The organism is Ruegeria sp. AB10, from assembly GCF_056542745.1.
Genome location: NZ_JBQGAI010000010.1, coordinates 1 through 57,671 on the forward strand (window position 1 = coordinate 1; position 57,671 = coordinate 57,671).

Sequence of the window (57,671 nt, forward strand, 5' to 3'; positions counted from 1 at the left end):
GGTTCTTCGACTCCGGGTTCCACGACAAGGCGCTGGAACAGGCGCAGGCCAAGCTGTCCGAACTGTGCATTGCAGCCCTGGGGGACGAGCGGAACGCCAGGATTCGCCACGTCGTCGCCACCGGCACCGCCTATCAGGAGATTCTGCACACCGCCAAGGAAGCGGGCAGCGACCTCATCGTCATCGGCGCCCATAAACCAGACCTCAAAGACTACCTCCTAGGCCCAAACGCAGCCCGCGTCGTCAGACACTCAACCGTCTCGGTCTACGTGGTAAGGTAGATCAGGGTCTGGTGCAGCAGGAAACCACAAGAGCAGAACAAACCGATAAACCGTCAATCATCACCGGGAGGATTAACTGATGAGGACATTTTTGAGAACGAGTGCAGCGCTGGCCCTTGGGGTCATTGCGGGCACGGCCAGTGCGCAGGACCCCGCGCCGGAATATGGGTATGGCTGGGAGGACAAAGATTCGGTCACCGGCACCGAGTTCATGGTCTCTGCTGCCAACCCGATTGCCGCCAAGGCGGGCTATGATGTGCTGGCCGCGGGCGGTACCGCGGCAGATGCGATGATCGCCGTCCAGCTGATGCTGAACCTGGTCGAACCGCAATCCTCGGGCATCGGCGGTGGTGCGTTCCTGCTGTACTGGGACGCGGAATCCGAAACCCTGAACACCTTTGACGCGCGCGAAAAGGCTCCGGCCAAGGCGAAACCAGAGCGGTTCCTGAATGCCGAAGGCGAGAAGATCCCCTTTGCCGAGGCGATCTCGGGCGGGCAGGCTGTTGGTGTACCCGGCATCCTGCGTCTGATGGAGGTGACCCATAACCTTTATGGCAAGAAAGACTGGGCCTCGCTGTTCCAGTCGACCATCGAACAGGCCGAGAACGGGTTCGAAGTTTCGCCGCGCATGGCGAACTCGATCCAGTCGACCATCGACCGCGAACGCTATCTGGACGTCTTCCCCGGCGCCAAGGAATATTTCTTCAACGAAGATGGCAGCCCGCTGGCTGAAGGCACCCTGCTGAAGAACCCGGATTTCGCCGAGACCCTGCGTATTCTGGCCGATCAGGGCGCGAATGCCTTCTATCACGGTCCGATTGCCGAGGATATCGTGGCCGCCGTCGATGCGACCTCGAAGGTGGAAAACAACATCACGCTGGAAGACATGGCCGCCTATCGCGTCAAGGTCCGTCCGGCCGTCTGTGCTGATTATCGCGGCTATGACGTCTGCGGCATGGGTCCGCCGACCTCGGGCGGTCTGACCGTCGGGCAGATTCTGGGTATCCTGAACAACTTTGATCTAAAGAGCACCGGTTGGAACGCCGAACTGGCGCACCTCTATGCCGAAGCCGCCAAGCTGGCCTATGCCGATCGTGCGCTTTATATGGCTGACAGCGATTTCGTTGACGTGCCGGTCAAAGGTCTGCTGGACAAGGACTACCTGAAACTGCGTTCGGAAATGATCGACCCGGCAGCGGCCAGTGAAAAGCGCTCGGCCGGTGAGCCGCCGCGCGATCACACCGCGCTGTTTGCGCCGTCGCAGAACCCCGATCGTCCCGGAACCAGCCATATCGTGATCCGCGACCAGTATGGCAACGCGCTGTCGATGACCACGACCATCGAGACCTTCTTTGGCAGCCGTGTCTTTGTGCGGGGCTTCCTGCTGAACAACGAGCTGACCGACTTTGACCGCGCGCCCAAGGATGGTGACCGCTGGGTGGCCAACAGGGTCGAGGGCGGCAAGCGTCCGCGCAGCTCGATGTCGCCGACCATCGTGATGAAAGATGGTGAGCCTTATCTGCTGATCGGCTCACCCGGTGGCAGCCGCATCATCAACTATGTGGCCAAGACCATCATCGCGGTCCTCGACTGGGACATGGACCCGCAGGACGCCATCGAAACGGGGCATTTCGTGCACCGCAACGGATCGAGCATGGAGGTGGAACAGGAAACCGCCGCTGCCGATTTCCTCGACGCGCTGGCCGCGAAGGGGCATGAGGTCAAGGCTGCAGACCTGAACTCGGGCCTGCATGCGATCCTGATAAAGGATGGTCAATTGATCGGTGCCGCCGATCCACGCCGCGAAGGCGTGGCGCTGGGGCAGTAACCTCACAGGACCGGATCGCGGCGGCTCGGTTGGGCCGCCGCTTTCATTTCAGCTAATAGAATTAACACCACATTCCGGAGCCGTCCCAATGAACCGAGAACATCTGATCCTGCAACGCGCCATTGAAGACCGGCTTCTGGACAGCGAAAGCACTGTGCTGGGCTTCATGGATCTGGATGGTCTGGCCAAATCCATTGACGATCTGATCGCCGCGTTCCCTGATAATTTCCAGCACACCTTCGCGGTCAAGGCGAACTCACTGCGCCATGTGCTGATGAAAATCTCTCATTGCGGCATCGGCGCTGAGGTGGCCAGCCCCGGAGAGCTGACCATGGCGCAATCGGCGGGCTTCGATATCTCCAAGATCATCTTCGATTCCCCGGCCAAGACGATGGATGATCTGCGGCAATGCCTGAAACACTCCATCGCGTTCAATCTGGACAATGAACAGGAACTCGAACGCGTCGCTGCGCTGATCGAGGATTATCCCAATTCCGAGGCCATCATCGGTTTTCGCATCAACCCGCAGATCGGCTCGGGCGCAATCTCATCGACCAGCACGGCGACCAATACCTCGAAATTCGGCTATCCCATCGGGGATGAGGGCAACCGCGAAAAGCTGATCGATTATTACCTGAAATACCCGTGGCTGACCTCGATCCACACCCATGCCGGATCGCAGGGCTGCCCGCTGGAACTGATGGCGCAGGGGATCGGCGAACTGGTCGCTGTGGCCGAAGAGATCAATGCGCGCAAGGGCGAACAGCAGATCACCCGGCTTGATATCGGGGGTGGGTTGCCGGTTAACTTTGCCTCGCCCGAGGTCAAGCCGACCTTTGCCGAGTATGCCGAGGTGCTGCGCCAGCACGTGCCGCTGCTGTTTACCAGGAAATACACGGTGAAAACCGAATTTGGCCGCGCGATTGCTGCCAAGAACGGGTTCATGGCGACCCGCGTGGAATACACCAAGAACGCCGGAGGGCGGCACATCGCAACCACCCATGCCGGCGCGCAGATCATGACGCGCACGGCGTTCCTGCCTGCCGCATGGCCCATTCGGGTCGAAGGTTTCACACCCGATGGAGAGCTGAAAACCGAAGACAAGGTGCATACCGACGTGGCCGGACCCTGCTGTTTCGCCGCCGATCTGGTGGCCAAAGAGGTGCTGATCCCCCGTCTTGACCCCAATGATTATGTGGCGATCTATGACACCGGTGCGTATTATTTCAGCAACCATTTCGACTATAACAGCCTGCCCCGCATCGCTGTATATGGCGCCAGCAGCAAGTCCGACGGGTTGTCGATCGAACTGATCCGCAGGGCAGAGACGCTTAGCGAGGTGGTTTCGAATATGTCGTAGCGCGGCTGACGGTCCGTGTGCGCAAAGACCTTGGCGATCAATTCGGTTTATCTTTGATACATTGAAACAAAGGTGGCCGATCGCGTCAGGGAATCGGATTTCGCAGGTACCGTCAGTGTGAGAACGTGTATCGACATCAGGCGGACGATTCTGTTCAGAATCCGACTGCCAACAGAAATTGAATGGCGGCCAGCCGCCGCTGGGAGAGTGCAATGACAAAAACTGAAAACCCCGCTTTCGATCAATTGCTGGACGAAGTTCGCGCCATCGCTTCGGCGCGGTTGGACAAAACGGACTGCGACGATTTCCTGACCGCACTGGATTTGCTGTATGGCCGATCGTCGTTCGAAGACCTGCAGGGCCGGACAGCGGAAGAGGTTTATGGCGCGTCCCTGGCGCTGTGGAAATTTGCGGCGCATAAACCATCGGGCGAGGCGCGCGTGCGGATGTACAACCCTCGCATGGCGGAACATGGGTGGGAATGCGCCCACACCGTTCTGGAAATCGTCAATGACGACATGCCGTTCCTTGTCGACTCGGTCACGTCTTTCCTGGCCGGGCAGGGCTTATCGATCCACTCCCTGATCCACCCGCTACTGCAGGTCAAACGGGCCTCCGACGGCATACGGGTCGGTGCGCCCGGCGCATCCGATGCCAAATGTATGGTCGAGTCGATGATCCAGGTGCAGATCGACCAGATCGGGGATCAGGCGCAGATTGATCGGCTTGAGGCCGAGGTCGCCCAGATCATGAAGGATGTACGCGTTTCGGTCGAGGATTGGCAGCCCATCATGGAGCGTCTGGGCGCCGTGAACGAGATGCTAAAAGGCAATGCCCCCAAGAAATCCAAGGCAGTCACGGCCGAGGTTGTCGAATTCCTGGACTGGCTGGCGCAAAACCACTTCACCTTTCTGGGATACCGCGAATATGCGGCCGACGGGAAGACCGGCGCAATGCGTCAGGTCGGCAAGAGCGCGCTTGGCCTGATGCGCGATCCGGACTTTACCGTACTGCGCGACCTGAATGGCGATTTCACCGACCGCTCGCCCGAGATGGATGCCTTTGCCAGCGACATCTCTCCGCTGATGATCATCAAGGCGAACCGCCGCTCGACCGTTCACCGCGCGACTCATTTTGATCTGATCGGGGTCAAGCAGTTCGACGGGAAAGGAAAACAGACCGGTGAGCATGTGTTCATCGGGCATTTTACCGCCGCTGCCTATAATCGCAGCCCCAAGTCGATTCCCCTGCTGCGGCAAAAGGTCGAGCGTGTCATCGAACGCTCCGGCTTTACCCCGGACAGCCACGACGGCAAAGCCCTGACGCATGTGTTGGGGACCTACCCGCGTGACGAGCTGTTTCAGAGCTCTGATGACCAGATGTTCGAAAACGCCATCAACGCGCTGCACCTGACCATCCGTCCAAGATCGCGGCTGTTGCTGCGCCCGGACCGGTTCGGGCGGTTCGTGTCCTGCCTCGTCTACGTCCCGCGCGAGCGCTATAATACCGAGTTGCGGACCAAGATCGGCGACATTCTCGCAGAAGAGTTCGAAGGCCGTGTGGCCACATGGGAACCCGCCTTTGACGAGGTTCTGGCACGGGTGCATTACGTCATCGCGCTCAGCGGCAAGGTCGCCTCGAAGGAAGAGGCCGCCGCGCTCGAGGCGCGGATCATCGACGCGGTGCGCAGCTGGGGCGATCACCTTCATGACGCGCTGGTTGAACGCAAGGGCGAATCCAAAGGCAACAGGCTGCATGCGCTCTACAGCGATGGGTTTGCGGTGTCCTACCGGGACGAGTTTCAGGCCGTCTCGGCCGTGTCCGACATTGACAAGATGGAGCAGTTGACCGGGGAAACCGACCTGGTGCTGAAGTTCTACCGCAGGCTGGAAGACCCCGAGCACAGCGTGCGTTTCAAACTGTATAAGCGCGGGCCGTCCGTGCCGCTGTCCGATTGTCTTCCGATCCTCGAAAACCTCGGGTTTCGCATTCTGGCCGAGCATCCGTTCCGGATTGACCGAGGTGAGGAAACCATCTGGATCCACGATTTCCACATGCAGTCCTCGGACGGGCAGGGTATCGACGTCACAGCAGTCCGCAGCAATCTTGAGGAAGCCTTCTCTTCGCTCTGGGCCGGGAATGCTGATGACGATCCGCTGAACCGGCTGGTGCTGGTTGCCGGTCTGTCGATCCGTGAAACTGCGCTGTTGCGGGCCTATGGCGGATACCTGCGTCAGGCACGGATTCCGTACTCGGTGCCCTATATGCAGGACGCCCTGATCGCCAATCCCGACATTGCGCGCAAGCTTGTGGACCTGTTTCAGGCCCTGTTTGATCCGGATGTTTCGGGGGATGCCGACGCGCGGGACAAGGCGACAGATGAGATCGCCGCAGATATCGAAAGCATGCTGGAGCAGGTCGCAAGCCTTGACTTCGACCAGATCCTGCGCCGGTTCCGCAATGCTATTCAGGCGACGCTGCGCACCAACTACTTCCAGCCTGACGCCGATGGCCACGACAAATCCTACATGTCGTTCAAGTTCGATTGTTCCAAACTGGACGAACTGCCGCTGCCGCGCCCGTGGCGCGAGATTTTTGTCTACTCGACCTCGGTCGAAGGGGTGCATTTGCGCTATGGCTCGGTGGCGCGCGGCGGGTTGCGCTGGTCCGACCGCAAGGAAGATTACCGGACCGAAGTGCTGGGGCTGGTAAAGGCGCAGCAGGTCAAGAATGCGGTTATCGTGCCGGTCGGCTCGAAGGGCGGGTTCCTGCCCAAGACCCTGCCCGCCGGTGGCACCCGGGAAGAGGTGATGGCCGAGGCGGTGCGCTGTTACCGGATTTTCCTGTCCGGCATGCTGGACATCACCGACAATATTTCGGGTTCCGATATCATCCCGCCCAACGCCGTTGTGCGCCGCGATCCCGACGACCCCTATTTGGTTGTCGCCGCCGACAAGGGAACGGCGACGTTTTCAGACTATGCCAACGCGTTGGCCACGGAATACGGGTTCTGGCTGGGCGACGCCTTCGCCTCGGGCGGCTCGAACGGATATGACCACAAGGGCATGGGGATCACCGCCAAGGGCGGGTGGGAGGCCGTGAAGCGCCATTTCCGCGAGTTGGATCACGATACCCAGACGCAGCCCTTTACGGTCATCGGCTGTGGGGACATGTCGGGGGATGTGTTCGGCAACGGTATGCTGTTGTCGGACCAGATCAAACTGGTTGCCGCTTTCGACCACCGCGACATTTTCATCGACCCGACCCCCGACCCGGCGATCAGCTTTGCCGAGCGCAAGCGGTTGTTCGAACTGCCGCGTTCGAGCTGGGAATCCTATGATTCCAAGCTGATCTCAAAAGGCGGCGGTGTATTCTCGCGGTCGTCCAAGTCTATCAAGCTGACGCCCGAGATCAGAAAGCTGACTGGGCTGGACGACAAAACTGTCACTCCGTTTGAACTGATCCGTGCCTTGCTGAAATCGCAGGCCGACCTGATGTGGTTCGGCGGGATCGGCACCTATATCAAAAGTGCCGCTGAATCCCACGCCGATACCGGCGATCGGGCCAACGACCAGATCCGGGTCAACGCCAACGAAGTGCGGGTGCGAGTGATCGGCGAGGGCGCCAATCTGGGCGTCAGCCAAATGGGCCGTATTCAGCTGGCTCAGGGTGGCGTCAAGATCAACAACGACGCTGTCGACAACTCGGCCGGGGTGGATTGTTCGGACCATGAGGTCAATATCAAGATTGCCCTTGGTGCCGTCGTCGATGCAGGCGACATGACAGAAAAACAGCGCAACACGCTGCTGGCCGAGATGACCGACGAGGTCAGCGAGCTGGTGCTGAAGACCAATTATCACCAGACCCTCGCAATCTCGCTGGATGAGGCCGCTGGCCCGGCGCTGCTCGACAACCATGTCCGGTTCATGGAGGGGCTGGAGGCCGAAGGCAAGCTGGACCGCGCGGTCGAGTATCTGCCCGATGAGGAAGAAATCGCCGAACGCCGCGCCGCCGGTCGGGGCCTGACCCGGCCAGAGATCGCCGTGCTTGTCGCCTATGCCAAGAACGACATCTTCTCGGATCTGGTGAAGTCGGATGTGCTTGACGACCCGTATATGGAACGGTTCCTGATCGAATATATGCCGACCCCACTGCGAACTGCACATCCTGAGGTTCTGCGCAACCACCGCCTGCGGCGCGAGATCATCGCGACCGTGGTCGTCAATATGCTGGTCAACGAAATCGGCCCGACTTTCTGCGCGCGCCTGCGCGAAGATACCGGCGCGACCGTGGGCGAAATCGTCAAGGCGTTCATCATCGACCGCGAGATTTTCGGCCTTGCCGAAACCGCCGCCGAGGTCAACGCGCTCGACAACAAGCTTGCAGCAGATGTGCAGATCGAAATTCACCGCGCGCTGTCGGAAATGCTTGCCGCCCAGTGCCAGCGGCTGATCAAGAACAATGTCCGTTCGATTGGCGATGCAATTGCGGTCTATCAGCCGGGCATCGCCGAAATTGCGTCGGTCGCCGAAGCAACGGTCAGTGCATTTTCGCTGGAACGGCTCAAGCAGCGGACGGATGAGTTGCTGAAAAAGGGCACTCCGGACGATCTGGCCTCGAAAGTTGCGACGCTTGAGCTGCTGGGCGGCGCGATGGACATCTTTGATGTCTCGGAACGCTTGCAGCTTGAGGTACGGGATGTGGCTGCCAGCTATTTCGCAACCGGGGCCCGGTTCAGCCTCGACTGGTTGCGGTCGCGTGCCAGAAGCGTTGCCGTTGGCGATCATTGGGAACGGGTCGCGCTTGCCCGTCTGATGTCGGATATCCGGGTGCATCAGTCCAACATTGCTGCCGCTGCGCTGGTGCTGTCCGGGGCGAATTCCGGCCAGGAAAGTGTTGCCCATTGGGTGGATCAGAACGGCGATTTGGTGCAACGCACGGACCGGCTGATTGCCGAACTGCGCTCAGGTGGCGCGTTGAGCGTGTCCAAACTGGCGGTTGCGTCCTCGCATTTCGCGTTGCTGGCGACCTGAGTTCGGGTCTGCCCGAGACCAGACAAAAAAGGACCGGGCTTGTGCGAAGCCCGGTCCTTGGGTTGACGCCATTGGCCGAAGCCGGGCGTCGGGGGATCAGGAAATCTCGCCCATGCAGAGATATTTGATCTCGAGGAAGTCCTCGGTGCCATATTTCGAGCCTTCACGGCCCAGGCCGGACTGTTTGACGCCGCCAAAGGGCGCGACCTCGGTCGAGATCAGGCCGGTGTTGATGCCGACCATGCCCGATTCCAGCCCTTCGGCCACGCGCCAGACGCGCGCCAGATCGCGGCTGTAGAAATACGAAGCCAGACCGAATTCACTGTCATTGGCCATGGCGACCACGTCGTCCTCGTCTTCGAACTTGAACAGGGGCGCGACGGGGCCGAAGGTTTCATCCTTTGCCACAACCATGTCGCTTGTCACCCCGGTCAGAACGGTGGGCTCGAAGAACGTGCCGCCCAGATCGGACCGCTTGCCGCCCAGTGTGACCTTGGCGCCTTTGGAAACCGCGTCCGAGATATGCTCCTCGACCTTGGCAACCGCTGCGTCGTTGATCAGCGGGCCGGTGGTCACACCGTCGCCGAAGCCGTCTCCGACGTTCAGCGCCTTGGTCTTCTCAGCCAGCTTGGCGGCGAATTCGTCATAAACGCCCGCCTGCACATAGATGCGGTTGGCACAAACGCAGGTCTGGCCATTGTTGCGGAACTTGGCGATCATCGCACCGTCCACGGCGGCATCCACATCGGCGTCGTCGAACACAATGAACGGCGCGTTGCCACCCAGTTCCAGCGACATCTTCTTGATCGTTCCCGCTGCCTGACGCATCAGGATCTGGCCCACGCGGGTCGAGCCGGTGAAGGTGATCTTGGCAACCTTGTCATTGGTGCACAGCTCATTGCCCACGCCGGAACTGTCAGTGCCGGGGATCACGTTGAACACACCCGCCGGGATGCCCGCACGTTCACCCAGCACGGCCATCGCCAGCGCCGACAGCGGCGTCAGAGTTGCGGGTCGTGCCACAAAGGTACAGCCCACCGCCAGCGCCGGGCCGACCTTGCGGGCGATCATCGCGTTGGGGAAGTTCCACGGGGTGATCGAACCGACCACACCAACGGGCTGTTTCAGAACCACGATGCGCTTATCGCGCTGATGGCCGGGGATGACGTCGCCGTAGACGCGCTTGGCCTCTTCCGCGAACCATTCGATGAAGGAGGCACCATAGAGGATCTCTCCGCGCGCTTCAGCCCAGGGTTTGCCCATCTCGGCGGTCAGGATGGTGGCCAGATCGTCGGCGTTTTCGACCATCAGATCGAACCACTTGCGCAGGATCGCGCCGCGTTCCTTGCCGGTTTGCGCCGCCCATTCTTTCTTGGCCGCGTAAGCCGCGTCCACGGTCTGCGCGGTGCCCTCGATGCTGATATCGGTCACGTTGGCGATCAGATCGCCCGTGGCGGGGTTGTGGACCGGGAAGGTCGCTTCGCCTTCGACCCATGCGCCGTTGATATAGGCGCGGGTTTCCAGAAGGCTGGGATCTTTCAGCTCCAGCTTGGTCACTTTGGTATCCAGCATGTTCAGGCTCCTTTGGCAGCGTCGACCGAGGCTTCGAGGATATCCATCGCCTCGGCGAAGATCTCGTCCTGCACCGTCAGCGGCGCGAGGAAACGGATTACGTTCCCATATACGCCACAGGTCAGCAGGATCAATCCGCGCTTGAGCGCCTCGGCGCGCACGGCATTGGCCATCTCGGGGTTCGGGGCGCTGCCATCGGTGGTGTTGAACTCGGCGGCGATCATGAAGCCGGGGCCGCGGATGTCGACGATTTCGGGCGTGCGGGCGCGGATCGATTCCAGACGCTGTTTCAGGCGCGAGCCCATCTCGTTGGCGCGGGCGCACAGGTCTTCTTCTTCGATCACATCCATCACCGCATGGGCCGCAGCGATGCCCAGAGGGTTGCCGCCATAGGTGCCACCCAGACCGCCGGGTTGTGCGGCGTCCATCAGGTCGGCGCGACCGGTGACAGCGGCCAGAGGCAGACCGCCCGCCAGACCTTTGGCCATGGTGGTGATGTCGGCGGCCACGTCATAGGCATCCATCGCAAACAGATTGCCGGTGCGGGCGAAACCTGTCTGCACTTCGTCAGCAATCAGAACGATGCCATGTTCGTCACACAGCGCGCGCAGGCCCCGCATCAGTTCGGCAGGGGCGGGGTAGAAGCCGCCTTCGCCCTGAACCGGCTCGATGATGATGGCGGCCACGCGGCCCGGGTCCAGATCGGCCTTGAACAGCTTGGTCAGCGCGCCCAGCGAATCCTCGGTCGAGGTGCCGTGCAGCTCAACCGGGAAAGGCACGTGATAGGTGTCGGGCATCATCGCGCCGAAGCCCGCCTTGTAGGGCTGCACCTTGCCGGTCAGGGACATACCCATGAAGGTGCGGCCATGAAAACCGCCGCCAAAGGCGATCACGGCGGGGCGGCCGGTGGCCGCGCGGGCGATCTTGACGGCGTTCTCAACCGCTTCGGCACCGGTGGTCACAAAGACGGTCTTCTTTGTGAAATCGCCGGGCACCTTCTCGTTCAGGCGCTCGGCCAGACGGATGTAATTTTCGTAGGGCAGAACCTGATGGCAGGTATGGGTGAAATTCGCGGCCTGGGTCGTGACCGCCTCCATCACCTTGGGGTGGCAATGCCCGGTGTTCACAACGGCGATGCCAGCGGCGAAATCGATATAGCGCTTGCCCTCGACGTCCCACACCTCGGAGTTCGCGGCGCGGTCCACATAGACCTGTGTCTGCATCCCCACGCCCTGCGCGATCGAGGTGTTGCGGCGTTCAGCAATCTGAGCATTCAGCATCTTGCGTCCTTTCGGGTTACCGGGCGTGCGCGCCCGCAAATCTGACCGCGTGACTGTAGTGCCCACAGCCCCGAACGAAAGCCTGTTTCTTGTGAATCATAACCCCTTGATTTACGGTCCCGGCACCCCTCAAGTGATGCGGATAGTGAACATGAAGAACGCCAATCAGGATGATCTGACCCTTGGATTGCGCTTGCGGACCCTGCGAGAACGCGCGGGCCTGTCGCAGCGGGCGCTGGCTAAGAAGTCGGATGTGCCGAACTCGACGATCTCGCTGATCGAGTCGGGTAAGATGAACCCTTCGGTCGGGGCGTTGCGGCGGATTTTGCAGGGCATTCCGATCAGCATGTCCGATTTCTTTTCCTTCGAGATCGAAAGCGAACAGACCGTGTTTTATGCCGCCGAAGACCTGACCGAGATCGGCAAGGGTGGGCTGTCTTTGCGGCAGGTGGGTTCGAATCTTTATGGTCGCGCGATGATGATCCTGCAGGAGACCTATGATCTGGGCGCAGATACAGGCCGCGTGATGTACGGGCACGAGGCAGAAGAGGGCGGCATCGTGATTTCGGGCCGCGTTGAAGTAACGGTGGGTGATCAGCGCAAGGTATTGGGGCCGGGGGATGCCTATTATTTCGACAGCCGCACGCCGCACCGCTTCCGGCAGGTGGGCCCGGAAAAATGCCGGATCGTCAGCGCCTGTACCCCACCGACATTCTGACCTTCAGCGCAGAAATCCCAGCACTATGCATCATAGTGTTGCAATATCCACCAAGTTGATCCACAGTATGATTCATAGTGCGGGACTTTTCCCGCATGTTCCAACGGGCGACCCCCGCCCTATTCGGAGATTTGAGCTATGAAAAAGAAGCCTGCCACCCTGCCCCGCGGCTATCGCACCTGCACCGCATCGCTTGCTGTCGCAGACGTTCCTGCAGCGCTGGCCTTTTATGAAAAAGCCTTTGATGCAACGATTCAGGCCTATGACGCGGAAGAGGCCCCCGGTTTTGCCGCCATCAAGATCGGCAACTCGATGCTGTTCGTGACCGCCGGCTGGGGCGCGCATGTTCCGACCGTTCCGGGCACTGTCATTCCGGTTGGCCATCACATGTATGTCGAAGATGCCGACGCGGCACTTGCGACCGCTGTGGACAATGGCGCGACCCTGATTGCAGACGCAAACGACACCTATTGGGGTGAGCGCTGCGCCACCGTTGCGGACCCGTTCGGCCATATCTGGACGCTGGCGACGCGGATCGAGAACCTGAAATCCGAGGATATCAGCGAACGCCGCAAGGCGCTGTTTCAGGCGATTCAGGATCAGGACGCTGAGGCCGTGGTTGAGGCCGCTGAGGCGGCTGAACAGACCGAGGCTGCGTGATCCCGTCAGAGGTTGATCAGAAGACGGATCGTGGGGTACCGGAATGGGTGTGTTCTTTAACAGGCAAATCATGAACGACGCACCCCTTCCCACTTTCACGATCCGCCAGAACGATCTGGCCATCCTCGCCGCTGAAAACCGGATCGGAGACTATCCGGTCGCCGTGCGCACCGCGCGCGAGGTGGTTAGCGGAGGTTTTGCCAACCAGTCGGCGCATCCCAACACCTGGACGGTCTATTTTCTGGTCGATGGCCAGTGGGCGCTGGTCGAATCCACGCGCGGCCTGCGCCGGGAATGGTCCAGTCTGGACCGGTTGGAGAAATGGCTGCGCAGTTGTGGCTTCCGGTTCTTCTGGGTGCGCAACGATATCGACTTTGTGGAAACGCCCGGCGAAGACCTGGCCGAGGAATAGGCCGGATAACTCAACCGCCCGGTGACAGCGGGCTTGCGCGAACACGCGGTTTTATGTTCCGATGAAGAACGCCGGATCACCACGGCAGTCGCAATCGGCAAGAAAAAAGAGAAGAAACGAAAAATGACCCCCTTTGCGATAACCGGAATCCAGATGCATGTCGGCGCCATGCATTCGAATGTCGAGGCGATGCTGCACCGGATCGATGTGATGATGGCGCGGTTCCCCTGGACCCAGATGGCCCTGTTCAGCGAACTGGCGCCCTATGGCCCGCTTGACCGGTTTGCCCAGCCCTTCCCCAATGACGACCTGTCGCGCTTTCAGGACGCCGCGCGGCGCTATGGTATCTGGCTGATCCCCGGCTCGATGTTCGAAAAGCACGAGGACGGGCGGATTTTCAATACGTCTGTGGTGATCAACCCGGATGGAGAGATCGTCTCGAAATACTCGAAGATGTTTCCATTCAAGCCCTATGAGCAGAGTATCTCGTCGGGCACCGAATTCTGCATCTTTGACGTGCCGGATGTGGGCCGGTTCGGCCTGTCGATCTGCTATGATATCTGGTTCCCCGAAACCACGCGGCACCTGACCAGTCAGGGGGTCGAGGTGCTGCTGCACCCGGTCCTGACCGGCACCACCGACCGCGAGGCAGAGCTGTCGATCGCCAAGGCCACCGCCGCACAGTTCCAGTGTTACGTATTTGACGTGAACGGGCTGGCCGCTGGTGGAGTGGGCCGCTCGCTGGTGGTCGATCCGTCCGCCACCGTGCTGCACCAGTCTGCCGGACAGGAAGATATCTTCCCCATCGAGATCGACCTCGATCAGGTCCGCCGCCAGCGCGAGGTCGGGCTGAAAGGTCTGGGTCAGGTCCTCAAAAGCTTCCGCGACCGCGAGGCGGATTTCCCCGTCTATGACCGTAACAGCGGTGCAGATGCCTATTTGCACACGCTTGGCCCGCTGCGCATTCCGCAGAAGGGCGACGTAGCAGGCGTTGCCGCATCCGACCCCAGAACGGCGCTGGGATACAGCGAAGACGCCGCGAAAAAGCCCGATAACCTCTATCTCTACAAAGGGCGCTCAGGGACAGACTGATACCAGCGCAGCATTTCGGTATCGGCAGAAAGGACATTGATTTCATGCACGGCTTATCCGACAGCGAAAAGCTCCACACCATCTCGGACTATTACAGCGCCTCGCAACTGAGGGCGGACAGATGGAGCGCGCTGCGGGAAACGGCGGAATCGCTGGATCAGGGTGGCCACGACAAAGACCGGGACCGCGCGCGGCAGCTGTTACAGGCGCTGGCCCCGATCGAGATGTACTTCGCTTTTCCGGGCGGATCTGCTTTCGACTATTTGCGCCGGTTGCTGGATCACGGCAATTTCGCCGATTTCTCGACTGCCGTGCGCCGGGTGTCGCGGGCGCTGACTTCGGGGGCGTATCGCCGTCGCTCGATCCCGCTGATCGCGGATGAAACCGAAAGCGATGAGTTCGAGGACGAATCCGCCCAAAGCCTTGAAGCCCGCACATTGGGGCGGCCCTATTTCGAGGTGATGATCGTCGACAACGTCAACGAACATCAGGAACGGTTCCTGCAAACCAGCCTGCAGCGGATGCGCCGCAGCGAAGACCCCTTTATCTACGAAACTGTCGTCGTCCCCAGCGTCGAGGACGCGCTGATCGGGGTTCTGTTCAACCAGAATGTGCAGGCCGTCATCGTCCGTCCGGGCCTGAGTCTGAAATCCAGAAACGAAACCAACGTTCTGGGCCGTTATGTCAGCCTTTATGGCGAAGGGGCCGATCTGGATGCGCTGTCGCCTTCGGAATACGGACCCGAAACCTGCCGCCGCATCGGCAAGCTGCGGCCCGAGTTGGATGCCTATCTGATCACCGACCGGTCCGCCGAGGATATCGCGGGGCTTGATCTGGGTCTGTGCCGGCGGGTGTTCTATAATCAGGAAGACTTTCTGGAACTGCACCTGAACATCCTGCGCGGGGTGCAGCGACGGTACAAAACGCCGTTTTTTACCGCGCTGAAAGAATATTCCAAACAGCCCACCGGCGTGTTCCATGCGATGCCGATCAGCCGCGGCAAATCCATCAGCCGCAGCCACTGGATTCAGGATATGGGCGCGTTTTACGGCTCGAACATCTTCATGGCCGAAACCTCGGCCACCTCGGGCGGTCTGGATTCGCTGCTGGAACCCAAGGGTCCGATCAAAGAGGCGCAAGAGGCTGCCGCCCGCGCCTTCGGCTCAAAACAGACCTTTTTTGCCACCAACGGTACGTCAACCTGCAACAAGATCGTGGTGCAGGCGCTGGTGCGCCCCGGCGACATCGTGCTGGTCGACCGTGACTGCCACAAATCGCACCACTACGGCATGGTTCTGGCAGGCGCGAGCGTTGTCTACATGGACAGCTATCCGCTGCATGACTACTCGATGTACGGCGCGGTGCCGATCCGCGAAATCAAGCATAAGCTGCTAAGCCTCAAGGCCGAGGGCAAGCTGGATCAGGTGCGTATGGTGCTGCTGACCAACTGCACGTTCGATGGCATCGTCTACAACGTCCAGCGGGTGATGCAGGAATGTCTGGCGATCAAGAAAGACCTTGTGTTCCTGTGGGATGAGGCCTGGTTCGGCTATGCCCGTTTCGCCCCCAACACCCGCGTGCGCACGGCGATGCGCTCGGCCAACCTGCTGCGCGACAAGTTCCGCACGGCAGAACACGCCGAGGCTTACGCCGCCCAGCAGGCCAAGTTGGAGGGCGCGGATGATGAGACATTGCTCAACACCCGCCTGATCGCGCCGCCGGACGCGCGGGTGCGGGTCTATGCCACGCAATCGACGCACAAGACGCTGACTGCGTTGCGGCAGGGTTCGATGATCCACGTCAACGACCAGCAGTTCAAAGGCGCGGTCGAAGAGGCCTTTCACGAGGCCTACATGACCCACACCTCAACCTCGCCCAACTATCAGATCATCGCCTCGCTGGACGTGGGGCGTCGGCAGGTCGAGATCGAAGGATACGAGTTCGTCCAGCGGCAGGTCGAAAGTGCCATGGCAATCCGCCGGGCGGTGACGACCCATCCGCTGCTCAGGAAATACTTCCGGCTGGTCACGGCGGGCGACATGATCCCCGAAGAATACCGCGAAAGCGGCATGACCAGCTATTTCGATCCTGATCAGGGCTGGGCAGACGTCTGGGATTGCTGGGCCAAGGACGAATTCGTTCTGGATGCCACCCGCATCACCCTGCATGTGGGCGCGACGGGCTGGGATGGCGATACGTTCAAGACCAAGATCCTGATGGACAAATACGGCATCCAGATCAACAAGACCTCGCGCAATACCGTGTTGTTCATGACCAATATCGGCACCACGCGCAGCTCGGTCGCCTATCTGATCGAGGTGCTGGTCGAGATCGCCAAGGAACTGGACGACCTGATGGATGACGCGTCCAAGATGGAAAAGCGCGCCTTCGAAAAACGCGTCAAGAACCTCAGCGAACACGTCCCGCCGCTGCCTGATTTCAGCCGCTTCCACGACGCGTTCCGCTGTGTTGACGGCACCGAGGCCGGAGATATCCGCACCGCGTTCTTCCTGTCTTATGACGAGGATAATTGCGATTACGTGGAGCCCGACAAGAACATGCTGGATCGGCTGGAAGCAGGCGAGGAAATGGTCTCGGCCACTTTCGTGATCCCCTATCCGCCAGGCTTTCCCATTCTGGTGCCGGGGCAGGTGATCAGCCCCGAGATTCTGAAATTCATGCAGGAACTGGATGTGTCGGAAATCCACGGTTTCCGCGCCGATCTGGGCCTGCGCATTTTCACTGAAGACGCTTTGAAATCAGTCAAGAAAACATAAGGGACTGGGAGGACCATATGCCAAAGAAGGTGCTGAAGAACATCTCGGAAATCCGCCGGTATTTCCACACCAACAAGGACCCGATCTATTTCGTGTCGGCGACCAATTTCAACCTGTTGGGGCTGGATGAATGGGTGATGAATTTCACCTATATCTGCTACATGGATTGCTTTGACGGGCGGCATCCGAACGTGTTCGTTCCTTCCGAGATGCCGCATGACGAATTCCAATCGATCGAGGACATCAACAACTATCTGCTGCAGCACAAAGAGGTCATCGACCTGATCAAGCGGCGCGGTGGCAAGCCCAAGTTTGTCTTCCTGATGTTTGACGAGACGACCGAGAAGCTGGTCAAGGAACTGGGCGGTCAGCTGTGGTTCCCCAAGGCCAAGCTGCGCACCAAATGCGACAACAAGATCGAGACCGTTCGTATCGGTAACAAGGCCGGCGTGCCGTCCGTGCCTAACACTCTGAGCGTGGTCAAAAGCTACGATCACCTGCAGAAAATTTGCGATAAGGCCGGGTTGGGCAACGATCTGGTGCTGCAATCCGCCTTTGGCGACAGCGGTCACACCACGTTCTTCATCAAATCCGAAGCCGATTTCAACAAGCACAAGGATGAGATTGTCGGCGAGGGCGAGATCAAGATCATGAAGCGGATCGATTGTCGCGGCGCGGCGATCGAGGCTTGTGCGACATCCGAAGGCACGATTGTGGGCCCGCTGATGACCGAGCTTGTGGGCTTCAAGGAACTCACCCCCTATCGCGGCGGCTGGTGCGGAAATGAGATCTTCTCAACCGCGTTCCCGCCGAAGGCCCGCGAACAGGCGCGGCAATTGACCTTCCAGTTTGGCGAGGAACTCCGCAAATCCGGCTATCGCGGCTATTTCGAACTCGATTTCCTGATCGACAAGAAAACGGATGAGCTGTGGCTGGGCGAACTGAACCCCCGTATCACCGGAGCCAGTTCGATGACCAACCACGCGGCTTTTGCCCATGCGGATGCGCCTTTGTTCCTGTTCCATCTGCTGGAATTCTCAAAGAAACCCTTCAAGCTGGATGTTGAGGAACTCAACGCCCGCTGGGCCGACCCGGACATGATCGACAGTTGGTCACAGATGGTGATCAAGCACACCGATGACAGCGTCGACCGCATCACGCAGGCCCCGCAATCGGGCATCTACAAGATGCTGGAAGATGGCCGCGTGGTGTTCGACCGCTTCGACTATCACCGCCGTGCGGTGGGCGAAAATGAAGCGTTTTTCCTGCGTATCTCGAACGTCGGCGATTACCGCTATGAAGGGGCCGATCTAGGCATTCTGGTGACCCGAGGCCGGTCGATGACCAAGGGCTTCAAGCTGACTGAAACCTCGAAGAAATGGATACACGGCATCACTTCGGCCTACGCAGCAGAGCCGCTGCCTGCGGCGCAGCCGATGGAAGACCCCGCGTTCAAAATCATGTAGAAAGCCCCATGGCGCTTGTTTTTCGCTCATTTGACGAGGAACAGCCCGGTCCAAAGCTGGCCGGGCTGTTTGCCGAGTACTGGCCCGCCTACCGCAAATGGTGGGCGAAAGAGGGGTATTCGGCGCGCCCCACCTACCGCGAATGTTTGCGCGCGTTGCAAAAGCACATGCCCGAGATTGTGCCGCTGTATGAACAGGTCGTCGAACTGGTCGGCGGCAGCGACAGTCAGGCGCGCTTTCTCAGCTTCTACTGCCCGCCGAAATATCTGTCGGGTTGCAGTCAGGCGATCTGGCGCGGCAAGGCGCCGTTTCTGGTGCGCAATTATGACTACCACCCGAAAACCTTCGACGCCGCCGTGCTGAAAACCCGCTGGGACGGGCGCGGTGTGATCGGGATGAGCGACGGCATTCTGGGCCTGCTCGACGGCATCAACGATGCGGGCCTCACGGTCTCCCTGACCTTCGGCGGACGGCGCGAGGTGGGCGACGGGTTCGGCGTACCTTTGATCCTGCGCTATGTGCTGCAGACCTGCGAGACCACCGCCCAGGCAGTTGATGCGCTCTGCCGCATCCCCTGCCACATGAGTTACAACGTCACCGTTCTGGACGCGAAATATAACCACAGTACGGTATATCTCGCCCCCGATCGGCATCCGCAAATCTCGGACGTGCCGGTGGCGACGAACCATCAGGGCCATGTGGAATGGTCCAAGCACGCGCGGTTCACAGCGACCGTCGAACGCGAACGCTTCCTGCTGAACCGCCTGAACCAACACCCCGAAAGCGAGAAACGGTTCATCGAAGCGTTCTTGCGCCCTCCATTGTATTCAACCGCTTTCAAATCGGGTTTCGGAACGCTTTACACAGCAGTTTACCGGCCAGCAAAAAAACAACTGGAATTATTGTGGCCAGGAGCAACCTGGGATCTTTCATTCAATAGTTTTGATGAAATTGAATACAGCATTCGTTTACCTGAGCAGGAACTTTCCTAGACACCTTGCAGGTGTCCTTAAGGCAGGATGCTGGTTCTATCCTTTTTTTGGGCACATCCCCAACTGTATCGGTGAGTCGGTCAAACGCATTGCCCCTAAGGTTGGAATCAGCAGAGTTTTTGAGCAGCTTGGCGACGAAAGCAGCATCTCGCTGATCCCGCGCTTGGACGGGTCCAGGGATATGTCGATGGACAGCTCGCCGTTAATCGACTGCACGGATATCGAGGGAGTCTGTTTCAAAGGCGGCTGGTCCCAGGCCAGCCTCGAGTTGCTGTTTCGCGCATCTGCTGAAAGCCGGTCGCCGGCATGACACCGCCGGGCGTTCCGGATGGATCGGTTCCGCCACAGCAATACCATCGACGGAAAAGGGCAGGGCGCACAGCCCATCCTGCACTGAAAGAGGCCCAAATGATCATCCATCATCCGCTTTTCGGGCCTTGGGATTCCCAGGAGTTCATCTATCTGGGCGACGCAATTACTCACCTGAACCCGCAGAAATGGGCCGACACCTCCCCCGCCGAGCGGTTCGCCCTGCTGGAAGCTGTGCGCGAAAACCTAAAGAAATTTGGCGGTGAACTCGCCGCCTCGGACACCGCCATGAAGAATTGTCAGATGAGCGAAGAGATTTGTACTGAACCGTTATCAAAGATGGCAACGATTGTTCCGATGGCCAATACCGTTTCTGCTGCCATCGACGTTTATGAAGGCATCGTGCATGGCAAGATGCCAGAGCCGATCAGCATCACCAAAGTTGGTGATGATCGCTATGACATCGCGGCCTTCCCGATCGACACCAAGGACAAGCTGATGAACGGCGACCGGAAGGATGTCATTCGGGTCAAGGGCGAACCGAAGCAAGTGAATCCGATGGACAATCCTACCGGGATCACCGCCGTATTGCCGCCTACACCAGGAACAATCAGCGAGTGCGGGAGCTGATCCACACCGATCGGCTTCTGGTTTTCAACGCTGCTGACGGCTGGGAGCCGCTCTGCGCATTTCTCGATGTGCCGGTCCCAGCTGAGGCTTTCCCGAACACCAGCCTGCGCGAGGAGTTCTGGGCCGAGCTTGGCGGTGAACCTGATGATATGGCGGCAGGCTAAGTCTCTCACACTCCTTCCCGGCTGGACCTGGGAAGGAGGTCCGCCAGAATTGGGCTGGACACGCCAAACAATGGGAGGCGTTGCATTACCCCGCATTCTGGATATTCATTGCAAACGCTCTCAAGCTGCGCGGACTCGGCAGCCGTTCACTTAAACGCGAATTAGGCGAGCACAATCTTGGAATGAGAAAAGCCTGGTATCTCAACGGGACAAATCTGATCCCGGGTATTTACATCAAATCCCTGTACTGTTCTCCAAGATCCGTCTGGTGTGGGAAATTCCCCTTCGCCAGATATTCAAGTTCGGCTTCCGTTGATTTGCGACCCAGAACCTCGTTTCGGTGTGGATGACGACCGAAAGCTGCCACTACTGCACGATGTAGTTTGGGTTGTTGTGGGGCCCTTTGATACAATTCTCTCAGGTGCGCAGGAGCTTCTTCTGCGAGGGCCTCTGCAATTGCCACTGCACGTTCCAAATTGGCAAGATGATCGGGACATTCGCAATGCTCAAGTGGAATTTTGTACGCGGTTTTATACCACACATCTTCGAGCGCATCGAAGTGTCCGTTTTCGAACCCCTCAAGGCAGAGTTTCAGGGCTTTCGGGTCCTGCGAGAATGCCTTGGCCGTACCTGCCCAGACAGTTCGTGGAAACTGGTCCAAGATGATTATTAAAGCAAATCGGCCTTCCGGAGTATCAGCCCAATAATCAAATTCTCCGTCCGCAGCCAATTGCGTGACTTCCGAGTATTTCTCCAAAACTTCGGCATTGGCGCCGCCACGCATCCGCCACATCCAAAGCTCCAAGTGCTCCTTTGGTTTGGGCGCAGGACCTTCGGGGAACCAGAACTTAATGATCTCCTCTGGCGTGATTGCTGAACTGTTCATAAGCTTGGCCATTTAAACGGTTGCAGGTCGACTTACCAAATAGGTAAATTGCGCTGCGCTGTATTGCTCGTATCACATATGATTGGCTAACTGGAGGTCGCATTTCGAACGCTCGGCCCCTCTCATTCTGATTGCGTTGGATGCTTGTAGTGGGCTCAACGCTTCCCTCGAAGGTAATTCAGCATCTGAGGTTGAGCTTAAAAGTCGACCCTAAGTAACGGCCCATACCAGTCCTTCATCTTGCCAGACGGTACCGCAGTGCAGCTTCACCGAAGCAGCCATTCGCTGTGCGGAGGCGATCCAAGCATTTTACAAGGCCTGCGGTGCGGACAAAGCTGATGCAGGAAGAGTGCACGCGAGTATCCACCGCGCCAGTAGTTGCGTGCAAAGCATTAGAGAATATCCGGGATCGACCCACGCACTGTTGCCGCAGTTGCGCTCAACCAAAGAGATTGTTGACCGATAGCCCATTCGGAATTCAATATGGTTGCGCGTCAGCTTCGCTGCGATCCGTAGTGAACTTGCGGGCGGCGGATAGGCCGGAGAACTACGGGGGGGAGCATGACTGCCAACGTGGAGACCCTTTTTACCGAAAGCGACGGCCTCTCCATCGCCTATCAGGTTTGGGGCGATGGACCGCGAAATCTCGTGTTGGTTCCCGGCATGATCTCGCATCTGGAAGCGTCTATGGAGCATCCGGGCTATCTGCAGTGGATGACGACTCTCAGCTCGGTTGGAAGGTTGGTTACTTTCGATAAGCGCGGAAACGGTATGTCCGACCGCATTCAGGGAACACCAACCCTTGAAGAGCGCATGATGGATATTGAATCGGTGATGGATGCCACCGGCATGACCTCAGCCACGATCATTGCTTTCTCCGAAGGTGCTTCACTTGCCTGTGTCTATGCCGCGATGCGCCCCGAGCGCGTTGAACGCCTGGCCCTTTGCGGCGGGTACGCTCAAGGCCGTTTAACCCGAGGTTATCTGACACCTGAAAGCCTTGAAATTGCATTGACCCAATTCCGCGAAAATTGGGGGAAGCCCTACAAACCTCACCCATTTTCTGAATTCGGCCCAAGTCAGGACGATGCCGAGGCTCAGGAAGCCTGGGCGCATTTTCAACGGATGAGCGCGACTCCCATCACAGTTGCCAACCTGTTCGAGTTGGCCGCGTGGATCGATATCCGGGAATTGCTGCCTTCTATTTCCCAATCCACATTGGTTATTCATCGCGAAACCGAAGAAGCGAACGGGGCAGATTGTGCCCAGGATTTTCTGCGTTTGATGCCCTCGACTGAATACAAAACCGTACCGGGCCACGAGCATGTGCCGTGGGAAGGTGATGTGGAAAGCTATGCGGCCGCGATCATTGAGTTCGTAACCGGCGCGGCCCCGGTAACGAACCAACCCACACGCACCCTTGCCACTGTCCTTTTCTCAGATCTGGTCGATTCCACCTCGCAACAAGCCCGGATCGGTGATGACAGTTGGCGCGACCTGATGAACCGCCACGACGATATCTGCGCGAACCAGATTTCCCGCCATGGCGGTCATCTTGTGAAATTCACCGGCGATGGTGTGCTGGCGACGTTCAACTCCCCGACCAGCGCGCTCGCCTGCGCTGCATCTGTACGAGAAGCCTTGTCTGCAATTGACTTAAGCGCACGCTTCGGCGCGCATACTGGTGAGATTGAAATTCGTGGCGACGATATCAGTGGTCTTGGCGTAGTCGTGGCCGCGCGCGTGATGGGCAAAGCCAAGGACGGACAAGTTCTGGCTTCCGATCTTACCCGCCAACTGATGCTTGGTGCACCGTTCCAGTTTCAAGACTGCGGTGAACACGAGTTGAAAGGCGTCCCAAACACTTGGCGACTGCACGCGGTCAGCCCCGCGAATTAAACAACTCAATATACTGGCGCTGCCCTGCTTGTCTTTGCCGCGAGAAAAGGAGCATCCGCTTTGGGGCTCTTTCCGGGCTTCGGCGACTGTGCAGCATCCGATCAGTGTCCTCGCTGGGCCTGAGCACAGACGTCCCAGGCCGGTCATTGAGCGTCGGTAACCAATGCTGCGATTGCAGCCGGTTATCTGGTAGAGCGAAGATGATTGCCGTTTGAATAACGGCAAACGTACTCGCCTGTCTATGAGGGTTTTGCGTTCGGCAGGTGCTGCAGATCAATGAAATCTATCAATCAGCCGCATCACGATTGGCGCGCCGAGGATGACAAGGACCATACGAAACACGTGGTGGGCGACCACGAAGGCTACATCTGCACCGACAATCAACGCCAGCACTGCCATCTCGGCCTGACCGCCCGGTGCGAAGGCCAGCAAGGCCTCGCGGCCGGGTGCGAGGTCAAAGATAATCGCGAACTCGACCAATCCGAAGGTCAATGCGATCAGGACCACGCAGAAACCCGCCCCCGCCACAAGGTCACGCTGAACTTCGGCGCGCGTCACGCCCGAGTATTTTGCACCCACGGTCAGCCCGATGAAGAACTGCGCCAGCCAGATTGCCTCGGCGGGTGGGCGAAAATGCAGCAACCCGGCCAGGGCCGCTATCGCCGCCGCAATCATCGGACCCAGAATTGAGGCGCCAAATAGCCCGACCCGTTCCGCGATGCGCCAGCCCGCGATGGCGCAGAAAAGCATGATCAGCAATTCCTGTGGCGGGATCGACGCAGCGGGTGCACCGGGTGGGTTGCTCAGATCGACATCCCAGATGATCTCAAGAATGAACGGCAGAGCCGTCACGATCAGCAGAACCCGGGTTGCGTGAATTAGGGACAGGGTCCGCACGTTGCCACCAGCCTCTTCGCCGAAAACCAGCATGTCCTGAAGCCCGCCGGGCATCGCGGCATAATAGGCCGTCGGCATGTCATAGCCCCAGACCCGCCGGAAATAGGGTACCCCGATCACTCCGATCAAAATCACGGTGACCGGGATCATCGCCAATGTGGACCACATGGATGGGAAACTCGCCAGAACCGCGGGTGTCAGGGTTGCACCAACCGCAACCCCCAGAATGGTCCGCATGGTTTTGTTCACGACCGCGATCCCACGCAGACGCATCCCGAAAGCTGCGGCTGTGAGACAGGCAAAGATGGGACCCAGCAACCAGGGCAATGGCAGATGCAGAACATGAAACCCGGCCACGCCCGCAAGGCCAACAGCGAAGGTCAGAACGACAGTCATCGCTGGTGTTTCACGGGCGTTCTCATGACCTTTCTGCCTTTCAAAACTATGACTTCGGGAACGCGAGATCGGTTTCCCGCTTCATCCCCAATTGCCAGTTAACCTCTAACCTGCGTTGGAATGAATACTGGCAAGCCAGGTGATGTCATCGAAACAACGGTGTGAGGGCTGCAAGTGAACTCAGGTCTGCGATGCCTTGCGACTGGACGTAGAGGTCACCGGCATTTTCATGCCCCCCCATGCAATCGAGGAATTTCTCTTGTTTCTGCGTCTCGGAGAATGGCTCGGAGATGCTCCCTTTTGGATTGCGCCGGACCCGCTCGACCTGCGATCCATCCACGAGTGTCGCGGTCAGGATATGTGGCAGAAAGTCCTCGGCCGCTTCTTCCTCGGCCGTGTAGTGGGTCATCTTGATGCGGTCCAGCAACGGCTCGTCCGCATGGGCGGCCACCCCTTCCGGAGTGAAATCCGTGACACTCAACCGGCCTGCCCGCACCGCGCGCGCAATGCAATAGGACATGGAGAACCGGGCTTCCATTTCGTTTTTGGGATGCGTGAACGGCATGTTCCGATAGTTCGCGATCCGCACCTTGACCGAGATGTCTGCGATGTTCTCGGGGTTGATAACCCCTTCGTCCCGCAGATCCAGCGCCATGTCGATGGCCATATGGCTTGAACCGCAACAGGCGAACCGCTTTGGCATGACACCAGCGGTTTCGATATAGTGGGGCATGTCGGGGGTTATGTCGAGATTGGCATATCCGCGTGGCGCTTTGCCGCCGAAAAGCTCAAGAAAACCCTGTCCGCGCTCAATGATATCGGCGTGCCCGGACAGGCCTGCCCGTGCCAGACGGGCGGCTTCGATGGCATTTTTTGCGCCCATTCCCGCGTGGAACGGTTTAACGGGCGCACCGAACTGGGCCTTGCTGCCCGAGGCGAAGCTGACGGCCAGCGACATTGCGTGCACAATCCGCGCGCGATCGAACCCCATCATGTGAGCCACACCAGCCGCCGTTCCGATGGTGCCGATTGTCGACGTACTGTGCCAGCCAGCGGTGTAGTGAGAAGGAACGACACCTGCGCCAATCAGGCCCTGGACCTGCAGCGCGACCAGATAAGCCTGGACGACCTGCGCGCCGGATGCGTTTAGCTCGTCACCAATTGCCAGCAAAGCCGGAACTGAAACGGCAGAGGCGTGGCTGAGCGCGGGTCGAAAATTATCGTCGAAATCCAGCGCGTGGGCTGCGGTTCCGTTGATTGCGGCGGCAATTGCGGCGTCTGACCGCCCGCCGCCAATAAGCCGTGCGGGGCCATCCTGAGTCGCCCCCGACAAATAGGCCTGTCGCACGCTGAGCGTCGCCGGATCGTCGCGCCCCAGATACATACATGCAACCGTGTCCGTGATTGCGTCGGCTGCAAGCGCGCGCTGACGCTCAGTCGATTGATATACGATGCACCAATCCGCGATGCGCTCAAGAACGGTGCTCATGTCAGTTGGGCATGCTGGTCGGCGCCAGCACTTTTTCGACGACCTCGGCAAACCAGGCCGCGCCAATTGGCAGAACGTCATCGTTGAAATCGTAACGCGGATTGTGCAGCGGCACTGGCTGCTCTCCGGGTTTGGTGGTGCCGATCCGGGCAAAGCAACCGGGGCGCGCTTGTGCCAAAAAGGCAAAATCCTCGCCCCCCATCGCCGGTGGTCGCTTCATCATTACATTGTCGCCACCAACAACAGCGATCGCGGCGTCCATGCCAAAATCAGTCGGCGCATCTGCGTTGATCACCGGCGGATAGCCGCGTCGGTAGTCGACGGCGACCTCGGCTCCCATCGTTGCCGCCGCGTTGCGGGCAATCTCGGAAATCAGCCTTTCAAATTCGTCCTGAACCTCGGGTGTCAGGCTGCGGGCAGTGCCTTGCAGTTCGGCCACCTCGGGGATCACATTGCCTGTTGTACCCGCATGAAACTGCGTCACCGAAATCACGCCGTTTTCCAGTGGATCGATCCGGCGCGAAAGGATCGTCTGCAGAGACAAGGCAACTTGCGCCCCAGCGATCAGAGGGTCGACGGTGTGATGCGGGCGCGCGGCGTGTCCGCCCTTGCCTGTGACTGTGATCGAAAACCGGTCGGACGCGGCCATAGTCGGGCCTTTGACCACGCTCATCACGCCTTCGGGCAATAATGGGTCGTTGTGCTGGCCGAACACCATGTCGGCTGGGAACTTCTCGAACAGTCCGGCATCAAGCAGGCTTTTGGCCCCGGCCAGCCCTTCCTCGGCGGGTTGAAAGATCGCATGAACCGTCCCGGAGAACCGGCGCGTCTGCGACAGGTATTTCATCGCGCCCAGCAGCGTCGCCGTATGCCCGTCATGGCCGCAGCCATGCATGACACCCGGCACGGTCGAGGCCCAAGGCGCGTCTCCCTGATCTTCCATCGGCAGCGCGTCCATGTCCGCGCGCAAGGCCACGGCACGGTTGCCGTCACCTGCGCGCAGGGTGGCGACAATCCCGGTCTCGGTCAGGCGTTCAAACGGGATGCCCCATTCTGTCAGGTGCCGGGCGACGAAATCCGAGGTCTCGAATTCCTTGTACCCCAGTTCCGGGTGGGCATGGAGATGTCGGCGCCAGCCGGTCATTTCGTTGGCAAAGGCGGTAATTTCGGCAGGAATGGCCATAAGAAAACCTCGAGCGTTTGAAAAGGCTCTGCCCTCTGACTGCGGGCGGCAGCAGAGGGCAGGCGCTGTGTTTGGGATCAGTCGTCCTGAATGGCGGCAAGCGCCTTGTTCATCCGGGCTTTTCTGATCCGCATGATGATCATGATCACCGTCAGGATCAGGATCGTCAGCGAAATCGGGCGCTGGAAGATGATCCAGAGGCCGTCATTGGCAAGTAGCTGGGTCTGACGCACCGCGCGCTCCATGCCGCCACCCAGAAGCAGGGCAATCATGAAGGCCGGGATGTTGTAGTGATAGCGCCGGAACAGATAGCCGAGGACACCGAACAGAACCATGATCCACACGTCGAACAAGGACGAATGCAGCACATAGGCCGACGAGACCGAGATCATCAGGATCAGCGAATAGGTAATCCGCGCAGGCACTGCCAGAATGATCCGCCCGATCATCGGGCTGAACCAGAAGCCCACAACAAAATAGGCAACGATACAGAACAGACCGGCGCTGAACAGTGCATAGATCAGGTTGGCGTCTTCGGTGAAGACCTGCGGCCCGACGGTGATGCCATGGATCAGCATCGCACCAGCCAGCAGCGCCGCCTGCGTCGATCCGGGGATACCAAGGGTCAGCAGCGGTATCAGGTTCGCGCCCGAGGTGGCGTTGTTGGCGGCCTCTGACGCTGCAACGCCTTTGACCTCGCCATCGCCCCATTCGTCATCGGGCTTGGCCTGCCGTCTGGCCTCGCCGAAGGACAGGAACGACGCGACCGAGGCACCAATGCCGGGGAACATGCCGACCGAGGCTCCGATGAACATGGATCGTATGATCGTCGGCAGAACGCGCAGATAGTCCGCAAGGCCGAAAGTGTCGTCGGGTTTGCTGACTTCGTTTTTCTGGTTCTCTTGATCCTTGTGCGAGGTCGCGCCAAAATCCCGAACGTCAAAGCGGTGGAACACTTCGCCAACCACAAAGATACCGATTAGCGCCGGAACCAGCGGCAGACCATCCATCAGCGGCAGCTGATCAAAGGTCATGCGCAGGTTGCCCGAGATCGGGTCGAACCCGACCAAAGCGAGCGTAATGCCGAACAAGGTGCTGATGATGCCTTTGATCATCGATTCACCGATGATCGACGAGATCACGACAAAGGCCAGAATATAGATCGTCACCAGCTCGGGCGGGCCGATTTTCACGGCGTAAACTGCAAGATAGGCCGCGCCAAAGATCAGCAGACATTCCGAGAAGAAGTCGCCCGTTGCCGACGCCGCCGTGGCAGCGCGCAGCGCTTTGACCGGGTAGCCCTTCCGCGCCAGCGGATGACCTTCGATCATGGTCGCAGCCGCGGAAGGGGTCCCGGGAGTGTTGAACAGAATTCCGGGGATCGAGCCGCCGAAATCCGATGATTTAGAGATCGTATACATCAGGATCAACGCGATCAGCGGGTCCAGATAGAACGAAAAGGGCAAAAGCAGAGCAACTGCGGTTGTACCGCTCAGCCCTGGCACGGCACCGACGAGAATACCCGCAACCGAGCCGATGATGGCGACAATCACCGCACTGGGGCTGGTGATGAACGCTGACATACCTTCCAGGAATGGAGACATATTCTAGTTCCTTTTGATCGGTCTTCGGATGCGTTCAGAACGCGGCAAAGAAGTCTCGGCGCCATGTGGGCACCTTGTCGTTCAACCCGGTCGAAATCAGCGCGCCGTCGCCTTCGGTGATGCCCAGGAAAAAGAAGAACAGCAGGTAGGAAAACAGGGTGAAACACACCGCAATCGTTGCCTGCTTGCGACCGAATTCACCGGTAAACAGGCTGACCGCGACAAAGCCCACAACGGTCGTGGCGATGATGTATTCGGCGGCCCAGAAAATGATCGGGTAGGCACAGCCCACCAGCGCAATCAGGATACCGCGCCGTGTCATGAAGGGCAGATAGGCATCCGGGTCCTCGCGCTCTTCGAGACTGGCGCGCGCAGCGGGCGACAGGACGACCACGGCCAGCAAGATGACCGACAACACGATGATGGCCAAAGCGAAGGCAACTCCGCTGTCTTGTGCAATGCCAGCCAAACCACCAACCGACAGCAGATCATACGCGCCTGCCAGAAAAACAACGATCATGAAGAGACCGAACAGGATCTCGCCGTCAAGCCACTTAGGCATCTTTCCCTCCCTATTTCCGTTGACCGAAGGCAGCGTACTGCCTCCGGCCTTGACCAAGACGCTCTTAGAGCGAGCCTGCGACCGCGTCGGTCGTCGGGCGCCATGCGTCCATGAGCGTTTTCATGTGCTCATGAGTTTGCGGACCATCCATGAACACGACATTCAGGTTCGCGTTCTTGACTTTTTCCTGCGTCGCCGGGTCTTCGATGGCGAATTTGAACGCAGCCGTCAGTTCCTCGATCACCTCGTCCGGCGTGTCCTTCGGTGCCAGAACAAGATAGGGCGCGGGCATCGCAACGAACTCGGTGTTCTGTTCGGCGAAGGACAGCATGTCGGGGGCCAGGCCATCACGTTCTTCAGCCATGACACCGATGGCGCTCATGGTGTCGAGGTTGGCCAGATAGTGGTGCGTGCCAACCACGCCGAAGGCCACCTGATCGCCGATGATTGCGGCACGGGCCGGGGCGCCGCCTGCAAACGGTACGTCCTGCACCTTGTCTTGCAGATCGTTGGCCAGCAGCCAGCTGGTCATGGCGACATCGGTGATCGACCCTTTGCCGGTATGGGCCCAGCGAAGCTGCTCGCCCGCCGCATCCGCGTCCAGAATGGCCTGTTTCAGATCGGCGACCGAGTTCAGGTTCCGCGCCTTGGGCGCAACAACAGCCAAGTTCGCCACGGCGACATGCGCCACCGGTTTGAAGTCGTTCAGAACGTCAACGCCGGTTTCCTTGACCATGGTTGCAATCATGGCCGAGCCCGAGATCATCACGATGGTTTGGCCATCCGGCTTGGACGGTTTGGTGAATTTCAGACCAATCAGCTGGCCTGCGCCCGGACGGTTCGCCACGACGATAGGCTGATTGTCCAAAGCCTCGGTCAAAGCCGGAGCGAAAATGCGGGACAGCGTGTCAAGTCCGCCGCCGGGTTTCGCACCCACAACGATTGTGACCGGCCCGTTCGGGAAGTCGTCGGCGGCCGTTGCCGCTCCGGCCATAGCGGCCAGCGCGATCGTGGCGCTTGCGGCTACGCTTTTGAGTGTTCTGTACATGGTGTTCTCCCTTGATTGGTATGCGCAGTTTTGAGGTTGAAGTAAGCACCTACAAAGCGGGTGAGCTTAAGCAGAATGTCGTCGAAGAAGATCTTGCCTGCCTCGGCACTGAACGGCACGTTTTCACCGTTGATTTTTGCGTCTTCGCTGATGTCTTCAGCATAAACGGGTAGGTTGATATCCAGATCCTCGAACTTGCCCTGATGCAGGGAAACCAGAGGGATACCGTTCATTTCGCCTTTGCCCTCACGATACACGTCCTGCTGCTGGGGGCAGTCATCGGGGAACAGATAGCGGCTGAGCGAGCCCATCGGTTCGGTCCCGTGGCCTTTGGCGCGAATGCCAAACTCGGGCTGCGCGTGGTTCCACACGTCCTCGTCGAACTTGCCCCAGACATTGACCGACGGAATGATGATGCCGTGCTTGGCGCGTGCCAGACGAAGCTGATTGGCGATGATCCCGGAATTGCCGCCATGCCCGTTCAGGACAAGGATATTCCGAACGCCGTCCCGAATGAGGCCATCCAGGATTTCCGAGAATACTGCGGCAAATGTCTCAGCCGACAGGGCGATACCCGCAGGCGCATTCTGAAAATAGGTGGCATGGCCAAAAGGCAATGTTGGCACGGTAATGCAACCCGTTTCCTCGGCCAGACGCTTTGCCAGCGCATCGACCAGCCGGTAATCCCCCATGGGCGTATAGCAGCCGTGCGGTTCGGTCGATCCGACCGGGATCAGAAAAGGCGTGTCGGCGGCAACCGCCGCGCGCGCGTTCAAAATGGTGGTTGCTGCAAGATCGGTCATTGCGCTGTCTCCACGGTCACGGCGTATTGCGCCACCAGATCATCGGCACCGGACAAGGCGCCTAGGGTGGCCCCGGCTTTCATGTCCGCCCGGCGTCGGGTGCTTGTGTTCTCTTTCGCCGCCGCCGCTTTGGCGAGCTCGGCAGCTTCGGCGCGGGGAATGCAGATCACTCCGCTGTCGTCGGCCATGATCAGATCACCCGCATGAACCACGGCGCCGCCACAGTTGACGGGCAGGTTAAGGCTGCCAGCCGGTCCGGTTCGACGCGTGGTGATGGGCGAAACGCCGTAGGACCACACCGGCAGATCATGTTCACGGATCTCGTCAGGGTCGCAAATCGGGCCATCGACAATAGCGCCCGCCGCGCCCGCCCGAACCAGCCCATAGGCAACATTGCCGCCAAGACAGGCCAGACGCGTATCCCCGGCCCGGTCGATCACGACGATATCACCGGGGCGCACTCGTCCCGACGCATAGTGCAGAAGCGTGGAATCCGGGGTAGGCAACCGCAGGGTTATGGCTGTTCCCATGATGCGTTTGTCCGCCTGACGCGGCGTGATGCGGTGATGATCCAGAAAGCCGGTCCAGGTCAGATGACCAACCGTTGCGACCGAAACACCGGACAGCATCGACAAGATTTCGCCGTCGATCTGGTCCGGCATGGGGGCTATGTCGTAGTGTCCAGGCATATGTTCGAACATTTCTGTTATTTCGATGATTTGAAGATTTGTAGCAGAACTGTGATTATCGGTCAATAATTTCAAATTCGACTATTTTCCGATGCCCGATCGCATGTTAAACAAGAGGAATGCGCACTGATATTTTGCCCCCGTCGACGGCCTCGACCGCCAAAGAGCCCATAACGAACCGGATCTATGATTCGATTCTCGAGGACATCCGGTCAGGAAAGCTTGAACCCGGGCAAAAGCTGAAAGTGCGGGAACTGACATCCGAGTATGGCGGCAGCACCGGATCCTGCCGGGAAGTCCTGAACCGGCTTGCTGGCGAGCGATTCGTGCAAACCAAAGGCATGACCGGCTTCAGTGTCCGCGATCTGTCCTCCGAGGATCTGGTCGAAGTGCTCGACCTGCGAGATCAGCTGGAATCACAAGCCTTCGTTCAGGCGATCCAACATGGGGATACCGAGTGGGAAGAACGTATGGTTCTGGCGTTTCACAGGCTGGAACGGGAACGCGCGCGTGAGGGGACCTCACTGATCGAACGGGAATATTACCACCGGGAATTTCATCTGGCCCTGATCGGAGCCCATACATCCGAGTGGCATCAGTTCTTTATCCGGACACTGAGCCTGCATTCCGAGCGATACCGCCGTATTCTTCTGCCGAAGAGGATATTCGAGCCGGATTACGTGCGCGTGGTCGATGAAGAACATGAGCAGATCATGCGCCTCGCGCTGGAACGCCGCGCCGAGGAAGCTGCGGAAGCATTGAAGAAGCACCGCTCAAGATCTCGAACTGATCTGCTTGTTGCATTGGAAGGTCGCTAGCTCTGGATCCGAACCGTCCAACCCCCACATAAAGTGAAACCGAAAACATGACCCTGCCACGGATTGCCCTGATCCATTTCCATCTGGAAAGTAACCGTGCCGCGCCGATAACCGCGCGCACGGATTTTGCCGCCCAACGCTTGGCCATCGGCACAGAATTCGCCCGCGACCTCGCGGAAAGGCCAGCCTTGGCCTCGGCGGGGATCAAAGGGTTCTCAGAGGACTTCGGGCCATTTGACCCTGTGCCGGTTTTCGCCGCGTTCGCGGGTGCGGGTGGCATGATGGACGGCCCGTTTTTCGACGAACTCCTGCAAGCGGTGCGAGACCATCTTCCGGCTGACGTGGATGGCGTCTATCTGGACGCGCATGGGGCCTGCATCGCCACCAATGACGAAGACCCTGACGGGACGCTGATTTCTCTGATCCGCGAGATCGTCGGGCCGGGTGTTCCGCTGGTGGTGACGCTGGACTTACATGCCCATGTCAGCCCGGACATGATTGAAGGCGCAGACTTTATCGCAGCGTATCAAACCAATCCTCATGTGGATCAGTTTGAACGGGGGCAGGACGCCGCCGGGGCGATGAAAAGGCTTCTGAACGGAGAAAAGACAGGACGCGCATTGGTCCGCCTGCCCTTCATTCCACCGTCGACCACACAGGACACGACAGGAGGGCCATATGGGCGGCTGATGAAAGAGGCGGTGGCACAGGCAGTCGACCCAATCTGGAACGTATCGCTTTGTGCAGGCTTTTCCGTCGGGGATTCGTCGAAAGCCGGCGCAAATGTCACCGTCACCGCAGACAACTCTGCAATCGCTCTCGAAACAGCGCGCGCGATCGGGCAGGCGCTTTGGGATGCACGTCATGAGTTCCGGATAAACCTGACCCCGATTGACGAGGCGGTCCGCCTGATGTCCGATTTGGGGGCCTCTCGCATCTATGCGGACGTGGCCGACAACCCGGGCGGTGGAGGCCGCGGCAACACGCTCGCCATTCTCCGGGCCATGCTCGACGCAGGCGTCGAAAACGCTTTGGTCGGAATGCTCTTTGACCCTGAGCTCGCCGCTGAGGCAGCGGAGCAGGGCGAGGGCGCGAGGTTTCAAGCCCGGTTCAATCGTTCCGAATCCGATGTGCAATCCGGTCGCCTGACGGCGGAGGTCGAGGTCGTGAAACTGGCAGATGGCCCGGTGAATTGCAGGCGCGGGCTCTATGCCGGTGGACGGCAAGACCTTGGCCAATGCGCCCTTCTGAGGTGCCAGAGTGTGCTCATCATCGTCACAAGTATTCGCCGCCAATTGTGTGAACCCGCATTCGTCGAGCGTTTCGGGCTGAACATCGCCGATTTCAACACTATCGTCGTCAAATCCCGCGGCCATTTCAGGGCCGGTTTCGACGAGTTTTTCACGCCTGACCACGTTGTGGAAATAGACGGTCCGGGCCTGACCTCTCCGGCGTTGTCTCGAATAGACTTCAAGAAGACACCGCGCCCCATCCACCCGATTGATCCCGGCGTAAAGTGGGCCGCCAAAGCTGAAGGGTTCGCTGCAGGCGAAACATATTGAACCGATGAGTCGCAGACAGGCACGATATGACTCGATCGGCCTCACCAAAGTAGTTCACCTTGATTGTCGGTATGCTGCTGGCCCTTTTTATGCATCGTGACGACGGTTTCTGGCCTTGCGAACGATAGCCTGAGCACTAAGCGATCATTTCGGGTTCTAGTATTTCACCCATCGTTCGATCATGACTTGCGCCTAACGCAGGCTGTAGAAGACCTCCCCGTTCAAGAACTCCTAGCGGAGCTGCACGTTGAAGCTTTTGCCATATCCAGTTCCTCTGAGGGTTTCCTAGTAGTTTCCATGTCATCTTGGTGCCGACACCAGGGTTCTCCCGGTCGGGGTTACAAGCCCAGCAGGTTTATGCGTATTTTTCGCTAAGAAGCAGCGAGTTTATTTGGTTCTGTGCTCGGAGCCCGAAATTATATAATTATAATAGATACTTATTGTGAAATAATGACTTGCGCTCCTGCCGCAGAAATAATGATCAGTAGGATCAAATTAAGCTCGCAATAAGAGGATGGGTCTCGCCTTATTGAACATGTGGTTCGCGTCGCCAAGCCCAACCCCGTTCGTTTTATCAAGTGCATTTCGCTGGTATTTATTCGGCTATGCAGCAGCAGACTACGATATTCTTGCTGGAGCTAACCCTTCCTGTGAGAGCCATCCATGTCGTGAGCCCGTCCCTTCAAGCATTGCGACGATATGATTACCTGACCCCTGAGTTTGAAGTTAAAACCCAGAGCTTGCATTCAATGCCTGCGCAATGAGCCGGTCACGTCAGCAAGGTTCCCTCGTTCTCTGTCAAAAACCGTCTGATCTGGGGTTCAATCTTGGAACTGGCGGTCGGATACACACCCGTCTTGCTGACCGCATCGCGTGCCGAGGTTGCATTGCCGATGCGTTTCCAGATAGTAGGGGATGAAAACGGTGCGAGTCGAGGCCGTGTCGCCACGCCTGTGGTTAACCCTTTGATATGAACAATCTGTTGACGATGGGCCGGATAAAGAATGGTCTCGGACAAAAATCCGTCATCACTGAAAGCGCGTTCGAAAATGTAGATGCGGTTACCGCGATATGCGGCCAGACCTGAGTAACGCGTCCGCTGTCGGATGTTGCCATTAGCATCCGTGGCGCGTTCGAAACTGTGAGTGACCACATATCCATCTTGTTCGCGCAGCCAGATCAGGGTTCGCAGAATACCGCCCTCCCACGTGGGGGTGCGAAAATGCCCGTGATAAAACCCCAGGTAGCGACGCAGACCCCGGGCCTGATCACGAAACACGTCGCCGATCAGCTGTTCCGGAACACGGCGTGTAATCTTGTTTTGACGGATATGTCTTGCATAAAACGCGTCATGAGGCAGCAGCAACTCAGCCTCAGCAATGCTGAAAAACCCGGCGATACGGCGCAGGTTATAGGCTGAAGGCAACCCGCTGCCATTCAGATAGCGGTTAAATTGCTGGCGGTTGATTCCAATCTCGCGGCAGACGGCTGATACGCTTGTAAATCGCGCGCAGAGTGCCCGCAGGTTTTTTGAAAAATCCTCGGACATTGACCCTGTTTCTTTCACTAGTTGCTGCAGTTATGCGTAAACATGCTTACAATAGCATAAACTCGCTTACTTTCAACAGGCCCCATGATCGTGATTACTTGCCCTAAAGCGACGCATGAGACCGGGTGCCATGCGGAAGCACTCAGAAAGCGGCAGAATGACGGATGCGGGGTTTGGTCCCACGCTGCACACAGCACGGCCCGGAAAGCCAAAGGGAGAACGACATGAAAATGAAATGGATGCAGGCACCGCTGGATCGGCGCGGATTTCTGAAAACGGCTGCCGCACTAGGTGCAAGCTCGGCGCTTGCTGGCATCTGGCCGGGGCGGGTGATTGCGGCGGAAGACGGTGTTTTGCGCATCCGCTCGTATCGTGACATGCAGACGCTGGACCCGGCGCATTCCGAAGGTCAGAGCGACGAACAGATTCAGGCCCCGATCTATAACAAACTGATCCAGTACAAACCCGGCACAGAATGGGATTGGCAACTGGATGCCGCAGCCATGATCGAACAGGCTGACCCGACGCACATCAAATTCGCGCTGCGCGATGATATTGGATTTACCAACGGGTTCGGCGCAATGACGGCAGAGGACGTGAAGTTCTCGTTCGAGCGGATCATTGACGAGGCCACCGGCAGCCCGAACAAGCCGGATATGGGCCCTCTCAGCCATGTCGAGGTGACGGGCGAACGGGAAGGAACCATTGTCCTGAACGATCCCTTTGCGCCGCTTTGGTCCATTGCGCTGCCCTATATCACTGGCAATATTGTGTCAAAAGCGGCGGTTGAGGCCGCGGGCGGGCGTATCGGCACCGATCCGGTGGCGGAATCCGGCCCTTATCTGCGGTCGGCATGGAGCCCGAAGGAAAAGACGGTTTTGACCCGCAACCCCGATTGGAAAGGCGATGCTCCGGCCTGGGATACGATCGAAATCCTGCCCATCGACGATGAAAACACCGCCGAGATCGCCTTTGAAGCCGGTGAGCTGGACTTGACACGCGTCTCGCTGGGTTCGGTCGAACGTTATCGGGCTGGGGTGCCCAATGGCGGGACGCTGATCGAGAACCCGTCGCTGTATTATGTCTGGCTGGGCATGAACATGGATCACCCCAAGCTGCAGAACAAAAAACTGCGGCAGGCCATTCAGCACGCCATCGACGTGCCGACCATTCTTGAGGCTGCGTATTTCGGGGCGGCTGAGCCATCAACCGGGATCATCGCGCCGGGGCTGACGGGCAACCGCACCAACAGTCTGGTGCCACCGCAGGCTGATTTTGCCAAAGCGGCTGAATTGCTGGCGGAATCCGGGGAAACCAACGTCACCCTGACGCTGGATATCCTCAACAAGACCACCTACAGCACCATTGCGCAGATTATTCAGGCAACCTTGGGACAAATCGGCATCACGGTTGAGGTGAATGTGCTGGAATCGGGGGCGTTCTGGGCCAGTGGTGACAACGAGAATCTGCAACTGATCCTGAACCGGTTCTCGATGACCCCGGACCCCTACTACGCAACCGCATGGTTCACGACCGAACAAGCGGGTGTCTGGAACTGGGAACGCTTCCGCAGCGAAGAGTTCGATGCCGTCCACGACGCAGCCTTCCGCGAGACCGATCTGGCCAAGCGCGCCGAGATGTACCAGCGCGCACAGGATCTGATGGAGGAAAGCGGTGCGTATCGGTTCATCACCCATGAGGCGACACCGATCATCCACACCTCACGGATTGTGCCTGCATTGCGGCCCGATGGCACCACGCTGCTGCGGTATTTCGGTAAATCCTAATCAAGTGGGGCCGCAATGGCGTTTTATGTCCTCAGACGGTTCGCTCTTGCGGCCCTGATCCTTGTGGTCGCCGTCACCGCGATGTTTCTGATGATCCGCGCGGTGCCCGGCGACCCGGTCCAGATCATGCTGGGCCCGCGCGCCACGCCCGAACTTCAGGCGCGGCTGACGGCCGAGCTGGGGCTGGACCAACCGATCTGGAACCAGTTGCTGATTTTCTATGGCAACCTGCTGCATGGCGATCTGGGCGTTGACGTGTTCTCGGGCCGTCCGGTAACTCAGATTGTTTTTCAGCAATTGCCATTCACGCTGGAGCTGATCTTTGCCTCGATCCTGTGGTCTGCGGTGTTGGGGATTGCAATGGGCGCCTATGCGGCGGCGCATCCCAACACCTTGGTTGACCGGATCGCGGCGGCGGTCTCGGTCAGCTTCGTGGCGGCCCCGTCCTTTGTGATCGCGTTGTTGTCGTTGCTGGTCTTTGCTGTCCATTTGCAGTGGTTTCCGGCCATCGGCGTAGGTAAAGGGTTTGGTGACAGGCTTTATCACGTGGCGCTTCCGGCCTTTGCCATCGGGCTCAGTTGGGTCGGATACATCGCACGGCTGGTGCGCGCCTCGATGCTTGAGGTGCTGGGCGAAAGCCACATCCGAACAGCTCGCGCTTTTGGCTTGCGCGAGCGGCGCATTGTTATGGTCTATGCCTTGCGCATCGCCATCCTGCCGGTCGTGACTGTGATCGGTGTTGGAATGGGGTTTTTGCTCAGCTCAGCGGTGTTTGCTGAGATCGTGTTTGCCCGCCCCGGGTTGGGCAAGCTGGTGATCGATTCCATCACCACGCGGAACTATCCGATCGTCATGGGCTCGGTCCTTGTATCGACCGCGCTGTTTGTTCTGTCGACCGCTCTGGCGGATCTGGTCAATGCCTGGCTGGACCCGCGGGCCCGGACAGCGGGCTGAGGGGTCAGAGATGAGCAAACCAAGATCGGAACTGTCCACAATTCTGCGCGGGGTCGCCCGCGATCCGCTGGGACTGGCGGGGTTGATCATCGTCGGAACCATTGTGTTCTGTGCCCTGTTTGCGGCCTGGATCGTACCTTATGACCCGGTTGCGCTGAACGTGACCCACCGGTTGCAGGGACCGTCGGCCGAGCATCTGCTGGGCACTGACCAGCTGGGCCGCGATACGTTCAGCCGGGTGATCATGGGCGGGCAGGTGGCGCTGAAGGTGGCGTTGCCTGCAGTGTTCGGCGCGATGGTGATCGGGCTGACACTGGGAATGATCGCGGGTTACGGGCCGAAGTGGCTGGATAACCTGCTGATGCTGTTCTTCGACACCATCCGCTCGTTCCCGACGGTCATGTTCGCTCTGGCGGTGGTCGCGCTGGTCGGGCCCAGCCTGCAAACGGTGGTTTTTGTGGTCATGGCAACCTCGATCCCCACCTACGGGCGGGTGGCGCGGACGCAGACGCTGACCTTGCGCAATTCCGAGTTCATTCTGGCCGAACGATCCATGGGCGCCAGCATCTTCCGCATCCTCGGGGTGCATATGCTACCCAATATCATCGGTGTGCTGGCCGTTCTGGCGGCAATGGACATCCCCACGGTGATCGCGCTTGAGGCCGGTCTGTCCTTTCTGGGTCTGGGGGTCAAACCGCCGACGCCAAGCTGGGGATCGCTGCTGAAGGACGGGTACGCATTGATACGACAGACGCCATGGCTGGTGGTCGCCGGGGGCCTGCCGATCATTCTGGCCACGCTGGGCTTTACCTTTCTGGGCGAGTCCCTGCGCGATGTGGTTGATCCCAAACTGAGGAAACAGCGATGAGCACCCCTTTGCTGGAAATTGACGGCCTCAGTGTCGACTACGAAACGGTCCGGGGTGATCTGAAAGCCCTGCGCGACATCTCGTTCGACATCAAACCGGGCGAGATCGTGGGCATCGTCGGCGAATCCGGCTGCGGCAAGTCCACGCTGATTTCCTCGATCCTACGTCTGACCGCGCCGAATACCCGATTCAGGAACGGGGAAATCCGGTTCAAAGGGCGCGACCTGCTGTCGCTATCCGAACGCCAGATGCGGGCGCTGCGCGGCGACGATATCTCGATCGTGTTTCAGGACCCGATGCAGACCCACAACCCGGTGCTGTCCATCGGGCAGCAGATGCTGGACATCCAGCACCGCTCGGGCGCGTCGAAATCCGAAAAACGCGCGCGGGCCGCAAAGATGCTGGGGGCTGTCGGTATTCCCGATCCCGAGGCCCGGCTGACGCAGTTCCCGCATGAGTTCTCGGGCGGGATGCGGCAGCGTATCGCCATTGCCATGGCGCTGATGTCGGAACCTGACCTTCTGATTGCCGATGAACCCACAACAGCACTGGACGCCACGCTTGAGGTGCAGATCATCGAGCGGCTGAAAGACCTGCAACAGGATTTCGGCTGCGCGATCCTGTTCATCTCACACCATCTCGGGGTGATCGCAGAGCTGTGTGATCGGGTGGTGGTGATGTACGCAGGCGCCGTTGTGGAGAGCGGTGAGGTACGCGAGATATTCCACCACCCGAAGCACCCCTATACCCGCCGTCTGATCGACTGCGATCCGGGGCATATCAAGACCCGAGCGCGCGTCCTGCCGACCATTCCGGGCGAGGTGCCCGGTCTGGCCAATCTGCCCGGCGCCTGCATTTTCCGCGACCGTTGCGATCAGGCCATGCCGCGCTGCGCCAGCGACGTCCCGCCGCTTGAACAGGTGCAGCAAGGCCATCTGGCCGCCTGCTGGCTGAACCATACGGAGGCCGCGACATGAGCCTGCTTGAGGTCGAAAACCTGCAAACCAGCTATGGCCGCGTCAACGTGCTGGCCGGGGTCAGTTTCAAGGTGGATCAGGGCGAAACCTATGCGTTGGTGGGTGAAAGCGGCTCGGGCAAGACCACCGTGATCCGCGCAATTGCAGGGCTGGCCCCGGCACAGGCGGGCAATGTCCGGTTTGACGGGCAAGAAATCCGCGGCCTGCCGGAACGGGCGCTGCGCCCGCTGCGCAAGGACATCGCAATGATGTTTCAGGACCCGGTTGGCAGCCTGTCGCCGCGTCTGACCATCGGCAGTCTGATCACCGAACCCTACCGCATTCAGGGCCTGAAAGACCGTGATCTGCGGGCCGAGGCGCGGCGGCTGCTGGAAATGGTCAACCTGCCTGCGGATTTTGCGGATCGCTACCCTTACCAGCTGTCGGGCGGGCAGGCGCGGCGTGTCGGCGTGGCCCGCGCGCTGGCGTTGGAACCGCGCCTGATCCTGGCAGATGAACCCACCGCCGGGCTGGATGTGTCGGTTCAGGGCGAATTGCTGAACCTGCTGAACGACCTGCGCGAACGGTTGGGTCTGGCGATGGTGATCATCACCCACAACCTGAACGTGGTGCGCCATGTGGCGGACCGCATGGGCATCATGTATCTGGGCCGACTGGTCGAAGAAGGCACGACCGAGGCGATCTTTGACACCCCCCGCCACCCCTATACCCGCTGCCTGTTATCGGCCAACCCCGAACCCGACCCCGACGCGCGGCTGGAGCGAATTGCGCTGAAAGGCGAACCGCCCAGCCTGCTCAAGCGCCCCTCGGGCTGCGAGTTCCGTGAGCGCTGTCCGGTGGCCGGCGATATCTGCATGCAGACCCCCGTCTGGGAACAGACCGATGGCCACGGTTTGCGCTGTCTGAAACCATTTTGAAATGACGAGACCCCAATGACCAACCCGGACGCCAAACTGTTTTTCAACGGGCCGATCCTGACTATGGACGCACAGAACCCGGAATGCGAGGCTGTGCTGACCCGGGGCGGGCAGATCGCTGCGGTTGGGTCCGAGGCGGACTTGCGCGCCCGGATGCCTGCGGATACGCAAGAGGTTGATCTGCAGGGACAAACCCTGATGCCCGCCTTTATCGATCCGCACGGGCATTTCCCCGATTCCGGCTTTGTCGAACTGTTCCGGGTGGATCTGTCCGCACCGCCACGCGGCGACTGTCTGGATATTCCCACAGCCCTGCGCCGTTTGGCCAACCGCGCCCGTCAGACCCCGAAGGGCGAGTGGATCATGGGCGTTCTGTTCGACAACACCGCCATTGCCGACCGCCGGATGCCCACCCGCGCCGAGCTGGATGCGGTGTCACGCGATCATCCGGTGTGGGTTATCCACGCCTCGGGGCACAATGGCGTTGCGAATTCGGCCGCGCTGTCGTTTCTGGGGGCCGATGCGAACACGCCGGACCCAGTCGGAGGGCGTTTTGATCGCGACCCCGAGACCGGAGAACTAACTGGCCTGATCGAAGGTCTGTCCGCGATGGGACCGCTGGGCGAGACCTGTTTCCTGATCGACCGTGTGCGTTTCCTGCAAGGATGCGCCGCCGCCCGTGACGAGTATCTGCAACATGGTGTGACCTTTGCGCAGAACGCCTGGGTCAATGCCGAGTTACTGGAGCATTTCGCTGCGCTGGCCGCGCAGGGTGACCCGGGTATCGGCCTGATGCTGTTGCCCATCGCGGAACTGGAACCCGCGTTGTCCGAAGGACGGGCCGAGGTGGACTGGCAAGACACCCCGCATGTCCGCACTGGACCGCGCAAGCTATTCTCGGATGGTTCGTTCCAGTTACAAACTGCATTTCTGAGTGAACCCTATCACGAGGTTCGCAAGTCGGATTGTCCCAACGGCATGCCTTATATGGACCCGGACCTGTTCCGGTCCGAGGTCATCCGCCTGCACAGGCTTGGCTTTCAGGTCCATTGCCATTGCAACGGCGACGCCGGGGCCGAAATGTTCATCGACGCGGTCGAGGCCGCGCTGCTGGACACCCCATGCGACGATCACCGGCATACTGTCATTCACGGGCAGGTCTTGCGTGACGATCAGCTACGCCGGATGGCCCGACTTGGCATGACGGTCAGCTTCTTCTCGGCCCATGTGCATTTCTGGGGCGACCGGCATTATGACACGATCATGGGGCCCGCCCGCGCCAACCGCCTGACCCCGGCTGGATCAGCCGGACGGTTCGGCGTGCGGTTCACCCTGCACAACGACGCCTCGGTTACGCCAACACGCCCCTTACATCTGGCGCATTGCGCGGTAAACCGTGTAACAGCGTCCGGCCGTTTGTTGGGCGCAGATCAGAGGGTTTCTGTGATGTCGGCGCTAAGGGCGCAGACGATTGATGCCGCTTGGCAGGTCTTTCTTGAAGATGAACGGGGATCGCTTGAACCCGGCAAGATGGCCGATCTGGCGGTGTTGTCCCAGAACCCGTTATTGGCACCGGAACGGTTAAAAGAGATTTCAGTCACCCGAACCTATCGGTGCGGAAAGCTTGTTTTTGAACGAGATAAGGCATCTGAACCCCATACGGACATGCAGCCGCTGGAAGCAAAGTGAGTCTGATCGCGTAAGGTGCTTAGGTTCAGGACTCATAGCCAGTAATTGACGAGTGCCGGCAGCGCGATGGCTGACAGGAAAACCTTTGGGCATCTGTCGTAGCGGTTCGCGATCCGCCGCCAATCCTTCAGCCTGCTGAACATGATTTCGATCCGGTTGCGCCGTTTGCAGCGACGCTTGTCGTGCTTCACCGGTTTCTTCCGCTGTTTTCGACCGGGGATGCAGGCGCGTAAAACTTGATTTGGCCACAAAACACGGCGTTAAGTTTCAGCAATGCAAAACAGTGTCTACAGTGCTAAAAATGATGAGATTTATTCCGGCGTTTGTACCCGCGGCTCAGTTAAAACCGGAAGCGCACGCTTCTTTCACAATCTCATTGCACAATAACTGACAAAATCTTGAACAACATGTAAATCTGCCGAAAAGAACTTCCATGACAGTTGATGCTGTCTGTTTTTCTCCCCCTCGAAGCAGACAGCTGTCAAATTGAGCACGTTCCAAACATTGGGGAAGCCGGCGCAGGGATGGTGGTCGGTCATCTCTTCAGAACGTCTGTAATCTACAGCTATTTCAGGCGGCCGTGATGTGAAACAGTCACGGTCGCCTTTGTGCACCCAATATCCTTTGATCGGCTCAGATTGCTAAGAGAGAAGATCATCGCGTATTTATCTCAACTCACTCGTTACCTCGTACACATTGGCCATGATCTTCGAGATTTTCCGATCCATGCGTGGACAGTTCATATTTCATCGTTGGGAAATGTAGTACAAACGTCCAAACTTCGCTCTCTTTGATATGGATAAAGGTTACACCGTCAAGGCCATGTGCGACCGTCGCAGCCCCTTCGATATCATGAAAGAAAATTTGCGCGTCTGCGCCCTCTTCGGGTTGTGAAATTCTGATCTCATCGTGTGTCACATCTGATACGCAGCGAAACTCTGTTCCGCCTGCAACCGCCGTTGAAGCACAGGCGATACCACTGATCAAAGCCAGTTTTCCCAGCATAATATACCTCGTTTCACGTTTAATTTCTGCGCCCATCGAGCAATTCTCTCTCTGCTATTCTCATTTCAGGTTTGCCAAAGCTGACACTAATTCTCAGCCCGGGATCATTGTTCGTGGCCGAAATCTTGGCGCCATGCCGTAGGGCGACGGCTTTGACCAGTGCTAGGCCCAGGCCGTTTCCGCTTTCCCTGCGATACCCATCAACGCGGTAGAACGCGTCGAATATCTTATCGAGAAGCGGTCCGGGTACGCCAAAACCATTGTCTGAAACCTCCAGCACTACAGAGTTGTTGCTGGCTGCAAGCGAGACCCGTATCCAAGCCTCGGGCGGGCAATACTTGATCGAGTTGTTTATGAGGTTGACCAACAGTTGCTTCAGCATCTGCTCATCGCCTCGGACCAATATGGTATCGGCGTTGAAGTCAGCCGTTATGCTCATCTGCGCATCTTCTGCCACGGGAGAAAACGTTTCGACGACGTCCGCAACCAATGCACTCAGATTAACGGTCGAGAATGGTCGTTTATACGTTCCGGCCTCTATTCGCGATATCCTGAGAATGGTGTCGAACACCGCGCTTAGTCGCTTAAGCTCATTTTCAAGCTCGTGCAGCTTGGGTCGCGGGTCACCACCATAGTCAAGCTCGCTGTAAACTTGCTGCAAAGCCAGAAATCCATGAGACAATGGTGTTTTCAGGTCGTGCGCAATCGTAACTGCGGTTGTCTGCGTGCTGATCATCAAACTGGACAATCGGTCCAGATGCCGGTTCATAAGGCGCGACACTCGATCAATCTGATCGTTTAGGTTTGAAACCGGAAGGCGGGCTTCAGTGTTCCCTTTGGAAATCATGTCGAGCGTTTTTTCAATGCGCCTAAGCTTGCCGTAGCTGTAGTGGCTGACCCAATAGCCGAGCCCGAGAACGACTACGGTGGTTGCAATGGTGAGAAGCACCAGACTTTCCCAAAGCGTGGTTAACGCCTGGTTCATGGATGTCATGCTGCGTGCGACTACGGTGCGATACCCAAGATAGTCCGATGCTCTGAGCAGATAGACAGGGCTGCCGCCCCCGATCTCGACAAAATCAGGGTCAACTTCGTGCCAACCATTTGTTTTGGGTATCTTGGGCACGGTGCCTGCAAGAACAGAGTTATGCTTGTCAAACAGAGCAATCATGTGAAGCCCGGTCCGGTTCGGACTATTCAGGTGATCTACAGCGCGATGAACCGCATCGGCGCCGCCGTCCAACAGGATTTCGTGAAGCAACAGCTCTTCTTCCAGAATCTGTTGTTCGAGATTGGTTCGCAATGTGTCTTTCAACGCAACATAGGCGGCGTATCCAAACACTGCCGTGATAATCCAGACTACAAGTGCGGCGTAACACGCGGTTCGAAACGGCGCCCCCGAGAAAATACTAGCGCGGTCCATGGAGGCTGTACCCGACATTTCGAACTGTGTGCAAAAGTGCGATCTCGAACGGTTTGTCGATTTTGGCTCTGAGGCGGCTGATATAGGTCTCGATCACCGTCGAGTTCGGATCGAAATTGTAATCCCAAACCTGTTCGAGGATCATGTTTCTGGTCACGATCCTGCCGGAGTTGCGCATCAGAAGTTCCAACAGCGCGAACTCTCGTGGTTTCAGCTCAATCGTTTGGTCCTGCCGACGGACCAGACGTTTCAGCAAATCCATCGACAGATCAAGCACACGCAATTCCGTTGCCTCCACCCTGTCGGTGCGCCGTTTCAGAACGCTCTGCAAACGCGCCAGCAGCTCTGAAAAGTGAAAGGGTTTGACCAGATAGTCATCCGCCCCCTCGGTCAGGCCTTCGACGCGATCGCTCACGTCGCCGATTGAGGTGAGAAACAGCACCGGCGTCTGATTTTGCGCCGCGCGCAGAGCTTTCAATATCGACATGCCGTCCATACCGGGCAGCACCCGATCAAGGATCACCGCGTCGCATTGGTTGTACAGGCAATATGACAACGCATCGCGCCCATCTTCGAACCACTCGACCGTAAACCCGCTGGAGCGGAGTCCCGAGATCACGAATTCTGCGGTTTTGACGTCGTCTTCGGCGACTAGAATTTTCATGGCTTCGGCTTTCAATCACGTTGCAAAAGGCAACGCTGACGCAACAAGCCCTCGTTTGGGTGGTTCAGGCACATTACTGCGCCTGAACCTTTGGCGCGAGGGGGTCATTTATAAACTCAACGTCTCTTCGACGGCTTTCACCTGAAGACGGGCCAGCCCCAGATTGGCGGCCTTCTTGTCCAGCGCCACATAGACGAAGATATTCGGGTTCTTTTCCAGGGGCCTGATCAGGTGAAACTGCTTGCCCAGCGTGATGAGGATATCCTCGATCACGTCATTCAGTTTCAGCGCATCGATTGCCTGCAATTTGGCGCGCACCACTTCCACATTCGCCGCGCCCGCGGTTTCAAGATCGAACTTGGCGCCGCCTTCGGTGGCAAGGGTCAGACCGGTGTCACTGTCAACCAGACAGGCGCCAATCAAGCCTTTGATTTCACTGAGTTTTGATATGTCCAAAGACATCATCTTCTCCTTCGTTAAGTTAAAACCGGCAGCTCTGTTTTCGTCAGAGGTGCCATTTCGCGGCTCAGATTCTTCATTCGCAGGGCCGGTGCCCGGGATTTTGATCGTGTATGTCTGGACCAACCCAAACCGTTTGCCAAAACGCGTGGCGGCCGAAAGAGAGCTTTGTTTGTTTTTCACCATCTTCTTCACTCTTCGGTTCTTGGGTGGGGTGGAAAGCGGGTTCCGGAGTGTGACAGCTGCATTGCCTAAAGCGCCCTTGAGGGGGGCCGCGGCATCGCACCCGGGGCCATTACTCGGTTCGTATGGAGCAGCAACGTGTCTATGAGCTGTTCGTCGATCTGCGGAAGCACCCTTGGCGCAGCACTACGCTGGCGCGGAGTGGAGAGCATAGTGGCCAGCAATCGGAACGGCGGCGCAGGATGTGCCGGTTCGACATCCGCAGCCTGCCACAGCAGCTGTGCAGCAATAAGCACCGGCCGATACCCGAGCGGCGTCTGACCAGCGAGCAGCAGAGAGATCGCATCGCCCTTGTCACCTGCAAGAACGCACCACAGGTTGGTGCATTCAAAGCTGACATACGCGATCCCGCAAATGATGATGCTTAACATGCTTGCCTTCGACTCATACAAACCAACAGATGAGTGTAGAGGCGATATTCAGTTTAACTGAATTATTCAGTTTCTTTAAAAATATGTAAGAAAAGCCTGAGCGGGCCAGAGAATAGGCGGGGGATTTTATGGATTTGGAAAATTACATATATAAAACAAATGGTAAAGGTGTGCTCGTTATTCCTATAAGCACGAAATCTTGACGCTACGTCATGATATCCTGAATCGCGCCATGCGGAAATCAGCGCATTTTCCCGGCATGGATTTGGTTTAGCTAAATTTAAACTTTAGCGACCCAAAGGTTAAACCGCGCGCTTTCCGCAGTCTGCCAGATCACAAAAAAGGCGGCCTTCTCCGCCATGCTGAAACACTTAGGGAAGGCCGCCGCGAGGATTGGCGGGGTTCTTAGAGTGAGTGGCATTCTCAGATGCCGGTGAGGCCCTATTCGGGCGAGCGTGGAGACGCCTGTCCTCGAAGTTATGCTAATCAATCCACCCAAGCACAATGCGCGTGCTTTCTTGCACCTGCCTTTCACCAAGATCAAAATTTTGACAAATTCTTCGGTTCCCGCACTGCGCACTAACGAACCTAGCCCATCCGGTATCCGACGTTTCTGAGCGTCACGATCCGCTGGCCTTCGGCCCCGATCTTGCGGCGCAGGCGACCAACATAGACGTCAACCACATTGGTCAGCGGATCCTCGTTCATACCCCAGACCGAGTTCAGGATGCGTTCGCGTGACAGGACCCGGCCGGTGTTGGTCAGAAAGAGAAGCAGCAGGTCGCGCTCTTTCTTTGACAACTTGATTTCTTGTCCGGCCACCGAGACCTGAAGCGAGTTTCGGTCAAACTTCAGGTCTCCGCAGATGATCTCGGTATCGCTCAGATCACGCGCATAACCGTTGGCGCGGCGATGCAGCGCCTCGACCCGCGCGATCAGCTCATCGAAATCGAACGGCTTGGGCAGGTAATCGTCCGCGCCGATCTTCAGCCCCTCGACCCGTTCTTCCGGGCTGTCCAGAGCGGTCAGCATCAGAATCGGTGTTTTCGATTTGCGGGCGCGAAGCTTGCGGCACACATCCTGACCCTGAATGCCCGGCAGCATCAGATCCAGCAGAATGACGTCATAGGTGTTTGTCGCGGCAAGCTCCAAAGCATCTTCACCATCCGGGTCCGGGGCGTGATCCACCGCCCAGCCCTCGGCTGACAAACCGCGCCGTATGAAATCGGCAACGCGGGCTTCATCTTCGACAAGCAAGATATTCATGATGTGCCTCAACTCTTTCCCTGTTCGAAACTGCACCGACAAAATCAGGTTGGCCCTGATACCCGCGCATCAACCCCTTTTTTGCATCGTGTCGGTTTGAACAACTTTCATCCGGGCGGCCTTGGGCAGGGTTATGACGATCCGCAGCCCGCCCTCTGGCCGATCCTGAAGATCGACAGTCCCACCATGCGCCTCGACGATGGATTTTACCACCGGCAGCCCAAGGCCGCTGCCTTCGATACCTTGCCCCGACGCGTTCGAGCCCCGAAAGAAACGATCAAAGGCCTGGGATTTCTCTACCGCGCTTAACCCCGGCCCGTCATCCTCGATGGCGATCGTGCACGAGGCAAGCCCCTCGTCCAGCTTGACCCCGATCGTCGGCCCCCCATAGCGCCGTGCATTCTGCAGCAGGGCCAGCACGGATTGGCGGAGACGCACCTCGTCGACCGATGCCATTACTTTGCTGTCGGGGCTGTCGAACCGAACCGGGTCGGGGAACATTGCGACAGCATCATGGACGATCTTGCGCAGGTCGGTTTGCCTGCGATCCAGCCTCAGCTGGCCGGCCTCAAACCGCGCAACGGTCAGCATGTCGTCTACGATCTGATTGGTATGCTTTGCTGAATCCCGAATACGCGCCAGCGAATCCGAGGCCTCGTCGGGCAGGGAATTCGACGTCCGCAGGGTAACATCGGCCTCGCCCAGGATGATGGCCAGCGGGGTGCGCAGCTCATGGCTTATGTCCGCCATCAACCGCTTGCGGTTTTCCTCGCCGGTTTCCAGCTTATCGATAAGCTGCTGCAGCTCGGCCGTTCTGGCTGAAACGGTATCTTCAAGCCGCCGCTTCTGTTCGGCGCGGCTGGCCTCACGCGCGGCGAGGCCCTCGGCCATGCCGTTCAGCACGGTGCCCAGTTCGCGAAACTCCAGGCTGCCCCCAAGATGGACCGGCTCGGAATAGTCAGCCCTGCGCAGGCGACCGATGCCATCTGCCAACCGTGTCAGTGGCTTTCTGATCTGACGGTTGAACGATACAAGCCCGACCAGCAGGACCGCAATTGCGGCCAGTACGATCATATAGACCAGCCGCTCGTTCCATTGCCGAAAGGCGATTGCCTCGGCCAGAACATCCTCGACCTCTTCAACCTCTTCATCCAGCGCGGCCTGAATCTTCTGGTCAAGCGCGTCATCGATATCTCCATCAAGCAGACCCGCCAGACGTTCTATCTGAACAAAGGTCTCAACCGGGTTGCCTTCGGCTGACAGGCTTGCGATGGCCGCGTTGACGGCTTCGATATCATCCTCAATCTCATCGAGCAGCTCCAGTTCCTCGATCTCTTCGTCGCCCACCATCTGAATCTCACGCGCGATGGTCTTACGGATCGCTTCCAGAGTCTGGGCGATCTTTGCCCGCAACTCGACTTCACTCACCCCATCGTCCCGATCCCCGATCAGCAGCGCATCGCCGTGCTGCTTGAACAGGCGGTAGAGGTCCGCTTCCAGCCGCAGATGCAGCCCATAGGATTCCTGCGCCAACTGTATCCGCGCATCCCACCACCGGGTTTTTTCGAGGCTGTATAAGGTCAGGCCCGCCAGCCCGCCAAGAAAACCGACAAGAACCATAGCATAGATACCAAACAGGGTAGATGAGCGCATGTCAGACGACCTTTGAGTTCTCTTCCAGATTAAGAGGGATGGTTTCTCCGACCAATATGATCGTAGCGCTGGACAGAGCCCGCAGCGTCGCAAGCAAGTCAGCCTGATGGGATTTGCACAATTCCCACCGCACCGAGGCGATGACAATGACATCCGCCCTGCCAAGAACAGCGCGTGCCAGGTCCAGCGGCAATGTTTGATGCGGTAGCAGACCGTTGCCGTTTTCTGCCAGGCGCTGATCAAGACCGCGCGGCGCAGACAGCAGATCAGACAAGCCAAAGCGCCGCATGATCTCCGATATCTTCCTGTCGCCCGGCCGTCTCCTGCACATCAAGCTTGCGGAACGGCGCAAACTGCCCTGAAGGCCGATATGTTCATCACCGACAAAGGCCACTTTGGGGGCCTTGTCCTGCCCGCTGAAGCGCACGTTGATCCCCGCGCGCCGGTCGAGCCCCGCGATACACCGCGCGATGATCAACGCATGTTTGCCTGTCAAAGCCGAAGCCGTGCCACGTTCGGCCCTGAACGCGATGGGCGTCTGATCAACTTCTCCGGTGATTTCGACTGCAATGGGACCGGTGCAGGGTGTCGCTTTCCGCCGGACCTCGGGTTCCGACAGCAGCCTCTCGGCCTTCTCGCGCGCCACGCGCCACGCGCAATACTGGTCCCATGCCCCGGCGAGTTTCTGCAGCGGAATGGCGACCAGCGCAATGACCGAAAGGCAGGCGGCTACCGTGGCTGGCGCTATGCCGGTTTGGCTGGCTTGCCAGAGCATCAGAAGACCGGCAAGGGCCACCCCCAATTGCAGCGTTGCCTGAAGACTGGCGGTTCGGCCCCTGCGCGCCAGCGCATCGTCGCGCAGTGATGCGCCCTGAGTTTTCAGCCTGCGCAGCTCTCGGCCGGTGCGGCCCATCAAGTCCAGTTCCGGTGCAATCGCGATCCGCTCGATCATGGAAATCGCGATACTTGCCCGACGGCTGCGCAGGTTCCGATGCCGACGCCGCAGGTGCCACGCTAGGGCCGCCATCAGCGCAACAGAAAATCCCAGCGCAGATAGGCCGCTGATCGCAAGCGTCGGGCTCAGCGCATACAGAATGGCACCCGCGCCCGGAATCACCACGGCAGCGGACCACACATCGGGCAGGCCCCGGCCAAACCAGAGGCGAGCCGCCGAAAGATCCCCCACGAAACGCAAGGACAAAGCCCCCAGCCGACGTTCTTCGTGGCGGGATTTCGGAAGGCGCGCGATCTTTCGATACAGAACCTGACGCAGCGAGATCGCATAGCTTTGACCCAACGCCTCGGCCCGGTATTGCGATATCAGCGGACACAGCGCCGCGACTACGCCAGCCAGGGCCAATTGCGCCACGGTTTCCACAGCCAGGACATTGCCCCCGTGCAGCGCTGCGAACGCATCCCGAGTGGCAAAGGCGCCAATAGCCAATGCGCCCGCCTGCAGGATACTGCTGGACACCACGAGGACCGCATCGATGATGCGGTCCCTTGTGGCCAATCCGGGGAGGAGTTTCATGCGGCCACATCCTCCGGTGCACGGCGCATCAGCGGCACGACGTGTCGGGTGATGATCTCGGGCGACCACAGGTCTTCGCGCGACAGGATCGGGCGGCCCGTGGCCTCGGTGGCTTCAGCGGCGGCCAGAGGCGAGCAGCTGACCATCCCCGAAATCGCAAAGGGGCTGAGACCGGCCTGATCCAGAACAGTCACACCGCCAAGAGCGCTCAGCGCATCCGGGGCTGCGAACAGGATACCATCCAGACGGTCGCGAATGCGCGACGATTGCAGGATGGCCCGCGTTTCCTGCTGGAATACACCATCGGCAATCTCGACCACCACAACCTCGGCCCCGCGCGCAGCGGCGGTGGCAACCAGTGTGTCAAAGCCCGCTTCGATCTGTGCCAGCGGCATCCGGTATGTGGTGGCCATCCCGACATCCGTGAAATCCAGCGCCGGAGCGCCGCCGTCCTCGAAACTGTTGAAGTCACCAAAGGCGCCGGTTCCGGTGGCCTTGATCCCTGCCACGGCAAAGCCCGACCGCATCAGACCGTGCCCAAGGCTGCACGCGGCAGTTGTCTTGCCCGAGTTCATGGAGGCGCCGAAAACACCAATGACCGTGACCTGATCATTGGATGGCAGGCTGGGTAGAGCATAATCTGCCACGTTGATCACCCGCCCCTCCGCAGTCGTCAGCAAACCGAGAGGTTTCAACCGAGTGGGGTCTTCCATACGGACATGGGCCGCGTCCACCCGCCCGGCGACGCCGCCGCCTGCCACCAGATCAATCAGATCGTCATCAATGATTGCACTGGCCAGAAACTGATCCGGCGCATAGCGATCCCCCAGGCAGAGGACAACAAAGTCACCCGGATAACTGGCCGAAGCGCGGCGCTCGGCCAACTGGATTTTCTTATGGTGTCCGATCTCGGCAATCTCGCAGAGGATCAGATCGCCGGCCTTTGCAGCGTCCATCTGCGTGGAAATCCCGCGCACGTCGGATCGATCGACCCTGCGGGTTGTGAAGGCCCATTTTGCAATGTCGCAGGCTAAAGGAGAGGTTTGGGGAAACTGTGTCATGCTTAACTCCGTGACTGGCTGTTCGATGCTTTCGTTGTGCCAGCGCCATGTGAGAAAAATCGCAAAACCGGATGAAGGGGCGGCGTGTGATCAGATGAACGACAAATGAACGCGTCGGGTTTCGATCAGTCGTCATCCCCATTATCATCGCCGCCGTCATCCCCGCCGCGCTCACCGTTGCCGCCATCGTCGCTCTCGCGCTCGCCCCGGTTGCCTCCCTCGGATCTGTGTTCGCCGCGGTCGTTTTGCCTGCCCTTGCCGTTGTCCCGCCCGCCGCGCAGTTCGATGATCGTGATGCGATTGTCTGCATTGCGATCTATGTCCTGAAGCAATTTCCTTGCCCCGGCTGTACCAAAGGCGGCCACAAGCTCATCAAAACTCAGAACGCCATCCGCGTTCGTATCAACCGAGCGAAAGCTGGCGGTCTGCGCCTCGGCCGTGCTGACCTGCCACAACCCGACATATAAGATGCAAGTCAGCAATATAATGCAGACCGCGTGACTGATTGCCCCCGGCCAGCGTTTGCTTGCCCTACGTCCATTCCCCGACACAAATGTTCCTTTGCCATCCGGCCCTTCGCGGAAACCGGCGTTTTCTTAGGTCCAGTAGGACAATATGGCGCGCGCAGATGAAGCGCGCATATTCGAAAAATGAACGGAAAATGAACGTCCGAAGGGGCGTGTCAGAAAACACACCGGCGTAATGCAAGCGAGGAAATCCGCCGGTCAAGCATCGGTGGAGCAGCCTTGCCCCACCGCATGAAAAAAACAGGTTTGCCTGAGTCGTTAGCTCAATCGAGGGCAAGTCTAATTCAGGTCAGATCGTCGATCCGCGCCTCAGGGGCATTGCGCTTGACGGATTCGATGCCGTTGTCGCGTCCAGATGCACTGGTGTAGCTTTCGCTGACACCGATAACCTGACCGTTGCTGGCTTTCAGGTTGAATCGATGGCCACCGGATTTGGTTTCCTTCCGCTCATACCTGTCGTCGTTCGTAGCGTTTGTTTTTACAGATGCGATGCCGTTTTCGGCGCTGGCCTTTTGGACATACCCTTCACTGGCCAGAATGATCTCTCCATTTCCCGCCTTTAGCCGGAAACGGTATTCTCCGGCTTTGTCTTCGTAAACTTCAAATTTTCCTGCCATGTAAGCCACCTTATTGTTGTAGAACCTAAACACGTCACGACGTTGCGATTTTCGCCATCCAGTCACAAGAAGAAATTTGCACAAAAGAAATCCAGCATAAGGGGTTACCGCAGATTCCGGCACACAAAGGACCAGTTGGCGCGGCTCTAGCTTGGCCAGTCACCTAAAATCAGGTCACTGCGGTTTTAGTGATCCGGCCACAAGAGTGATAAGCAACGAAACACAGATTTAGTGACGATAGATCTTTGGGGTGATCAAAGAACATGAGACAGGTGGGAAATGGCTGATCCTCTAGTCCGCTATGCCCTACCACAACGACAACCTGACGTTCACAGATCATCAATTCATAAGATGCTGTGTTGCATCCGAGGTTCGGACGGAGCCTTCTCTGAGCAATGCTGCAGTCTGCACAAATGTCTGCTTTCGCGCTTCCCAATGATTGAAGACGGCTAGACGGAGTGCTGATCGCAGGCGATACCAACACGATGAGACGCCACTTGGATATCCCGGCTCGGGCCGCGCGCAAATATGGGTGCCCGGTTGTTACCATTTGGGGAAATCATGAACCTTATGGGTCAATCTGGTCGGAACTACTGGCCGACGAAGAGCGACAGCCAACTGATCTTTGCGCAGAAGGCCTCGATATTCGGGTCCTACATGGTGCGGCAACGGAAATTGCTGGTGTTCGTATCATCGGAGCAACGCTTTGGACTGATCTCCAACTGTTTCCAGGATCGGACACGCAAACGCAGATGATGCTGTCTGCACACCTTCAGGACTATCGAGAAATACGAACCGCACCTGATACAAGGTTCACAGTTGAGGACATGTTGGAACGTCATAGAACCGACAAAATAGCGCTGTTTGAAGCGCTGCACCGGCCTCATTCTGGCCCAACGGTTGTAATGACACATCACTTGCCAGTACGGGAGCTACTCACGTCTTGGCGCACCCACCAAAACAACCCGGAGCGTTTGCTGAGCAACGGTTTTGCAAGTGATTTGTGGGATGAAGTGCGAAAGCTCAAAGTCCACACCTGGATATGTGGACACAGCCATGAGTAATTTTGCTGGGTGGGAGAAGGCGATCATGGATCGATGCGCTTTGTCTCCAACCAGAGAGGTTATCCAGGAGAGAGAACAGCATTTGATCCTTCAGGTTTGATGGCAGTTTGACCCATTCGATCGCCAAACGTATCAATTGTACATGCTTCGCAGAGCAGTTCGACAGTAACCATAGAGGCACAGCCGTGTTGCTGTTTAGACACGACCTGCAGTCAGCAAGTTCAAAACTGTTGAGGGAATCAGCAATCCCACTTATTCGACGACCTCCAATTGGTCCGTTGGACCCAAATCGTAACCCCCAACAAGGAAAGGGACTTACATGCTTATTCGTCATTTCGCCCTTTCGGGGCCGATCAACACCTAAGCTGACATCAGATCAGGTTTGATCCAGTTCGCCGGCTCGTAGCTGGCGCATCTATATACGTTTATTGGGTACTATCTTATGGGCAATTCTGTCTTGGATGGTCGCGTGTCAGCCGTGTCCGGCGACGGCGTCATCACGAAATTCTATACATCTGCGGCCTGGGTCGAAGGGCGGGCCGAAGCGCAACTTGAAGAAATCGCCGGTTGGACCGGCGTGCAAAAAATCGCGTCCTTTCCCGACTTGCATCCGGGCAAATACGGGCCGGTTGGATGTGCCGTTCTGGCGGACCGGATTTTTCCGCAGCTGATCGGTAGCGATATTGGTTGTGGCATGTCTCTGTTCCAGCTTGATCTGACTGTGCGGAAGCTGAAGTTGGAAAAGGCGCTGCGCCGGATGCGTGTTCTTGGAGAGCCTGCATCTGAAGATCAGCGCTGGCGACTGGAAGATGCTGGCCTGCCGACCGATCTGTTTGCTACATCGCTCGGTACGGTTGGTGGCGGCAATCATTTCTGCGAAGTGCAGACCTTGGCCGCGTCAGATGGCGGCATCCGCCTCGATGCATCACGCCTGTATCTGCTGGTTCATTCCGGATCGCGCGGATTTGGCAATGCGGTTCTTGGTTCGGTATTGAAGGATGCCTTTGCGGGCCTTGATCCCGAAAGCGACGCCGCGTGGGCCTACCTGCAGGATCATGACCGGGCCGTTCGCTGGGCCAGCCTGAACCGCCAGATCATCGCTGAACGCGCGGCAGGGACGCTGCGGGCAGATCTGATGCTGTTGGTCGATGCACCGCATAACTTACTTGCGCGGCATGGCGATGGCTGGCTGCACCGCAAGGGCGCGGCAGCCGCCGAGCAGGGATTTGTTCCGCTTGCCGGATCGCGGGCCAGCGCAAGTTATCTGATGGCTCCGAACGGTCATGATGACGCACTAAGCAGCCTCGCTCATGGTGCCGGGCGACGCTACGACCGATCCTCGATGCATGGTCGCGTCCGGGCTAAGAAATCTGATATTGAGGCCATGCAGCGCACATCCTTTGGCGGTCGTATTCTGTGCGAAGATCGCGACCTTCTGATTGAAGAGGCGCCTTTGGCCTACAAATCGGCCAAGTCCGTCGTCGAAGACCTGGAGCGAACAGGTGCTGCGCATTCTGTGGCTGAGTTCCATCCGCTTCTAACCTTCAAGAAAACGCGTGACGGGAGGCCGTCATGACTGCATCCCGACATATTTCACTCTTGGTCACCAGTGGCAGCGGTCCGGCGGAATGCCAGCAAGCAGTTGCAGGAGTGCTGGAGGCAATGCGCAACGAGGCCGAGCTCATCGCCGTGGACTTCGACGCCAATGGGATGCGTACAAAACATGGCTATAAATCCGCAGTGGTTCTGGTCAGCGGTGACGACGCGGATGCCTTCGCCAAGAATTGGCGCGGTACGATCCAGTGGCGGGCGGAAAGCAATCTGCGTCCGACGCATAAACGGGCCAATTGGTTCATTGGGGTGTTCGACTTGCCTGCACCGGTGCAAACACTTGAACGCATTCAAGCGAGCGACGTCACTTTTGCAACCTTCCGGGCGGGCGGACCTGGCGGGCAGCACCAGAACACGACCGATAGCGCAGTGCGGGCGACGCACAGGCAAACCGGGCTTGCAGCGGTGGCGCGCGAAGAACGGTCGCAACACCGCAACAAGGCGCTGGCATTGGAACGTCTTCAGCATCTGATGACCGCGCAAGCCACTGCGGAAGAAGCCGCACAAAAGGCAAGCCGCAATGAGCTGCACCATGCGCTCGAACGCGGCAATCCGGTGCGGTGTTTCAAAGGTCACGACTTTCGCGAAGTGAAAGGGGGCTAAGATGGAAGCATTTGATCAATTCCTGACCAGCGCCCTGACCAGCGATTTTTTCGCGGGCGGCTTGGCGCTCGGGGCCTTCGGGGTCGCGGCGGCCTTTCTGCGCATTGCGTTTATGGCCATGTACGGTGTGATTGTTCGGCGTGTTTGGGTCAGCCTAACGCTCGACAACAGAAGCGCGGCCTATCGCCATTTCTGTATCTGGATGGAGCAGAACAACGTCCTGTCCCATTCGCGTCATGTGCGTATGACGGATGGCAAATGGGCTCGGGGAACAAAGGGCTATGCACCTGCTCCAGGGCGGCACTGGTTTTTCTGGCGAGGAAAGCTCTGCCGTCTGGAGCGCGACATCAATGAAAAGTCAAAAGTGGGCGCATCACACAACCAGCGCCCGATGGAGGTATTGAATGTCACCGTCCTGTTCG

The 57,671-nt window shown here is 58.5% G+C and carries 49 protein-coding genes and 1 pseudogene (1 of these 50 running past the window's edge); 27 read left to right on the top strand and 23 right to left on the bottom strand.

Annotation, left to right across the window (positions count from 1 at the left end; translation table 11 throughout):
* The 4 genes from ACR0NT_RS16165 to ACR0NT_RS16180 all read left to right on the top strand — a co-directional run.
* Window positions 1–281: universal stress protein (locus ACR0NT_RS16165; RefSeq protein ID WP_480442520.1), on the top strand; the 281-nt coding region annotated here is incomplete at its 5' end.
* A gap of 79 nt (window positions 282–360) precedes the next feature.
* Window positions 361–2,109 (top strand): gamma-glutamyltransferase, encoded by a 1,749-nt coding sequence (ggt, locus tag ACR0NT_RS16170; RefSeq protein WP_170674636.1) that lies wholly within the window; start codon window positions 361–363, stop codon window positions 2,107–2,109.
* A gap of 88 nt (window positions 2,110–2,197) precedes the next feature.
* Window positions 2,198–3,469: a type III PLP-dependent enzyme domain-containing protein gene (locus tag ACR0NT_RS16175; RefSeq protein WP_170674638.1), complete on the top strand. Its 1,272-nt coding sequence runs from the start codon at window positions 2,198–2,200 to the stop codon at window positions 3,467–3,469.
* A gap of 212 nt (window positions 3,470–3,681) precedes the next feature.
* Entirely contained in the window at window positions 3,682–8,502 is a 4,821-nt protein-coding gene (locus tag ACR0NT_RS16180) for an NAD-glutamate dehydrogenase (protein WP_170674639.1), read from the top strand.
* A 96-nt stretch (window positions 8,503–8,598) separates the two neighbouring features.
* On the opposite strand, the gene ACR0NT_RS16185 is transcribed toward ACR0NT_RS16180, so the two are convergent.
* Together ACR0NT_RS16185 and ACR0NT_RS16190 are read right to left on the bottom strand one after the other, a co-directional pair.
* On the bottom strand, window positions 8,599–10,074 hold the full coding sequence (locus tag ACR0NT_RS16185; RefSeq protein WP_480443367.1) for an NAD-dependent succinate-semialdehyde dehydrogenase: 1,476 nt from the start codon (window positions 10,072–10,074) through the stop codon (window positions 8,599–8,601).
* A gap of 2 nt (window positions 10,075–10,076) precedes the next feature.
* Complete coding sequence (locus ACR0NT_RS16190; protein WP_170449054.1) at window positions 10,077–11,354, bottom strand: 4-aminobutyrate--2-oxoglutarate transaminase; 1,278 nt, start codon at window positions 11,352–11,354, stop codon at window positions 10,077–10,079.
* Between the two features lie 151 nt (window positions 11,355–11,505).
* Here ACR0NT_RS16190 and ACR0NT_RS16195 point away from each other — a divergent pair, with 151 nt between their 5' ends.
* The 9 genes from ACR0NT_RS16195 (at window position 11,506) to ACR0NT_RS16235 (ending at window position 20,574) form a co-directional block, all read left to right on the top strand.
* The gene (locus tag ACR0NT_RS16195; protein WP_170674640.1) at window positions 11,506–12,072 is read left to right on the top strand and encodes a cupin domain-containing protein; all 567 of its coding nucleotides are present in this window, start codon (window positions 11,506–11,508) and stop codon (window positions 12,070–12,072) included.
* Window positions 12,073–12,210: 138 nt separating this feature from the next.
* On the top strand, window positions 12,211–12,732 hold the full coding sequence (locus ACR0NT_RS16200) for a VOC family protein (RefSeq protein ID WP_170674643.1): 522 nt from the start codon (window positions 12,211–12,213) through the stop codon (window positions 12,730–12,732).
* A 70-nt stretch (window positions 12,733–12,802) separates the two neighbouring features.
* A complete protein-coding gene (locus ACR0NT_RS16205) occupies window positions 12,803–13,144 on the top strand; it encodes a hypothetical protein (RefSeq protein ID WP_170449057.1) in 342 nt (113 codons plus the stop codon).
* 123 nt (window positions 13,145–13,267) lie between these two features.
* The gene (locus ACR0NT_RS16210) at window positions 13,268–14,236 is read left to right on the top strand and encodes a carbon-nitrogen hydrolase family protein (RefSeq protein WP_170449058.1); all 969 of its coding nucleotides are present in this window, start codon (window positions 13,268–13,270) and stop codon (window positions 14,234–14,236) included.
* Window positions 14,237–14,280: 44 nt separating this feature from the next.
* Window positions 14,281–17,013, top strand: a complete 2,733-nt coding sequence (locus ACR0NT_RS16215) for an aminotransferase class I/II-fold pyridoxal phosphate-dependent enzyme (RefSeq protein WP_170674644.1) — start codon at window positions 14,281–14,283, stop codon at window positions 17,011–17,013.
* 17 nt (window positions 17,014–17,030) lie between these two features.
* Window positions 17,031–18,479: a biotin carboxylase gene (locus tag ACR0NT_RS16220; RefSeq protein WP_170449060.1), complete on the top strand. Its 1,449-nt coding sequence runs from the start codon at window positions 17,031–17,033 to the stop codon at window positions 18,477–18,479.
* Between the two features lie 8 nt (window positions 18,480–18,487).
* Window positions 18,488–19,471 (top strand): C45 family autoproteolytic acyltransferase/hydrolase, encoded by a 984-nt coding sequence (locus tag ACR0NT_RS16225; protein WP_170674728.1) that lies wholly within the window; start codon window positions 18,488–18,490, stop codon window positions 19,469–19,471.
* A gap of 408 nt (window positions 19,472–19,879) precedes the next feature.
* Entirely contained in the window at window positions 19,880–20,410 is a 531-nt protein-coding gene (locus tag ACR0NT_RS16230; protein WP_170669337.1) for a hypothetical protein, read from the top strand.
* Window positions 20,398–20,574, top strand: coding sequence for a sulfotransferase (locus ACR0NT_RS16235; protein ID WP_480443370.1), 177 nt, complete (start codon window positions 20,398–20,400; stop codon window positions 20,572–20,574). The genes ACR0NT_RS16230 and ACR0NT_RS16235 overlap by 13 nt, the downstream gene beginning before the upstream one ends.
* Before the next feature lie 229 nt (window positions 20,575–20,803).
* Here ACR0NT_RS16235 and ACR0NT_RS16240 read toward each other — a convergent pair whose 3' ends face one another.
* Window positions 20,804–21,472, bottom strand: a complete 669-nt coding sequence (locus tag ACR0NT_RS16240) for a DUF924 family protein (RefSeq protein WP_170674646.1) — start codon at window positions 21,470–21,472, stop codon at window positions 20,804–20,806.
* A 549-nt stretch (window positions 21,473–22,021) separates the two neighbouring features.
* Between ACR0NT_RS16240 and ACR0NT_RS16245 the strand changes: the two genes are divergently transcribed.
* The gene (locus ACR0NT_RS16245) at window positions 22,022–23,359 is read left to right on the top strand and encodes an adenylate/guanylate cyclase domain-containing protein (RefSeq protein WP_170440560.1); all 1,338 of its coding nucleotides are present in this window, start codon (window positions 22,022–22,024) and stop codon (window positions 23,357–23,359) included.
* Between the two features lie 273 nt (window positions 23,360–23,632).
* On the opposite strand, the gene ACR0NT_RS16250 is transcribed toward ACR0NT_RS16245, so the two are convergent.
* From ACR0NT_RS16250 to ACR0NT_RS16285, 8 genes are all read right to left on the bottom strand, one after another.
* The gene (locus ACR0NT_RS16250) at window positions 23,633–24,652 is read right to left on the bottom strand and encodes an AbrB family transcriptional regulator (protein WP_170440562.1); all 1,020 of its coding nucleotides are present in this window, start codon (window positions 24,650–24,652) and stop codon (window positions 23,633–23,635) included.
* Window positions 24,653–24,797: 145 nt separating this feature from the next.
* A complete protein-coding gene (locus tag ACR0NT_RS16255; protein WP_170674648.1) occupies window positions 24,798–26,141 on the bottom strand; it encodes an MmgE/PrpD family protein in 1,344 nt (447 codons plus the stop codon).
* A gap of 1 nt (window position 26,142) precedes the next feature.
* On the bottom strand, window positions 26,143–27,324 hold the full coding sequence (locus tag ACR0NT_RS16260) for a M20 aminoacylase family protein (protein ID WP_170674650.1): 1,182 nt from the start codon (window positions 27,322–27,324) through the stop codon (window positions 26,143–26,145).
* A gap of 77 nt (window positions 27,325–27,401) precedes the next feature.
* A complete protein-coding gene (locus ACR0NT_RS16265) occupies window positions 27,402–28,928 on the bottom strand; it encodes a tripartite tricarboxylate transporter permease (protein ID WP_170440567.1) in 1,527 nt (508 codons plus the stop codon).
* A 34-nt stretch (window positions 28,929–28,962) separates the two neighbouring features.
* A complete protein-coding gene (locus tag ACR0NT_RS16270) occupies window positions 28,963–29,490 on the bottom strand; it encodes a hypothetical protein (protein WP_170440569.1) in 528 nt (175 codons plus the stop codon).
* A gap of 64 nt (window positions 29,491–29,554) precedes the next feature.
* Window positions 29,555–30,538, bottom strand: coding sequence for a tripartite tricarboxylate transporter substrate binding protein (locus ACR0NT_RS16275; RefSeq protein ID WP_170440571.1), 984 nt, complete (start codon window positions 30,536–30,538; stop codon window positions 29,555–29,557).
* On the bottom strand, window positions 30,514–31,341 hold the full coding sequence (locus tag ACR0NT_RS16280) for a creatininase family protein (protein ID WP_170674652.1): 828 nt from the start codon (window positions 31,339–31,341) through the stop codon (window positions 30,514–30,516). The genes ACR0NT_RS16275 and ACR0NT_RS16280 overlap by 25 nt, the downstream gene beginning before the upstream one ends.
* Window positions 31,338–32,003, bottom strand: a complete 666-nt coding sequence (locus tag ACR0NT_RS16285; protein WP_170674654.1) for an RraA family protein — start codon at window positions 32,001–32,003, stop codon at window positions 31,338–31,340. Before ACR0NT_RS16285 ends, ACR0NT_RS16280 begins: the two co-directional genes overlap by 4 nt.
* Before the next feature lie 146 nt (window positions 32,004–32,149).
* On the opposite strand from ACR0NT_RS16285, the gene ACR0NT_RS16290 reads away from it, so the two are divergent.
* Both ACR0NT_RS16290 and ACR0NT_RS16295 read left to right on the top strand, forming a co-directional pair.
* Window positions 32,150–32,848, top strand: coding sequence for a GntR family transcriptional regulator (locus tag ACR0NT_RS16290; protein ID WP_170674656.1), 699 nt, complete (start codon window positions 32,150–32,152; stop codon window positions 32,846–32,848).
* Window positions 32,849–32,895: 47 nt separating this feature from the next.
* On the top strand, window positions 32,896–34,410 hold the full coding sequence (locus tag ACR0NT_RS16295; RefSeq protein ID WP_170674658.1) for a M81 family metallopeptidase: 1,515 nt from the start codon (window positions 32,896–32,898) through the stop codon (window positions 34,408–34,410).
* A 769-nt stretch (window positions 34,411–35,179) separates the two neighbouring features.
* Here ACR0NT_RS16295 and ACR0NT_RS16300 read toward each other — a convergent pair.
* Complete coding sequence (locus tag ACR0NT_RS16300; RefSeq protein WP_170440582.1) at window positions 35,180–35,959, bottom strand: helix-turn-helix domain-containing protein; 780 nt, start codon at window positions 35,957–35,959, stop codon at window positions 35,180–35,182.
* Between the two features lie 224 nt (window positions 35,960–36,183).
* Here ACR0NT_RS16300 and ACR0NT_RS16305 point away from each other — a divergent pair, with 224 nt between their 5' ends.
* From ACR0NT_RS16305 to ACR0NT_RS16330, 6 genes are read left to right on the top strand one after another with little or no spacing between them, the layout of a single operon-like run.
* Entirely contained in the window at window positions 36,184–37,746 is a 1,563-nt protein-coding gene (locus tag ACR0NT_RS16305) for an ABC transporter substrate-binding protein (protein ID WP_170440584.1), read from the top strand.
* Window positions 37,747–37,761: 15 nt separating this feature from the next.
* Entirely contained in the window at window positions 37,762–38,700 is a 939-nt protein-coding gene (locus tag ACR0NT_RS16310; protein WP_170440586.1) for an ABC transporter permease, read from the top strand.
* A gap of 10 nt (window positions 38,701–38,710) precedes the next feature.
* Window positions 38,711–39,568 carry an ABC transporter permease gene (locus tag ACR0NT_RS16315; protein ID WP_170440588.1) on the top strand — a complete coding sequence of 286 codons (858 nt, stop codon included), beginning with the start codon at window positions 38,711–38,713 and terminating at the stop codon, window positions 39,566–39,568.
* Window positions 39,565–40,545 (top strand): ABC transporter ATP-binding protein, encoded by a 981-nt coding sequence (locus ACR0NT_RS16320; protein ID WP_170674660.1) that lies wholly within the window; start codon window positions 39,565–39,567, stop codon window positions 40,543–40,545. The genes ACR0NT_RS16315 and ACR0NT_RS16320 overlap by 4 nt, the downstream gene beginning before the upstream one ends.
* On the top strand, window positions 40,542–41,462 hold the full coding sequence (locus tag ACR0NT_RS16325; protein ID WP_170674662.1) for an ABC transporter ATP-binding protein: 921 nt from the start codon (window positions 40,542–40,544) through the stop codon (window positions 41,460–41,462). The genes ACR0NT_RS16320 and ACR0NT_RS16325 overlap by 4 nt, the downstream gene beginning before the upstream one ends.
* Window positions 41,463–41,477: 15 nt before the next feature.
* Window positions 41,478–43,151 (top strand): amidohydrolase, encoded by a 1,674-nt coding sequence (locus ACR0NT_RS16330; RefSeq protein WP_170674664.1) that lies wholly within the window; start codon window positions 41,478–41,480, stop codon window positions 43,149–43,151.
* Window positions 43,152–43,183: 32 nt separating this feature from the next.
* Here the strand turns inward: ACR0NT_RS16330 and ACR0NT_RS16335 are convergent.
* The 5 genes and pseudogenes from ACR0NT_RS16335 to ACR0NT_RS16355 form a co-directional block, all read right to left on the bottom strand.
* A pseudogene (locus tag ACR0NT_RS16335) lies at window positions 43,184–43,384 on the bottom strand (transposase); the annotation flags it as partial.
* A gap of 442 nt (window positions 43,385–43,826) precedes the next feature.
* A complete protein-coding gene (locus tag ACR0NT_RS16340) occupies window positions 43,827–44,156 on the bottom strand; it encodes a hypothetical protein (RefSeq protein ID WP_170440596.1) in 330 nt (109 codons plus the stop codon).
* 19 nt (window positions 44,157–44,175) lie between these two features.
* Entirely contained in the window at window positions 44,176–45,498 is a 1,323-nt protein-coding gene (locus ACR0NT_RS16345; RefSeq protein WP_480443373.1) for a sensor histidine kinase, read from the bottom strand.
* Between the two features lie 67 nt (window positions 45,499–45,565).
* On the bottom strand, window positions 45,566–46,243 hold the full coding sequence (locus tag ACR0NT_RS16350; protein WP_170440600.1) for a response regulator transcription factor: 678 nt from the start codon (window positions 46,241–46,243) through the stop codon (window positions 45,566–45,568).
* Between the two features lie 108 nt (window positions 46,244–46,351).
* On the bottom strand, window positions 46,352–46,888 hold the full coding sequence (locus tag ACR0NT_RS16355) for a roadblock/LC7 domain-containing protein (protein ID WP_480443401.1): 537 nt from the start codon (window positions 46,886–46,888) through the stop codon (window positions 46,352–46,354).
* Between the two features lie 122 nt (window positions 46,889–47,010).
* Here ACR0NT_RS16355 and ACR0NT_RS16360 point away from each other — a divergent pair, with 122 nt between their 5' ends.
* Window positions 47,011–47,313: a hypothetical protein gene (locus ACR0NT_RS16360; RefSeq protein WP_170674666.1), complete on the top strand. Its 303-nt coding sequence runs from the start codon at window positions 47,011–47,013 to the stop codon at window positions 47,311–47,313.
* Between the two features lie 591 nt (window positions 47,314–47,904).
* Here the strand turns inward: ACR0NT_RS16360 and ACR0NT_RS16365 are convergent.
* The 6 genes from ACR0NT_RS16365 to ACR0NT_RS16390 form a co-directional block, all read right to left on the bottom strand.
* Entirely contained in the window at window positions 47,905–48,582 is a 678-nt protein-coding gene (locus ACR0NT_RS16365) for a response regulator transcription factor (protein WP_480443377.1), read from the bottom strand.
* Between the two features lie 69 nt (window positions 48,583–48,651).
* Window positions 48,652–50,235, bottom strand: a complete 1,584-nt coding sequence (locus tag ACR0NT_RS16370; RefSeq protein ID WP_170674670.1) for a sensor histidine kinase — start codon at window positions 50,233–50,235, stop codon at window positions 48,652–48,654.
* Between the two features lies 1 nt (window position 50,236).
* Window positions 50,237–51,766, bottom strand: coding sequence for an ABC transporter ATP-binding protein (locus ACR0NT_RS16375; RefSeq protein WP_170440608.1), 1,530 nt, complete (start codon window positions 51,764–51,766; stop codon window positions 50,237–50,239).
* A complete protein-coding gene (locus tag ACR0NT_RS16380; RefSeq protein WP_170440610.1) occupies window positions 51,763–52,827 on the bottom strand; it encodes a DUF1611 domain-containing protein in 1,065 nt (354 codons plus the stop codon). The genes ACR0NT_RS16375 and ACR0NT_RS16380 overlap by 4 nt, the downstream gene beginning before the upstream one ends.
* A 125-nt stretch (window positions 52,828–52,952) precedes the next feature.
* The gene (locus ACR0NT_RS16385; protein WP_170440612.1) at window positions 52,953–53,309 is read right to left on the bottom strand and encodes an EF-hand domain-containing protein; all 357 of its coding nucleotides are present in this window, start codon (window positions 53,307–53,309) and stop codon (window positions 52,953–52,955) included.
* 329 nt (window positions 53,310–53,638) lie between these two features.
* On the bottom strand, window positions 53,639–53,971 hold the full coding sequence (locus ACR0NT_RS16390) for a YegP family protein (protein ID WP_170440614.1): 333 nt from the start codon (window positions 53,969–53,971) through the stop codon (window positions 53,639–53,641).
* A 458-nt stretch (window positions 53,972–54,429) separates the two neighbouring features.
* Between ACR0NT_RS16390 and ACR0NT_RS16395 the strand changes: the two genes are divergently transcribed.
* The 4 genes from ACR0NT_RS16395 to ACR0NT_RS16410 all read left to right on the top strand — a co-directional run.
* The gene (locus ACR0NT_RS16395; RefSeq protein WP_480443380.1) at window positions 54,430–55,035 is read left to right on the top strand and encodes a metallophosphoesterase; all 606 of its coding nucleotides are present in this window, start codon (window positions 54,430–54,432) and stop codon (window positions 55,033–55,035) included.
* Window positions 55,036–55,477: 442 nt separating this feature from the next.
* Window positions 55,478–56,611 carry an RNA ligase RtcB family protein gene (locus ACR0NT_RS16400; protein ID WP_170440616.1) on the top strand — a complete coding sequence of 378 codons (1,134 nt, stop codon included), beginning with the start codon at window positions 55,478–55,480 and terminating at the stop codon, window positions 56,609–56,611.
* On the top strand, window positions 56,608–57,249 hold the full coding sequence (gene prfH, locus ACR0NT_RS16405; protein WP_170440619.1) for a peptide chain release factor H: 642 nt from the start codon (window positions 56,608–56,610) through the stop codon (window positions 57,247–57,249). The genes ACR0NT_RS16400 and prfH overlap by 4 nt, the downstream gene beginning before the upstream one ends.
* 1 nt (window position 57,250) lies before the next feature.
* Window positions 57,251–57,671, top strand: the start of a protein-coding gene (locus ACR0NT_RS16410; RefSeq protein WP_170440621.1) for an AAA family ATPase. Its footprint extends 824 nt past the window's final position; 421 of the gene's 1,245 nt are visible here — the first part of the coding sequence; the start codon lies at window positions 57,251–57,253; its stop codon lies off the right edge, out of view.

Bases quoted from the DNA above. Each gene is read 5' to 3' on its own strand.
- ACR0NT_RS16220 (WP_170449060.1), top strand. From the start codon at position 17,031: ATGCCAAAGAAGGTGCTGAAGAACATCTCGGAAATCCGCCGGTATTTC.
- ggt (WP_170674636.1), top strand. From the start codon at position 361: ATGAGGACATTTTTGAGAACGAGTGCAGCGCTGGCCCTTGGGGTCATT.
- ACR0NT_RS16205 (WP_170449057.1), top strand. From the start codon at position 12,803: ATGAACGACGCACCCCTTCCCACTTTCACGATCCGCCAGAACGATCTG.
- ACR0NT_RS16265 (WP_170440567.1), bottom strand. From the start codon at position 28,928: ATGTCTCCATTCCTGGAAGGTATGTCAGCGTTCATCACCAGCCCCAGT.
- prfH (WP_170440619.1), top strand. From the start codon at position 56,608: ATGACTGCATCCCGACATATTTCACTCTTGGTCACCAGTGGCAGCGGT.
- ACR0NT_RS16230 (WP_170669337.1), top strand. From the start codon at position 19,880: ATGATCATCCATCATCCGCTTTTCGGGCCTTGGGATTCCCAGGAGTTC.
- ACR0NT_RS16290 (WP_170674656.1), top strand. From the start codon at position 32,150: ATGCGCACTGATATTTTGCCCCCGTCGACGGCCTCGACCGCCAAAGAG.
- ACR0NT_RS16260 (WP_170674650.1), bottom strand. From the start codon at position 27,324: ATGGCCATTCCTGCCGAAATTACCGCCTTTGCCAACGAAATGACCGGC.
- ACR0NT_RS16295 (WP_170674658.1), top strand. From the start codon at position 32,896: ATGACCCTGCCACGGATTGCCCTGATCCATTTCCATCTGGAAAGTAAC.
- ACR0NT_RS16245 (WP_170440560.1), top strand. From the start codon at position 22,022: ATGACTGCCAACGTGGAGACCCTTTTTACCGAAAGCGACGGCCTCTCC.
- ACR0NT_RS16320 (WP_170674660.1), top strand. From the start codon at position 39,565: ATGAGCACCCCTTTGCTGGAAATTGACGGCCTCAGTGTCGACTACGAA.
- ACR0NT_RS16400 (WP_170440616.1), top strand. From the start codon at position 55,478: ATGGGCAATTCTGTCTTGGATGGTCGCGTGTCAGCCGTGTCCGGCGAC.
- ACR0NT_RS16175 (WP_170674638.1), top strand. From the start codon at position 2,198: ATGAACCGAGAACATCTGATCCTGCAACGCGCCATTGAAGACCGGCTT.
- ACR0NT_RS16285 (WP_170674654.1), bottom strand. From the start codon at position 32,003: ATGCCGGACCAGATCGACGGCGAAATCTTGTCGATGCTGTCCGGTGTT.
- ACR0NT_RS16190 (WP_170449054.1), bottom strand. From the start codon at position 11,354: ATGCTGAATGCTCAGATTGCTGAACGCCGCAACACCTCGATCGCGCAG.
- ACR0NT_RS16255 (WP_170674648.1), bottom strand. From the start codon at position 26,141: ATGAGCACCGTTCTTGAGCGCATCGCGGATTGGTGCATCGTATATCAA.
- ACR0NT_RS16210 (WP_170449058.1), top strand. From the start codon at position 13,268: ATGACCCCCTTTGCGATAACCGGAATCCAGATGCATGTCGGCGCCATG.
- ACR0NT_RS16185 (WP_480443367.1), bottom strand. From the start codon at position 10,074: ATGCTGGATACCAAAGTGACCAAGCTGGAGCTGAAAGATCCCAGCCTT.
- ACR0NT_RS16240 (WP_170674646.1), bottom strand. From the start codon at position 21,472: ATGGCCAAGCTTATGAACAGTTCAGCAATCACGCCAGAGGAGATCATT.
- ACR0NT_RS16375 (WP_170440608.1), bottom strand. From the start codon at position 51,766: ATGAAACTCCTCCCCGGATTGGCCACAAGGGACCGCATCATCGATGCG.
- ACR0NT_RS16355 (WP_480443401.1), bottom strand. From the start codon at position 46,888: ATGGTGAAAAACAAACAAAGCTCTCTTTCGGCCGCCACGCGTTTTGGC.
- ACR0NT_RS16370 (WP_170674670.1), bottom strand. From the start codon at position 50,235: ATGCGCTCATCTACCCTGTTTGGTATCTATGCTATGGTTCTTGTCGGT.
- ACR0NT_RS16275 (WP_170440571.1), bottom strand. From the start codon at position 30,538: ATGTACAGAACACTCAAAAGCGTAGCCGCAAGCGCCACGATCGCGCTG.
- ACR0NT_RS16360 (WP_170674666.1), top strand. From the start codon at position 47,011: ATGGAGCAGCAACGTGTCTATGAGCTGTTCGTCGATCTGCGGAAGCAC.
- ACR0NT_RS16325 (WP_170674662.1), top strand. From the start codon at position 40,542: ATGAGCCTGCTTGAGGTCGAAAACCTGCAAACCAGCTATGGCCGCGTC.
- ACR0NT_RS16390 (WP_170440614.1), bottom strand. From the start codon at position 53,971: ATGGCAGGAAAATTTGAAGTTTACGAAGACAAAGCCGGAGAATACCGT.
- ACR0NT_RS16270 (WP_170440569.1), bottom strand. From the start codon at position 29,490: ATGCCTAAGTGGCTTGACGGCGAGATCCTGTTCGGTCTCTTCATGATC.
- ACR0NT_RS16305 (WP_170440584.1), top strand. From the start codon at position 36,184: ATGAAAATGAAATGGATGCAGGCACCGCTGGATCGGCGCGGATTTCTG.
- ACR0NT_RS16340 (WP_170440596.1), bottom strand. From the start codon at position 44,156: ATGCTGGGAAAACTGGCTTTGATCAGTGGTATCGCCTGTGCTTCAACG.
- ACR0NT_RS16250 (WP_170440562.1), bottom strand. From the start codon at position 24,652: ATGACTGTCGTTCTGACCTTCGCTGTTGGCCTTGCGGGCGTGGCCGGG.
- ACR0NT_RS16180 (WP_170674639.1), top strand. From the start codon at position 3,682: ATGACAAAAACTGAAAACCCCGCTTTCGATCAATTGCTGGACGAAGTT.
- ACR0NT_RS16225 (WP_170674728.1), top strand. From the start codon at position 18,488: ATGGCGCTTGTTTTTCGCTCATTTGACGAGGAACAGCCCGGTCCAAAG.
- ACR0NT_RS16280 (WP_170674652.1), bottom strand. From the start codon at position 31,341: ATGACCGATCTTGCAGCAACCACCATTTTGAACGCGCGCGCGGCGGTT.
- ACR0NT_RS16350 (WP_170440600.1), bottom strand. From the start codon at position 46,243: ATGAAAATTCTAGTCGCCGAAGACGACGTCAAAACCGCAGAATTCGTG.
- ACR0NT_RS16365 (WP_480443377.1), bottom strand. From the start codon at position 48,582: ATGAATATCTTGCTTGTCGAAGATGAAGCCCGCGTTGCCGATTTCATA.
- ACR0NT_RS16300 (WP_170440582.1), bottom strand. From the start codon at position 35,959: ATGTCCGAGGATTTTTCAAAAAACCTGCGGGCACTCTGCGCGCGATTT.
- ACR0NT_RS16315 (WP_170440588.1), top strand. From the start codon at position 38,711: ATGAGCAAACCAAGATCGGAACTGTCCACAATTCTGCGCGGGGTCGCC.
- ACR0NT_RS16200 (WP_170674643.1), top strand. From the start codon at position 12,211: ATGAAAAAGAAGCCTGCCACCCTGCCCCGCGGCTATCGCACCTGCACC.
- ACR0NT_RS16330 (WP_170674664.1), top strand. From the start codon at position 41,478: ATGACCAACCCGGACGCCAAACTGTTTTTCAACGGGCCGATCCTGACT.
- ACR0NT_RS16380 (WP_170440610.1), bottom strand. From the start codon at position 52,827: ATGACACAGTTTCCCCAAACCTCTCCTTTAGCCTGCGACATTGCAAAA.
- ACR0NT_RS16215 (WP_170674644.1), top strand. From the start codon at position 14,281: ATGCACGGCTTATCCGACAGCGAAAAGCTCCACACCATCTCGGACTAT.
- ACR0NT_RS16310 (WP_170440586.1), top strand. From the start codon at position 37,762: ATGGCGTTTTATGTCCTCAGACGGTTCGCTCTTGCGGCCCTGATCCTT.
- ACR0NT_RS16195 (WP_170674640.1), top strand. From the start codon at position 11,506: ATGAAGAACGCCAATCAGGATGATCTGACCCTTGGATTGCGCTTGCGG.